We start from the raw sequence: 57,671 nt of genomic DNA on the forward strand, positions 1-57,671 counted from the left end.
GCTGCAAACATACGACCCTTTTTCCGTTCCGCACAAACTTTTTAAGCCTTTTTTTATCCTTTTTTTTACACCACTTTTTATGGGTTGATCCTGAATTGGTTACAGTTGTTGGAAAACTGATTTTAATAACCGTTGTTATTGTTTCTTTGATTTTTTGTAGCGCATTTACAGTTTGCATTAGCGATTGAACGTTTCGACTGCGCTCAACGCAGGCTAAATGTTTGAACTCTTTTTATGGACTACTTTTAGGTAGTGCATAAAAAAGTGAGTAGTGAAAGCGCGACCAAGCAAATTTATTTTGCTTGGGGATGCCCAAATATTACATAAAGAAATTCCAAACAAGGCCAAAGCGCACCGTAAAATCCCGGTAAGGGTAGTTTGGTGCTGAATAGTAATTATATCCTGTCCATGCGGAGTTGAAATGTTCGGCCTTTAAATAAATACGTGTTTGACGGATTTTTGTATTGATAAAGAAATCCAACCTTGGGAAGTTTCCATATTCTCTTTCGTTTTGAACATAGAATTCTGCCAACAACGGATCATAGGCGTTCATGTAATATGCTGTAAAATAGCTAAAGGTAACACCTGTTTGCAAGTACATGGCCTTATTAAACACGTTTGATGAAAAATATAGGGTATTGCGCGTTGTTAGTTCTGGTACATTTATGGTATTGTTTTGGTCCTGGACGTTTTGGTATAATACGGTATTGTTCAATGCAAATTTACCAAACCTGATTTCCCTTTCTAATTTAACGCGTAAGTAGGTAATGGTTGCACTGTTTTGAAATGCCTTGATTTGATTGTCGGTTTGGTCTCTTTTGAAGTAGGCATAATCGGTAATTGTAGAATAGTCTACTGAGAGGTTGGCAATCTTGTTTGATTTTAAATGAAATGCCAGTTGTTCTGTTTCTGTATTATTGAAATTATTTCGCCAGTTGTAATTTATATATTCACTTTGATACAACAAGAAATTGTAGTTGGGTGCTTTTGAACTATGGTTTATGCTTGCCATTGCCGACATATCGTCATTTAATTTAAAGGAAGCGGTTCCTTTTATAAAGTTTCCATCAAAATCTCCGGTTACATTGATACCCATTTCGCCCTTCAAATCGAATCCTCTATATTGCTTATGATAGCTTCCTCCTGCCGAATAGATATCACCTTTTAATCTGTTTACAATAGTGTTTCCGTTAAGTACTACCAGTTTATCATAACCGTAATTGTAATTATCGCTACTTACATTAAACTGCAAATCTCCCAGAAGGTCATTACTGTAGTCTAACTGTACTTGGTTATAAAAATTTTCCAACGAAACCCTATCCTTTAGTTTTGAGTTTTTAAAAGCGTCCCCAAAATAATCGCTAGCGGTTGTTTGGTCATATTGGTAATACTTGTCTTCAAACGACATAATATGCCTAAAGCTAAGCTTATTGCTTGAGGTTGTGTCTTTTTTTCTAATAATGTTATAGGTATGGTCTAAATAAAAGCGTTTTCCTTTAAGGATGCTTTCTGCATTTTCAAAATTCACAGCTAGAATGGATCGGTCTAAAAATTCGGGATCCCCGGTTTCAAAATACGGCACATTACTATCTTGCAAGCCCCCGTTTTCTTGGTTTAGTAAATCCTGCGTGACAATATGGGTTCTTAAAAAATACCGCTTGTTTTTTGAGTTATAATTGGTTGTAACCCTAAAATTCCCAGTACTCGTTAAGATATGTTGATATTTTCCTAACGACCTCAACCCTTTATAGGCAACGGAAAAATTAAATTGAGGCGACGTATTTACGGTAAAAAAAGCATCCAATAACTGTCCTTGCTCAAATGCTGTTTTATAAAACAATTCCGTTAAAGGTGTGGGAACGCGATAATAGTTGATATCCTCAATTTCCATATAATTGAAATGCCTGGCCCTAGCACCAAAGCTTGGCATGAGCTTGGTACTTTCAAAATTATAGCTTAACGAATTATAGGTCTGCCCCAAATTTGAAAACGGAACAAGCTCAAAATTATCTTTTCGTAAGTAGTTGAATTTATATTCCTTTTTTATGGTTAGGGTTGTATCAACAAACGTGGTATCATTCTCTTTGCTTATTATAAGGTAATCAGTGATTTTAGCAACAGCCTTATCATTTGGACTTTTAGGCCCTTTGCGGTTTGTGCTGTCTTGCGATTCAACCAAGCCTAGTTTTTCGCCTATCTTACGAATTGGCTTTTTGGACTTGTCTTGGGCAAAAACACCGCTGAACGCACACAATAAAATGACTGACAAAAGGATTTTCCTCATAATTGTTTTTTTCCGAAACAAAAGTAATTATTTGAACGTTAAGAGCCATCAAATATTTTAAATTAAGAAAGCCAGCGAAATTTCGCTGGCTTTCTTTAAACAATCAACCTAAAAAAGCTGATACGTTATAATTAATTTGAATTAGTCTGGCACAAACATCTAAATATTATCTTAAATAAACAAAGCAATTGTAAAAAAAATGCGATTCAAAACACAAAGATTCTTATTTCGAAATACATATTTCTTAAAATAACCCTTTAAAATTGCAGTAATTTCAGCATATCAGGTTAAAATTTACACATTTAATAATGGCTGATGAAAATTCAATATTTATTCGCACGCAAAAATGAGGCAACAACAAAAATTAGGTTATAAAATCATAAATTTGATAATTCTAAGGCTAATATGTTAACAATAAAACACTCAACATTCAAACTTGAATGCGGCACCGATGAAGCTGGTCGCGGTTGTTTGGCTGGTCCCGTAACGGCAGCGGCTGTTATATTGGATGTTGATTTTGCAAATAATGTTTTAAACGATTCCAAACAATTAACAGAAACCAAACGCGATGCCCTCAAGCCCATTATTGAAAGTGAGGCTGTATCATTTGGAGTAGCACATGTTTTTCATGATGAGATTGACAAAATCAATATTCTCAATGCATCCATATTGGCCATGCACAAATCCATTGACCAATTACAACCATTACCAGAGTTTATTATTGTTGATGGCAACAAATTTAAACCCTACAAGACCATTCCTTTTGAAACCATTATTAAAGGTGATGGCAAGTACATGAGCATTGCTGCCGCTTCGGTTCTTGCCAAGACCTATCGAGATGCTTACATGAACATGATCCATGAAGAATATCCCATGTACAACTGGAAGCAAAACAAAGGTTACCCAACCAAAGAACACCGAGAGGCCATAAAACAATACGGCATTACTAAATACCACAGAAAAACCTTTAGACTGCTCCCCGATCAATTGGAATTAGACCTATAGCCGTTATGCTTTTTGAAAATGTTGATTTGAAAGAGATTTATGAATTGAAATAAAAAAATAGTGTTGAGAATATTTTTTTCTGATTTGAAGATGTTCTCAATACGATTTTCTAATGAAAATCACTCGAACTGACACCAAATTGACCTTAAAAATTACTAGGTTTGTAAAAATTAATGCATCCATGAGATTTTTTTGTTTTTCCCTTTTAATACTTATCCTATTTAGCTGTTCAAACGAAGAAACCAATCATACAAAACTTATCCATTTTGTTCCCGAAAACACATCAATACTTTTAAAAACCTCCAATCTGGAAAGTTTGCAAAGCAGTATTCTCAATAATGATTTTTTAAAACACCTTTCAAAAACAGACGTTTATAAACATGTAGATGGGCAATTAAAAAATTTATCGCTTTTAAAGCCTTCTTCATCCGTTTTAATTTGCTTTTCAGGGAATGATGCAGACAGCCTTCAATATTCGGCTATCACAAAATATTCAAAGGGATTGTTTGTTAGGGATTCACTTAAAAACTATGTTGAAGAAACACTGAAATACAACAACAAAACCATTATTAAATCCACACTCAACAAGAACACCTTTTACAGTGCCATTATAGATAGTACGTTTTTCACCTCATCCTCTAAACAGCTGGTTGAAAGCGCTTTTAGTTATTCAAACAACAATCCGGAATTAGAAAAAATAAACAAGACAACCAATGATGACAACACGGTATCCGTCATACTTAAATGTGATGATAGCAATACCATAACGTCATTTTTTCCAAACAATCAACTTCCTTTAAAAACATTCACCAACTATTTGGCCGTTGATGTAGACATAAGCCAGGACGTCACTTTATTCAATGGCATAACACAAGCCAATGATTCTGTAAAGAGTTTTATCAACGTGTTTAAAAATATCATTCCGCAAGAAAACCAAATTCAACAAGTAACCCCTGCCGACTCCGATGGTTTTTTGAGTTTTACGTTTAATAATTTTAAAAACTTTCATTCCAACCTTATTAAATTCACTCAGGTGGACACGCTAAAAACCGAAATACCGTTATTTGATAATGTCATTGAAGTTGGCGAACTATACGATTCTGAAAACAGGGCCATCGTACTAAATTCCTTGGATGCCATGTCTACTGAGGACGCTTTGATTAGCGAACAAAACGTATTGGAAACCTATAGGCAGGTTGAAATTTATAGTTTTAGCAAACCTGGCTTATTCATATCCTTGTTTTCGCCTTTAATAACATGCAACACGGCTGATAAATATTGCATACTGGATAATTTCTTTGTGTTTGCAGATGATATGGAATTGCTTCAAAATATTATTTCAAACTACCAAAACAAGACCACCTTAAGTGAACAACCGTACTTTACAGACATAGCAGAACAGTTGAGTGATGCCTCTTCGTTGCTCATGGTTCTAAGTCCTTCAGTTTTAAAGGACATTTTAAGCAATAACCTTAATGAGGACGTATCTGCATCATTTGACAACTATAAAATTTCGGCTTTACAATTTGTGTACGATACCGATTTTGCCCATGTGAACGGCGTCATCAAAAAGACAAAGGTCAAAGCAGCCCTCAATTCAATTTCTGAAGAGCTCAATATCAAATTGGATTCTGACCTATTGAACAACCCGCAATTTGTTACCAACCACATTACCAAGCAAAAGGAAATTGTTGTACAAGACATCAAAAACAACCTGTATTTAATCTCCAATACCGGACGGATTCTTTGGAAAAAACAATTGGACGGACCTGTTTTGGGAACCATTGAACAAATTGACCTATACAAAAACGGTAAGCTACAACTGGCTTTTGCAACACCCCACAAGCTCTATGTTGTTGACAGAAACGGACATGATGTATCGCCTTTTCCTGGTAATTTCAATGATGTTATTACACAACCTCTATCTGTCTTTGATTATGACCGAAACAAAAACTACAGACTTTTGGTAACGCAAGGCAAGAACTTGTTGATGTATGATAAAAACCTAAAACCGGTCAATGGCTTTGTGTTTAAATCGGCCAACAATACCATTTTGAACCAGCCACAACATTTTAAAATTAGCGGTAAAGACTATATTGTTTTTAAAACCCAAAACAACATGTATATTCTGGATAGAACCGGCAGAACCCGAGTGACCCCAAAAACATCCAGCGCATTTTCAAATGAAACCATTTACCTGTACAACAACAAGTTTACAACCACAAGCCCAGAAGGCAACCTGATAACCATAGACACCAAGGGCAACACTGTGTCCCAAAATTTAAACCTGTCGTCGCAACATCATATTGAAACCTCCAGCAAGAGCCTGGTAACATTGAGTGATAATAAACTTACCATTAAAGGCAACACCTATGAGCTGGATTATGGTATTTACACAGCACCAAAACTATTCTATTTACAGGATAAAATTTATGTGACCGTAACCGATTTACAAACCCAAAAAGTATATCTGTTTGATAGTAATGCCAAACTGTTGCCTAATTTCCCAGTATATGGAAATTCGGCCATTACACTTGATAACATAGATACCGATAGGGATTTGGAATTTGTTACCAAAGGCGATGCCGACTCCATTATTCTGTACCAAATAAATTAGCAGAGTTCTTTGGTTTTTTCATAGTATTGCACACTCAAAGAAACAAGATCAAAACCTATGATTTCAAGAAAAAATGCCTCTATTTCAAAATGTATCATTCATAAAGTTGGCAATAAATTTAATGACACCAAAAATGCCTTTTCAGAAAAACCTGTTGATTTTGATGAAGCTAGTTATGATTTAATGCTGCCTTTTTTGTTGCGCCCGTTTGGTTCTGTGGTTCAAAGCTATCGGTTTAACCATCACGCCAATATCGCGTTAAACGAAATTAACACCTATTCACAACAAATATTCAATGATGATGAGGCTTTTATTGAGGTTTCAAAACACATCGTCACCCATTTATATGAACAATCCAATTCATCACAAATTAAAACCGGGGATGTGTTGGTTGTGATGTTTGAAGGCATTGAATTCAATGAGATAACCACCAATGCGCTTGGTATTTTTAAGATTGAAAACAAAGTCAATTTTTTCCAGACCTACTTGGAAAACAACAGCTATGATGTGTTGGTACAAAAAGGCATCAGCTCTAAAAAAGTAGATAAAGGCTGTTTAATTTTAAACCAATCGGATACCGAAGGCCCCATTGTTTTAAGCGTTGACAATAACAGTTATGATGCACAATATTGGACCAATCATTTTTTAAACATCAAGTATGCCGATGATGCCAACAGCCATACGCAACAATACATTGAGCTGTGCAAGGATTTTTCAACCGACATCTTAAAAACCAGTTACGGTTCCCAAGAACAAAATAGCTTTTTGGCCAAGACTATTGATTTTTTTAAGGAAAACGAAGTGGTTAACATTGAGCGATTTAAAGACGATATTTTTGAAGAAGACAAGCACAAAACCCTATTTGACGATTACAAAAGGACTTTTGAAGGTGAACAGAACCTAGTGATAAGAAACCAATTTGATGTCTCTGATTTGGTTGTCAATAAGGAAAAGAAAAAAATCAAAACCGATATCAAACTGGACACCAACATACAAATTAAACTGGATATTGATGCACCCGAAGCCGCCAGTGAATACCTGGAACGTGGCTACGATGACGAGAAAAAAATGCACTTCTATAAAGTGTATTTTAATGCAGAAGGGTAACCTTTATTTTGTAAGGTTTTTTTAGCTAACTTAGTTTTCTTGTCAATTTAAAAGATTCAAAAAAACTTGGGTCATGAAAAAGGGTGTCATGAAAATTAAAATAATTTTAAATCTAATACTGGTAACTACCTTGCTTACTTCCTGTTCCAACAAGAAAATCGTTTATAAAAGTTTTGACGACTATCCTGTCGCAAACACAAACCTTTGGTTGAACTATACCAAAGATGCTACAGAATTTAAAATATGGTCGCCAACTGCTGATGAAGTGCAGTTGCATCTATACAAAGAAGGTTTTGGTGGCGAACCCAAAGCGACACATAACATGAAAATTGATAAAGAAGGGGTTTGGAAACTAAAGTTAGCTGGAGATTATAAAGGAACATATTACACCTATCAGGTAAAAATTGATAACAAGTTATTGCCCGAAACACAAGGCATTTATGCCCAAGCCGTTGGCATTAATGGCACAAGAGCCATGGTTGTGGACTTGAAAACCACAAATCCCGAAGGATGGGAATCTGATAAAGGCCCAAAAGTAAACACACCAAATGAGGCTATTATTTATGAAGCCCATGTAAGGGACTTAAGTGTTCATCCTGAATCGGGCATTCAAATGAAAGGCAAGTATTTAGGTTTGGCAGAAAAAGGCACTAAATCACCCGATGGTTTTTCTACGGGGCTAGACCATATCAAAGAAATGGGAATCACTCATGTACACTTGTTACCTACATGTGATTTTATATCTGTTGATGAAGCAAATCTCGATACCCCACAATACAATTGGGGATATGACCCCTTTAATTATAATGTTCCCGAAGGTTCGTATGCCACAGATCCTAACAATGGAGAAGTTAGAATAAGGGAATTTAAGCAGATGGTTAAAGCGTTTCACGACAACAATATCGGTATCGTTCTAGATGTTGTTTTTAATCATACTGCTCTTTATGAAAATTCGGTATTTAATTTAGAAGTTCCAGGGTACTACTATCGCCATTGGGAAGATGGAACACCGTCCAATGCATCTGCATGTGGTAACGAAATTGCTTCCGACAGGGAAATGATGCGCAAGTATATTATAGAAACGGTCTCATATTGGGCAAAGGAATACCATGTGGATGGCTTTCGGTTTGATCTGATGGCCATATTGGACATTGAAACCATGAATGCCGTTTCAAAAGCATTAAAAAACATAAATCCAAATATTATTATTTATGGTGAAGGATGGTCGCCAGGCGATTCTCCCTATTCCTGGAAAAAAAGAGCTTTTAAATTCAACATTAATCAAACGCCTGATGTTTCTGCTTTTTCAGATGAAATACGAGATGGTTTAAAGGGGTCTTGGAACAACCCTGAAGGTCCTGGCTTTGTTAGTGGAGGCAAGGGAATGGAAGAATCTGTAAAAATGGGAATTGTTGGTTGTATTCAACATCCACAGGTAGACAATAGTAAAGTAAATGCATCTAATGCGCCTTGGACCACAAATCCATGGCAATCTATTGTCTATGCAAGTTGCCACGATAACCATACACTTTATGATAAACTTAAAATATCAAGACCAAACGCCACTGATGATGAACTAAAAGCTATGGACAAATTGGCCAATGCCGTTGTATTGACATCCCAGGGTATTTCATTCATTCACGCAGGGTCAGAAATGCTGCGAACAAAACAAGGTATAGAAAATAGTTATAAATCTCCTGATAGCATCAATCAAATCGATTGGAATTGGAAATCAACCCATCACGATGTTGTAGAATACTATAAACATTTAATACAGTTACGAAAAGCGCATCCCACTTTTAGAATGAAAACCGGTGACGACGTTAGGAACAACCTAGAGTTTAAAACGTATGAAAATGGTCTTATCAGTTATCAAATTAGCAACCATGCCAATGGGGATAATTGGAAAAACATATACGTAATTTACAATGCCAGACCAGAAGTTGTTAACTACAAACTTCCCGGCAAATGGACATTAGGAGTTGTTGGAGATGAATTTGAAGTTAATAAACCAATTGAAGGAACTGTAAACATTCCAGCCATATCTATGTTGATTGCCTACCAGGAATAACAAAAAAAAAAAATTCATATTAAAGACGAAATTACTACAGGAATATTTTTGCCATTAATTTATTAATCGTAATATTGCAATATAATAATATATGCTATGGGTTTAACCAAAACTGAAATCTTTACGGACCAACAAAACAATATTGCACAAATTGCCAAAGCCTTTGGGCATCCGGCACGGGTTGCCATTTTGCAACACCTCATAAAAATTAATGCCTGTATCTGTGGCGACTTGGTAGATGAAATTGGATTGGCACAACCTACCATTTCCCAACATCTAAAGGAACTTAAAAACATAGGCATTATTCAAGGAAATATTGAAGGCACCAGTGTTTGCTATTGCATCAACCAAGACAAATGGACTGAGATTAAAACCATGTTCATGTCCTTTTTAAGTCAAGAACCAACCAATTCAAGTTGTTGTTAAAATCACTAAAAAATTATAAAAATGAAGACCGAACAAGAATTAAAAGACATCGTAAAAACCAGATATGCTAAAATTGCCGAACAAGGCAAAGCAGAAAATGCATCGTCCTGCTGTGGTGCCACTACGCCATCAAATAAAGTTTACAATATTATGATGGACGACTATTCTGAAACAAATGGCTATGTAAGTGATGCTGATTTAGGTCTGGGCTGCGGACTTCCAACGCATTTTGCAAACATCAACAAAGGCGATACGGTTATTGATTTGGGTTCTGGAGCAGGTAACGATTGTTTTGTTGCCAGACACGAAACAGGTGCCGAAGGCAAGGTTATTGGTATTGACTTTACCCCTATCATGATTGAAAAAGCCCGCATTAACGCCGAAAAACTAGGTTATAACAATGTGGAATTTAGGGAAGGCGATATTGACAATATGCCTGTAAGCGATAATATAGCCGATGTGATAGTAAGTAATTGTGTGTTGAATTTAGTACCTAACAAGAAAAAAGTCATTTCAGAAATATTCAGGGTTTTAAAACCAGGCGGTCATTTTAGTATTTCTGATATTGTTTTGGTTGGGAATCTACCCGAAGCATTGAGACAGGATGCCGAAATGTATGCTGGATGTGTTGCCGGAGCCATTCAAAAGTCAGATTATTTACAATTATTAGAAGACAAAGGTTTTTACAACATAACCCTCCAAAAAGAAAAACCCATTACCATTCCTAATGATATTCTTGTTAAATATCTTTCTGAAGAACAGGTTAAAGGTTTTAACAATGGTGGAACGGGTATTTTTAGCATCACGGTTTACGGTGAAAAACCAGGTAAAAAACAAGACAAGCCCAAACTAAAATTATCAGAATTACAAGAAAAAACAAGCTCTTGCTGTTCACCAAAATCTGGTTGTTGCTAAACCAAAAACATTATAAACCAATATGATTTATAGAGATATTATCAAGGTAATTAATGATTTAAATATTGAAACCATCACTCCTGAGAGGAAGTCTATACTTCAGCCGTTAGTAGTTTTTATTCAGCAGAAAACAACCAAAAAACAAGACATCAACATTAATTTTATTTGCACCCACAACTCACGCCGAAGTCATTTATCTCAGGTTTGGGCACAGGTAATGGCGTGTCATTTTAATGTAAAAAATGTATTTTGTTATTCTGGAGGCACAGAAGCAACAGCTTTATTTCCAATGGTTGCAAAGACTTTAGAAAAATCCGGCTTTAAAATCAATATCACTTCAAAAGGAGACAATCCGGTTTATGCCATTTCATATTCCGATAGTGAACCGCCCGTTGTTGGTTTTTCAAAAACCTATGATGATGCTTTTAATCCACAATCAGGATTTGCAGCCATCATGACCTGCTCGCAAGCCGATGCTGATTGCCCTTTTATTGCAGGAGCTGAAAAACGAATTCCAATTACTTATGAAGACCCCAAAGCGTTTGACAATACTTCGCAACAAGAAGCAAAATATGAAGAACGAAGTATTCAAATAGCAACAGAATTGTACTATGTATTTTCACAAATAAAATAGTGTAACATGACAAAGAAAAAACTGAGTTTCTTGGATAAAAACCTAACCCTTTGGATTTTTATGGCGATGGCCATTGGGGTTGGTATTGGTTATTTTGTGCCTTCCTTTCCTAAAATTATTGATTCGTTCAGTAGTGGTACCACCAATATTCCCATAGCAATTGGCCTTATTTTGATGATGTATCCACCTTTGGCAAAAGTGAATTACGCTTTATTACCAAAAGTATTTAAAAATGTGAAAATCCTTTCTATATCGCTTATTTTAAACTGGATTGTTGGCCCTATTCTCATGTTCGTTTTAGCGGTTACATTTTTACAAGACTACCCAGAGTATATGGTAGGATTGATCTTGATTGGTTTGGCCCGATGCATAGCCATGGTGTTGGTTTGGAACGACCTTGCCGAAGGTAGCAGTGAATATGGCGCCGGCTTGGTGGCCTTAAACAGTATTTTTCAAGTATTTGCTTATAGTTTTTACGCTTGGATATTTATAACCATATTGCCTCCCTATTTTGGTTTTGAAGGTGCCATTGTTGATATTTCCATTGCTACCATTGCTGAAAGTGTAGCCATTTATTTGGGAATCCCATTTTTATTGGGCTTAATGAGTCGACTTATTTTAGTAAAACTTAAAGGCGATTCCTGGTACAAAGAACAATTTATTCCCACCATTTCTCCTATGACCTTAATTGCCTTGTTATTTACAATCATCGTCATGTTTTCATTAAAGGGTGAATTGATTGTTCAAATCCCTAAAGACGTTCTTATAATTGCTATTCCGTTGCTTATTTACTTTGCTATCATGTTTCTTATTGGCTTTTTTGTTAGTAAGGCCATGGGAGCTGACTATGATAAAAATGCGGCAATTTCATTTACAGCAGCAGGGAATAATTTTGAATTGGCCATAGCGGTTGCCATTGCAATATTTGGATTGAATTCTGGTCAGGCTTTTGCAGGAGTTATTGGTCCATTGGTGGAAGTTCCCGCCTTAATTATATTGGTTCGCGTTGCTTTTTGGTTACGAAAGCGCTATTATCCTAAGCTTTAATGCCGATAAACTCCGCTTCAAACAATTCAGAAAAATGCTTTAACAACTTTTCTTTTACTTCAGCCTCATCAACGGTTTTCTGAGCTAATTCAACATTAAGTGACGTCACTGATTTCCCTCTAATTCCACAAGGGATAATATTATCAAAATAGCCTAAGTTGGCGTTCACGTTCAGCGCAAAACCGTGCATGGTAACCCACCTGCTGGCACGAACGCCCATGGCACATATTTTTCTGGCAAACGGCGTTCCTACATCCAACCAAACCCCTGTTTCACCTTTACTTCGTTCAGCTTTCAAACCATACTCGGCTAAAGTGAGAATAATCATTTCCTCCAAAAAACGGAGGTATTTATGAATATCGGTAAAGAAGTTTTCCAAATCCAGAATAGGATACCCAACAATTTGACCAGGGCCGTGATAGGTAATATCTCCTCCCCTGTTTATTTTATAAAATGTGGCTCCTTTTTCTTGAAGTTGCTCTTCATTTAACAGCAAATTTGATAGGTCACCACTTTTTCCCAAGGTATATACATGTGGATGCTCAACAAACAAAAAGTAATTGTTCGTAGGAGTGTTCGATTCGTTTCGTCTATTTTTAATCTTGGTATCTACAATCCCTTTAAACAATTGTTCTTGGTAATCCCAAGTTTGCTTGTAGTCTTTAAAACCTAAATCTTGCAGTTCTATTTGCTTGTTCATAGACTGCAAAATTACGATATTTTTTAAGTTTTATCTATTAGGATTGTTCAATATAACCAAGGCTGCAATCACACCGGGCACCCAACCACAAAGCCATAATAAAAACACGATGAATATGGAACCACAGCCTTTGTCTATAACGGCCAGTGGCGGACAGATTATTGAAAGTAAAACTCTCCAGAAACTCATTTGATTGATTTTTAATTGATGATTTTCTATAAGACCAATTTAAAACAAATTTGTTACATTTTTTTCAATATAATAAATTGATATCCTTAGTAATAGTAATTATCTTTGTGCGTTTAAAAAAACGTTTCAGACATTAACAATATGGTGCAATTATCAGAGCAAGAACAAGTAAGACGAGAAAAATTAGCAAAATTACGCCAATTAGGTATTAATCCATATCCGGCCGATTTATATCCTGTAAAACATTCTTCAAAAGATATAAAAACCCATTTTGAAGAAGGTAAATATGTAACCATTGCTGGAAGGCTTATGGCTATTAGGCTACAGGGAAAAGCAGCTTTTGCACAAATTCAAGATGCAGAGGGAAAAATACAAGTGTATTTTAATAGAGATGAAATTTGCCCAGGAGAAGATAAAACCAAATACAATGATGTCTTTAAAAAACTATTGGATTTTGGTGATTTTATAGGTATTGAAGGCGAATTGTTTACTACCATGGTTGGTGAGAAAACCGTGAAAGTTAAAGACTTCACCTTACTGAGCAAGTCCTTAAAACCATTGCCATTACCTAAAGAAAAAGATGGTGTTGTGTATGATGCGTTTACTGATCCTGAACAGCGCTACAGACAACGGTATGCTGATTTGGTAGTTAATCCACAAGTAAAAAATGTATTTGTAAAACGCACCAAACTGTTCAACGCCATGCGTGAATTTTTTAATAACGCTGGTTATTTTGAGGTTGAAACACCTGTGTTACAACCAATTCCAGGTGGTGCTGCCGCAAGACCGTTTATAACACATCATAATGCTTTAGACATTCCACTTTACATGAGAATTGCCAATGAACTCTATTTAAAGCGCCTTATAGTTGGTGGTTTTGATGGGGTCTATGAATTTTCTAAAAACTTTAGAAATGAAGGCATGGACAGAACCCATAACCCTGAGTTTACCGCCATGGAAATTTATGTGGCTTATAAAGATTACAATTGGATGATGGATTTCTGTGAGCGTTTATTGGAACATTGCGCCATAGCAGTAAACGGTACTACCAAAGCCACTTTTGGAAAACATGATATCGATTTTAAAGCGCCTTATCCTCGTGTGACTATGGCAGATTCCATCAAGCATTTTACAGGATTTGACATTACAGGGAAAACAGAAGATGAAATCAGACAAGCTGCCAAAGACCTTGGTATTGAAGTAGATGACACCATGGGCAAAGGCAAGCTTATTGATGAGATTTTTGGCGAAAAATGTGAAGGCAACTACATACAACCAACATTTATTACAGACTACCCAAAAGAGATGAGCCCATTGTGTAAAGAGCACAGGGACAATCCAGAATTGACTGAACGGTTTGAACTCATGGTCTGCGGTAAGGAAATTGCCAATGCCTATTCTGAATTAAATGACCCAATTGACCAACGTGAACGTTTTGAACATCAATTAAAACTGGCTGAAAAAGGAGATGACGAAGCCACCAAGTTTATTGATGAAGACTTTTTGCGAGCTCTAGAATATGGCATGCCTCCAACATCGGGCATGGGTATTGGCATGGATCGATTAGTTATGTTCTTGACCAATAACCAATCCATACAAGAAGTGTTGTTCTTCCCACAAATGCGTCCAGAAAAGAAAGCTATTGAATTGAGTGAGAACGAAAAAGTGATTTTGGATATTTTGAAAGTTCAAAAAAGCATGCCTCTAAATGATTTGAAATCCCAGTCAGAACTCAGCAATAAGGCCTGGGACAAAGGCATCAAAGGACTGACTAAACACAAATTGGCCAAGGTTGAAAAGACTGATGATGATTTGATTGTTGAAATGCTTTGATTTATAGCACAAACACTTAAGTGATCAACACATAAAAAAAAGCCGGTAATTTTAAATCACCGGCTTTTTTACTAACTAACCAATTTAACTAACTAAACTAACTTACTCTATTAATTAATGAAGATTTTAACTGTGCTTAAATGTTAAGCGTATTATATCACAATTAATTTACAGTACAAATTGACAACAAATTCAATAAATAATTATACCAATTTAGAAATGTTTAACACCAAAACCGTAAAACTTTATATCTTCTTTAAGAAATACATCCCTGATTGTTAATTTTTTTATGATTCATAAGGTAGTTGTGTATTAAAAACTTTGCATAATTTTACGCAATGCCAAAACGTATTTTATTTTTCTTAGCTTTTATAGTAATAACCGTTAGCGTTGCACAACAAAAAGACAGTCTGTCAATTAAAAATGGCATAGATAAACCAAGTATTTTAGCAACCCATCACTTTGGTATATTTAGTTCAAGAATAAACCAGAATTTTAAAATACAACCTGACAGCAAGTCAATATTTACAATCAGTTATGTCAGCGGGAATACCTTTCATCCATTTGTTGAAACCTACATTCCAAAAGACCCAACCGTTCAGAAAGAACAAAGTCAACTTATTTGGTATCATAGGAATTTTAATTTTATTGACCAGGAAACCACACCGGCAGATTACATGAATATTGTGATTGATGCCGTAATTAAAGAGTTTAGGGCGACTATAAACATCCCAATAAACAAAAAACATGAACTGGATATTTCCTTACGTTCTTATTTAATCACCAAAGGAAACTATTTATTTTCGCCATTTACCAATGATGAAACTATTGAATGGTTTCACAGCAATATTGCTGGTGGTGAAGACCCTTACGGCAGAAAGTATTATGGATTGAATCAAGTGAATTTTAAATACACTGATAGAAACGGGCGCGTACTTGAACTACACAACAATGACTTTTTTATCAGCGGTATTGAATTTAATCATTTTTATTACCCCTCTTTTTTAATCAACAAAAAAAAGAATGTGTTTGCCAATATTGGAACACACTTGGGCTTTAATACATCTAAATATAACCCGTCATTAGATATTGGTCTATCTGTCAATGTTATTAAAAAGCTGATATTAAAAAGCAATAATGAATTTCATTTTGCTGCAGGAACAAGTGTCTTACGTAAAAATATCATCAATTTTGGTAATGTTATGGACTTAGGCAATAATCCGTTCTTGGCAACACTTGAAGGCGAAATTGAGTTCACAAAATACACCAAGAAAAAACACTATAATGCCTTTGGGATAAATTATCAGATCCAATCTCGTTATAATAAATTAAAAGAAGCTGATTATTACAAACTAATTGGCAAATGGAAAGAAATCCATGGTGGTTGGCAACATGGTATTACCACACTATATAAAGCACTTTCCAATTGGACATTTTTATACACCTATGGGCATCCAAAATATAAAATATCGCTTTACTTGAAAGAAGACTTTCGCGTTAACAATGCTCCGGATATTCAAACCGGTATTGGTTTAACCTTGCCTCTCTGCAAATAACTCTTTTAGTAAGCCATTCTTCATAATACTTTGTTAAAAAAGCAGTTGCGTTTAAACCTTTCTAAAATAGTTTAGTCTTAATAGCAAATAAACATTAATACCACATACAATGAAAAAAGCAATATTTATCGCAATAGCCTTGGTAGCTATTCAAGTGTCAGCCCAAGAGAGAAATGAACGACCAAACAGGGAAAGAGGCCCAAGAATGGAAAAAATGCAGGATCTAACACCTGAAGAAATGGCAACCTTACAAACCAAAAAAATGACATTGCATTTAGATTTAAATGAATCGCAACAACGTGCCGTTCAAAAATTAAATCTACAAAATGCCACAGAGAGAAAAGCAAGAATGGAAGCTCACAAAGCTAAAATGGAAAGTGGTACTATGGAAAAACCTTCAAAAGAAGAACGCTTAAAAATGATGAATGAGATGCTTGACCATAAAATTGTCATGAAAGCCAAAATGAAAGAAATTTTAAATGCTGATCAATATGCAAAATGGGAACAATCTCAAGAAAAAATGGAAGGTAGACACAAAAAAATGGCTATGCATGACGGCATGAACAGAAAGCAAAAAAAGCAATAAAGATAGTTAGTTTAGTTAGTTGATTGATTTAGTTTGTTTAAAAAGCATTTCCGGAATTTGGAAATGCTTTTTTATTTATAGTGTTGCAGCTACTTTATTAACAGCAGCAATGGTTTCATCTAAATCAGCGTACGATAACGCATCGGTAATAAACCACGTTTCAAAGGCACTTGGCGCAATATAGATACCTTCATTTAACATACCATGAAAGAATTTTTTAAAGGTCTCGTTATTACCCTTTGCCGATGTTTTAAAATCAATAACTGCATTGTCTTCAAAGTGAATGGAAATCATAGAGCCTACCCTGTTTATGGTATGTGTAATGTTATTATCGTTTAAAACCTTAGTAAACCCTTTATGAAGGTACTCTGTTTTCTCGGCCAATCTTGTAAAAATACTTGGGTCATTGTTTAAAGTTTCCAACATGGCCAATCCCGCAGCCATAGCCAACGGATTGCCGCTCAACGTCCCAGCTTGATATACAGGTCCCAATGGTGCCAAATGGTTCATGATTTCATTTCTTGCCGCAAAGGCACCAACAGGTAATCCACCACCAATCACTTTTCCAAAACAAACAATATCAGCATGGATGTTGTACAGTTCTTGGGCACCTCCTTTGGCTAATCTAAACCCAGTCATGACCTCATCAAAAATAAGCAGTACGTTGTGGGCATCACAAAGTGTTCTCAATGCTTGCAAAAACCCATTTTTTGGAGGAATACAACCCATATTTCCAGCAACAGGTTCAATAATAATACAGGCTATTTCATTAGGGTTAGCAGCAATCAACTCTTTAACCGATTCAATATCATTATAGGTTGCAAGCAAGGTGTCTTTGGCCGTTCCAGAAGTTACACCGGGACTATTGGGAGCCCCAAAAGTAACAGCTCCACTACCGGCTTGGATTAAAAACGAATCGCTATGACCATGATAACAGCCAGCAAATTTGATGATTTTATCCTTTCCTGTAAATCCTCTCGCTAACCGTATAGCACTCATACAAGCCTCTGTTCCAGAATTCACAAAACGAATTTTATCGATGTTAGGAACCATGGAAACGGCTAATTCTGCAATTTGGGTTTCAATTTCTGTTGGCATTCCAAAAGATGTTCCCTTTTTAGCCTTCTCAATAACCGCATTGACCACAGGCTCAAAAGCATGACCCAAAATCATAGGACCCCACGAATTGATATAGTCAATTAGCTTATTGCCGTCTTCATCGTATAAATAAGCACCTTTTGCTTCCTTTACAAAAATGGGCGTCCCTCCCACGGCCTTAAATGCTCTTACTGGGGAATTAACTCCTCCTGGAATAACGTTTTCTGCTTGTGCAAATAAGGCACTACTTCGTTTGTAAATCATATTGATTTTTAATTTTTATAATTATTTCACTACCAACTCTTGCCCAATGCTGATGGTTGAATCATTTAAACCATTAAGCAGTTGTAAAGCTTGAACCGATATATTGTATTTTTTTGATATGGAATATAAGGTGTCGCCTTGTTCGACGGTGTATGTTATACGTTCAGATTCAGATTGGGATTTAACTTTTAATTGTTGACCAAGTTTTATTGCTGTATCTGTTAAACCATTCATGTCTTGCAATTGTTCAACCGTGAGATTATATTTTTTAGCAATAGCGTAAAGTGTTTCACCTTGCTGAACAGTATATGTGCTGCTATCTGTTGCAATCTTGGATTGAGTCTTGTCGCTCGGCCTTGATATAATATCCGTTGAATCCTTTTTGTCTTCAATTACATTTTCTTCTGAAGTCGAATCATTTTCATTACTCTTCGTTGTAGCAATTTCAGTTAACGATGGATCAACGTATTTGTTTTTTCGTTTTCCGGTTTGATTAAGAACTTCATCATCCAGATTGTATAGTTTATAGCGTTCAATTAAAGCAATCAGTTTATCGGGGTATTTTCTGTCGGTGGCATACCCAGCGGCTTTTAATCCTTTTGCCCATCGCTTATAATCATCTTTATCCAAATCAAATAGCTCGGCATAACGTTTGCGTGTTGTTAAAAACAACGAATGGTCTCTGTACGAATATTTGGCGTCCTTGTATTTCCTAAAACATTCTTGGGCCTTATCATCATCATGATATACTCTGGCCCCCGTCCAATCATGGCATTTTATACCAAAATGGTTATTGGCCTCTACAGAAAGACGCCCTCTACCTGAATTAGATTCCAAAATACCTTGCGCTAACGTGATACTGGCAGGAATACCATATAACCGCATTTCTTCTTGCGCTATGGCACTGTACATGTTAAGATACTGCTCGGTTGATGTTATTTTAACAGGCTCTATTGAACTGGGTTCAACACTGGTTATCACGCCCGTGTCTTTTGGTGTTTCACTAATGACAACATGCTCTGTTTTAGCTTTTGAATGCCGTTTTCTAGCTGCTGCCCTTTTAGAGCCACAACTGTAAATCAAACTTCCTAAAAGCAACAGCAACACTATTTTTTTAAACATACTATTCAATTATTGGCAACTTTTTTTGTTTTAAAAACTTATTCATTCCTGTTATGCCCTGCAACCCTCCGGTATGGATAGCTAAAATTTTAGATCCTTTTGAAAAACGCCCTTTTTCTAATAAATCAAAAATCCCAAACATCATTTTACCTGTATAAACTGGATCCAACTGGATATTATTATCTTTTTTAAATTGATTAATAAAATGAATCAATTCTGCATTCACTTTTGCATATCCACCAAAATGGTAATCAGTAATAACAATCCAGTTTTGTTTGCTTACAAATTTACTAATATCTTCTTTTAAAAACGAACCTTTTAAAGCCGGAAAACCCAAAATTTGTTGACCAGGTTGTGAACAATTAATAAGGCCAGAAATGGTTCCGCCAGTCCCAACCGCACAGCACACATAATCAAAATCCTTATCACCTTCTGTTAAAATTTCTTCACATCCTTTAACGGCCAATGCATTGGTACCACCTTCTGGCAAGAGATAAAAATCATCAAACTCCTGTTTTAATTCTGTGACAAATAAATCGCTGTGTTTACGTCTAAATTCGTCTCTTGACACAAACTTAAACTGCATGCCACAGGCCTCTGCAAATGATAACGTAGGATTCTCTGGAATCTTGTCTTGCAGTTCATCACCTCTAATAATCCCAATGGTTTTAAACCCAAACTCCTTGCCTGCAAAAGCAACCGCTGCTATATGATTGGAAAAGGCTCCCCCAAAAGTGAGTAAAGTCTCAAATCCCAATCTTTTGGCTTCTTCAATATTGTATTTTAATTTTCTGTATTTATTCCCTGAAATAAACGGATGGATGTTATCTTCTCGCTTTAAAAACAATTCAACCCCATATTTGTTGGGCAACAAAACCGGTTGATTAATACTGTTATCTAGCTGAAAAATCATGGCTACGAAGATACTTTAAAAATCATCAAAATCCATTTTGGTTGACCACACTTTGAATTGGATATACTAACATAAACTTTAGATTAAGAAGTCCATACAAATTACATTATCTTTGTGAAACATGAAAAAGATTGTTCCCATTGAAGAAGGTGATTATTACCTAACACCTGAAGGTTATCGGTGTTTTACAGAGCAATACCATTTAAAACGAGGCTATTGCTGTGAAAGTAATTGTAGGCATTGTCCGTACGGATTTGACCCTAAAACACTTTCCATTAAAAAAAAGTGAGTTGGATTTGCAATTAATGACATACCGAATAAAAATTGCCATCACCCACCATCGGGTTGATATTCGTTATCCGTAGTTGAAATTAATTGAACTAAGATCAATTATCAGTAACTAAAACATTAAATCTAATGACATTTAAAGAACAACTTTTACAAGGTATTCCTGACAAATTACCACAGGCGAAGCCTCACGACTCCACTATAAACCACGCCCCAAAACGAAAGGACATTTTAACTTCGGAAGAAAAAAAATTGGCCCTAAAAAATGCCTTACGTTATTTCGACAAAAAACATCATGCCGACCTAATTATAGAGTTCAAAAACGAATTGGATACCTATGGACGTATTTACATGCACCGGTTTCGCCCGGATTATAAAATGTATGCTCGCCCCATAGAGGACTATCCTGCAAAGTGCAAACAAGCTGCAGCCATTATGCTCATGATACAGAACAATCTGGATTATGCCGTGGCACAACATCCTCATGAATTGATAACCTATGGTGGCAATGGTGCCGTTTTTCAAAATTGGGCTCAGTACTTATTGACCATGAAATACTTGGCTGAAATGTCCGATGAGCAGACTTTGGTTATGTATTCTGGTCATCCGCTAGGGTTATTTCCCTCACATAAAGAAGCCCCAAGAGTCGTGGTTACCAATGGTATGATGATACCCAATTATTCCAAACAAGATGATTGGGAAAAGTTTAATGCACTGGGCGTGACTCAATATGGACAAATGACTGCGGGAAGTTATATGTATATTGGCCCGCAAGGGATTGTTCACGGAACCACTATCACGGTTTTAAATGCGTTTAGAAAAATCAATAAAACCCCCAAAGGCCATGTGTTTGTTACATCTGGTTTAGGTGGTATGTCTGGAGCGCAACCTAAAGCCGGAAACATTGCAGGCTGTATTACTGTCTGCGCTGAAGTGAATCCTAAAATCACCAAAATTCGACATGAACAAGGATGGATAGATGAAATTATTACAGATTTAAACGATCTTGTGTTGCGGGTCACCAAGGCCAAGAAAGACAAAGAAACGGTCTCTATTGCGTATCTAGGAAATGTGGTAGAAGTATGGGAGTCGTTTGACAACGCCAACATCACCATTGACATTGGTAGCGACCAAACCTCATTGCACAATCCGTGGGCAGGTGGTTACTATCCTGTTGGAATGTCTTTTGAAGATGCTAACGAATTGATGGCTAAAAGCCCTGAAACTTTCAAGAAAAAAGTCCAGGAAAGTTTAAGACACCATGTTGATGCCATTAACAAACACACTGAAAAAGGGACGTATTTTTTTGATTATGGAAATGCCTTTTTGTTGGAAGCATCCCGAGCAGGTGCTGATATTATGGCAGACAATGGTATTGATTTTAAATACCCTAGTTATGTGCAAGACATCATGGGCCCTATGTGTTTTGACTACGGATTTGGACCATTTAGATGGGTTTGCACCTCAGGAAAACCAGAAGATTTAGAAAAAACCGACGCCATTGCATGTCAGGTTTTGGAAACAATGATGAAAGAATCTCCAAAGGAAATCCAACAGCAAATGGCGGATAACATTCAGTGGATACAAGGTGCGCAAGAAAACAAATTAGTGGTAGGCTCACAAGCTCGAATATTATACGCAGATGCCGAAGGCCGTATGAACATTGCCAAAGCATTTAATGATGCCATCAAAAAAGGAGACATTGGATATATTGTACTTGGGCGTGACCATCATGATGTATCTGGAACAGACTCGCCTTTTAGGGAAACCAGCAATATTTATGATGGCTCCAAATTCACAGCCGATATGGCCATTCAAAATGTGATTGGAGACAGTTTTAGAGGGGCTACTTGGGTGAGCATCCATAATGGTGGCGGTGTTGGTTGGGGAGAAGTTATTAATGGCGGATTTGGTATGGTTCTTGATGGTAGTATAGAGGCCGAAAGACGTTTAAAATCGATGCTATTTTGGGATGTCAACAACGGAATAGCAAGACGCAGTTGGGCCAGAAATGATGGTGCTGTTTTTGCTATAAAACGCACCATGGCTATGGAACCTAACTTAAACGTAACCTTACCAAATATAGTTGACGAGAATTTATTAAATTCGTTATAACCATTAAAAAAAAAGAAAATGAAAAGAATCTTAAAAACCTTACCACTCCTAGGGTTACTATTTGTGGTAACATCATGTACTTCAGTAAGGGTCGCAACCGATTATGACAGGAAAGCCAACTTTAATGATTACAAAACCTTTGCATTTTTTAAAACAGGTATTGACAAAGCAGAAATAAGTGATTTAGACAAACGTAGAATCCTGCGGGCAATAGAAACAGAATTATTGGCTAAAGGTTTTACAAAATCTGAAAACCCAGATTTATTGATAAGTTTATTCACAAAATCAAACCAACGCGTGGACGTTTACAACAACTACTGGGGTTATGGCGGCTGGGGCTGGGGTGGTTATGGACCTGGCTGGGGCTGGGGTTGGAATCAACCTAATGTGTCCACATCTACCGAAGGCACTTTATATATTGACCTGATTGACGCTAAGAAAAAAGAATTGGTTTGGCAAGGTATGGGAACCGGCTATTTATCGCGCAATATGGACAAAAAAGAAGAGCGCATCAAGGAATTTGTGTCTGAAATCATGAAACAGTATCCACCAGGAATGGCAAAATAATAACAATAAAAAAGCAACTTTTTAAGTTGCTTTTTTATTTCCTATTAACATAAATTCGATTTATTAAATATTGAATATCAAATGACTACATATTATATTAACGAATTTTGTCATTTCGAACGAAGAATGAGGAGAAATCCCATCCTGCTGAGAAGCCTCGTCACTCATGCTTCACTCTGTCGACATAACAAATGTTATATATCAGTATTTTACAAGAACTCGTTTTGATTGAAATTTATATCGAACACGTTATAGAGCAAGCCAAATTAATACTCTAAAAGTTGGATGATTTTTGCTTTCACTTTTTCAGTTGATGGTATCATGGTTTCTTCCAAGGTACTGTTCAATGGGATGGCAGGCATGTTTTCGCTGCCAATTGTCATAACGGGTGCATCCAAATATTGAAAACAGGCTTCCTGTATTTTTCCTGCCAAAGCCAAAGCAAAGCTATTATTAGACGGTTCCTCAGTCACCACCAAGCACTTGCCCGTTTTCTTCACTGATTTCATAATCGTGTCTTCATCCAAAGGAAATAAAGTCCGCAAATCAATGATTTCAACTTGATCACGCATAGTCATGGTGGCGTTGTAAGCCCAATGCACACCCATGCCATAAGTAACAACTGTAGCAGTTTCTATGGTTTCTTGCTTCCAAATTTCCTGCAACAACCAAGCTTTCCCCAAAGGTAATATGTAATCCTCAGCTGGCTCAACAGATGTAGCACCTTTGGTTCCTTTAACCTTACTCCAATACAAACCCTTGTGCTCAAATATCACCACGGGATTCGGATCATAATAGGCAGCTTTCATCAATCCTTTTAAATCGGCTCCATTACTCGGGTATGCTATTTTGATGCCTCTAATGTTGGTCACCACACTTTCTACTGAAGATGAATGATACGGCCCGCCACTTCCATAAGCCCCAATAGGAACCCGCAACACCATACTGACTGGCCATTTCCCGTTGGACAAGTAACAGCTTCTGCTTACTTCGGTAAACAACTGGTTTAATCCAGGCCAGATATAATCTGCAAACTGAACCTCAACAATGGGTTTTAATCCAACGGCACTCATACCAACCGTTGAACCTATAATAAACGCTTCTTGAATGGGTGTATTAAACACCCGCTCATCACCAAATTTTTGGGCTAAGGTTGCCGCTTCCCTAAACACGCCACCCAATCGCCCACCAACATCTTGTCCATATAACAAACATTCCTTATGCTTTGTCATTAATTCTTCAACAGCAAACAATGCACAATCAACCATCACGACTTTTTCAGTGCCTTTGGGAGTACGTTCACCAACTTCTTCGGTTATGGGTGTTGGAGCAAAATCATAGGTAAATAGGTCTTCTGGTTTTGGATCCTCAGCAAGTATGGCTTTTTCAAAATCTTGTTTAACTTGTGATTTAGCCTCGTCTTCAATATCATTAATAGCTTCAGCAGTAAATCCATGTTCCAATAATTGTTGTTTTAAAACCGGATACGGATCTTTTGATTTTGCTTCGTCTAAATCATCACGATACCATTCCATTCGAACACCAGACGTATGATGGTTCAACAATGGCACCTTGGCGTGAACCAAAAAAGGTCGGCGCTCTTCCCGGATGGTTTTAATAACCTTTTCCAAAGCTTGATAACTTTCCACGAAATTAGCACCATCAATAGTTATGGCTTCTATACCTTTAAATCCTTTAGCATAGTCATAAGCATTTTGAGCTCTGGTTTCTTTTTCATTAGCTGAAATATCCCAACCATTATCCTGAACCAAATACAAAATGGGCAACTGTTTTAAGGCCGCCATTTGAAACGCTTCAGACACCTCACCTTCTGTAACCGACGCATCTCCTAAACTGCAAACCGTAATGGGTTTTATTTTTGATTTTTCATGTTCCTTTAGAACAGCATTCTTCAAACCTTGCTTTTCAAGATACTGCATACCCATAGCAGTACCCGTTGCCGGAATGGCCTGCATACCTGTTGCCGAGGACTGATGTGGTATCTTGGGTTTATCATCATCTTTTAAATTAGGATGACAATAATAAGCTCTTCCCGCAGAAAACGGATCGTCTTTTTTTGCCATAAGCTGCAGCATCAAATCATAGGGCTTTAAGCCAAACGCCAATAGCATAGCGTCATCCCGATAATACGGAAAGGCATAATCTTGTGGCAATAATTGCATTCCCAAAGCAATTTGTACAGCCTCATGACCTCTTGATGTGGCGTGTACATACTTAGAAACCTGTTTAAAGTTAGTTTCATACGTCTCGGTCATACATTTTGCCGTGCTCAAATAAAAAAATGCTTTATGCAATATATCGTTGTTCATGCTATTAGTTTTTAAACGCTAACTATCCAGCCATATTTATCTTCAATGGTAGCAGCACGTAATCCAACAATGGTTTCCATGACCATTTTTCCAACAGGATTATCTTTTGAAACGTGAATGGTTTGGTTTCTATACCCAATTTCTTCAATCATGGCCACACCTACTGCTGTACCACAACCAAATGCTTCCTGCAATGTTCCGTTGTTTGAAGCTTCTATGATTTCATCCATGGAAACCAATCGTTCCGTTACTTTGTAACCTTTATCCCGTAATAATTCAATGGTACTCAAACGGCTTATCCCATTTAAAATAGCACCATCTAAACTCGGTGTAATAAATTCATCATTAATCCTAAAAAAAACATTCATGGTACCAGCCTCTTGAATGTATTTAAACTCATGGGCATCCAGCCACAGCACTTGGTCATAACCTTTTGATTTTGCTATTTCGGTTGGAAGAATGGCAGCAGCATAATTACCGGCCGCTTTGGCCTCTCCAGTCCCACCTTTAACAGCACGTACATATTCTGTTTCGGCATATAATTTTATTCTCTTGTTGTAAATTGGTCCAGATGGGGAAGCTATTATTATGAATTTGTAATGAGTAGCAGCCCGCATACCAATAAAGGGTTCATCGGCATACATAAACGGACGCAAATACAAGGCACTGCTTTTTTGTGTAGGTATCCAACTTCTATCTATATCAACCAATTTTTTTAATCCTTCAACAAACAACTCTTCAGGAAACCTTGGCATTCCCAGTCTATCTGCGCTAAAATTTAGGCGATGGGCATTTTTTTCTGGGCGAAACAGCATGGCATTCCCATTGATATCCAAGGTTGCTTTCATGCCTTCAAAAATGGCTTGTCCGTAATGCAATGCCATAGTTGCAGGATGCATGGAAATTTGTTTTAACGGTTCAATCCTTGGATTGTTCCATTGGCCATTAGCATACTCACAAACAAACATATGGTCTGTAAAAGCTCTTCCCAATGGGATATTATCAAAATCAAATTCACTTACTTTAGACTTTTCAACCTTTGTTATTTTAATATCGTAACTCATTTTTATTGGCTTTAAAAAATTGTAATTTAAAATTCTCTGTTTATATCAAATTGCTCTAAATAATCGGCAACCCGCCTTAAAAAACTACCCCCTAAAAAGCCATCAACCACACGATGATCAAAGGATAATGACAAGTACATCATGCTACGAATGGCTATTTCATCTCCTTTTTTGGTAGTAATTACTTCGGGGCGCTTTTTGATAATTCCCAAAGCTAAAATGGCCACTTCGGGTTGATTGATGATTGGGGTTCCCATGAGGCTTCCAAATGTCCCTACGTTTGAAATGGTAAACGTTCCCCCTTTTAAATCGTCTCCTTTTAACTTGTTATCTCTAGCTTTTTCGGATAATTCGTTGACTTCTCTAGCTAATTCATTTAACTCTTTGCGGTCGGCATCTTTAATAACAGGAACAATTAAATTTCCTGATGGCAATGCTGATGCCATGCCTATATTAATATGGTCCTTAATGATGATATTATCACCATCAACCGAGGCATTGATGTTTGGATACTCTTTGATGGCTTTTGCTACAGCCTCCACAAATAATGGCGTAAAGGTGAGTTTTTCGGAATATTGTTTTTGAAATTTTGTCTTATTGTCTTCTCGCCATTGCACCATATTTGTTACATCAGCTTCTACATAAGCGGTCACATGGGGCGACGTGTGTTTTGAATACACCATGTGGTCTGCAATCATTTTGCGCATTCGGTCCATTTCAACAATTCTACCTGTGCCTTTATCAAGCTGTAATTGTGGAATCCTAAATACTGTGGGGTCTTGATTTAAGGGCTGTGCAAACTTGTATGGCCTGCCATCATTTATGTATTGAAATACATCGCTTTTTCGTAACCTACCGTCTGTTCCCGTTGCAGGTATTCTGACCAATTCTTCAAAACTGATATGATGCGTTTTCGCTATGGAAATAATAAGAGGTGAAAAAAAGGTATTCTCTCTCTGTCTTTTAGACATCTCACCCAAAGGGGGAAAGCTTACCTGAACAGGTTTTTGTTCTTTTATTTCATTATCGTTCTGAGACCTCTCGACTATGCTAGAGGTGACATTACCTTTTTTTGCAGATGATGTTTCTTTTGTGACTTCCAAAATGGCAATAACGCTACCAATCGGTACCACATCATTAATCTGAGCCTTGGTTTCTATCAATTTACCCGAACAGGGTGCAGGCAATTCATTATCTACCTTGTCTGTACCAATCTCAAGAATAATGTCACCCTCTTCAAAACTATCCCCTTCTTTAACCAACCAATTGAGGATGGTCGCTTCGGTAATACTTTCACCCATTTTGGGCATTCTCAATTCAAATTTAGACATCACATGAACTAATGTTTGTTAGTTTTTTTATTACGTTTTATCTGTCAGGAACTTAATACTATTTAAAGTCTTTTAATTTTTTCTTTGTGAATTCTGACAATACCAATTTTCCACTAATCTCAGCGCGTTCCAATAACAATTGATTCCAATCTTCAGTACCTTCCCAAAAGACCTCTTTTAAAGCACGCATGGCATCTGGATTATATGCGGCTAAATTTTCTGAAAAACTTGCAACAGCATCATCCAATTCGTTTAATGTTTCAAAAACCTGAGTATACAACCCTTTTTGTTGCGCCCATTCGGAAGAGTAAAATGTATTGGCATCCATGGCTATTTGAGATAAACCACTCAGCCCTATTTTTCGTTCTATAGCAGGCCCCACCACGAATGGTCCTATGCCAATATTGAGCTCACTCAACTTAATGGCCGCATGCTTGGTCGCCATACAATAATCGGTTGCGGCTGCCAATCCAACGCCTCCACCAACTGCTTTGCCCTGGATACGTCCAATGATAAATTTTGGACAGGTACGCATAGCATTGATAACATTGGCAAACCCCAAAAAGAATTCTCGTCCCTTTTCGGCATTGTCAATACTAATCAATTCATTAAAACTGGCACCAGCACAAAAGGTTCTATCGCCTCCACTTTTAAGGACAACTATTTTTATGTCTGGGTTTAAACCTGCATCGGTAATTGCACTTGCCAATTGTTTAAGCAAATTACTTGGCAATGAATTGTGTGCAGGATGGAAGAATTCAATATATCCTATGCCGTTTTCTATGGTTTGTTTTACGTATTCTTTCATATTTATATCAATCCAAATTGTTCAAAATGATGATTTAAATGCTTGCGCTCCAATAAATACCATTCATATCTATTTAATTCTCCAAAAACAACATTTTTTAATATGGCTTCTGGATTCTCTTTAAAATATTGTAGATACCGCTCTCTTGCTTCTAGCATTTTGTCTTTTGCTGTTTCTAAATCAGGGTGTTTCAATGTCTTGATTTTTGATTTCTCAGCTAACGGAAAATCATATTCACGGGGCATCTTTTCATAGTTATATATGGTTGCATGCACTTTTTCCAAAACCTTTTCGGGTGTTGCAATGTCAAAATCCTGAATCTCCCCTGAGGCAATTCTGTATGTGTATTCTAAATGCTCGACCATCTCCTGCGAAGATAAGGTTCCCCATTTAGGTTTGGTATCTTTTGTTAGTTTACTTAAACATTTCTGAATGACTTCATCGGTCATTTCAACAAATGTTTCTTGTTTCTTTTGAACCATGGTTAAAATAGTTGCCACGGCTACCAACTCATCTTCAGCATCAAAAATTTCAACAAACCATTTCACAATACCGCTTGGATGTTCTGCTGTCGCCACATCCCTATCTACTTTTTGTTTACAGGTCAACCGTACATAAATCGTATCATTGTGATACAACGGTCTTAAAAAGCGGCAATCCTCTAAACCATAATTGGCCGCAACCGGTCCTTTATTGGGATGCACTAGCAATCCCGCCGCTGCCGAAATGATAAAATATCCATGGGCTGTTCGCTTTTCAAAAATACTGCCATCCAATGAGGTAATATCGGTGTGGGCATAAAAATGATCCCATGTGAGATTTGCAAAATTAATAATGTCGCTATCTGTAATGGTTCGCTTATGCGTCTTCAAAGACATTCCCGGTTGAATATCTTCCCAATGGTATTTAAACGGATGCTGATTGGCTTCTTTGTATTTGGATTTAGCTTGGTAAATCCCAGTAATCTCGGTTAAAGTGGTCGGTGATCCTTGAATAGCGGTTCGTTGCAAATAATGCTTGATACCACGCATACCACCCATTTCTTCACCACCACCGGCTCGTCCTGGGCCACCGTGAACCAAAGTTGGCAAGGGTGAACCATGACCGGTGCTTTCTTTAGCACTTTCTCTATTGATTACCAAAATACGTCCGTGATGGCTCGCTGCATTAATGACATATTCTTTGGCAATAGCGTCATCATTGGTCGCGATGGATGACACTAAAGACCCTTTACCCATTTGAGCCAATTCAATTGCTTCCTCTAAAGTTTTATAAGGCATGATAGTACTTACAGGGCCAAATGCTTCACGTTCATGAATCGCTTTACAATTAAATGGATGGTCTGCCCGTAACAAAATAGGACTTATAAAAGCGCCTTTTTTAGCATCTGCCCCAAGTGTTTCCAGTGTATCTAGGTTACCATAAACAATCTGTGCTTCTTTAGCGATATCTTTTACAGAATTCCTAACGGCCTCCACTTGTTTTTGACTGATTAACGAACCCATTCGTACCTCTTTTAATCTTGGGTCGCCAATGGTCACTTTATCCAATTGGTTACCAATAGCAATTTGAACATCTTCCAGTAATTTTTCTGGAACAATAATCCGTCTGATGGCCGTACATTTTTGACCCGCTTTCACAGTCATTTCTTTTCTGACTTCTTTGATAAACAAATCAAATTCGGGAGTTCCCGGTATGGCATCTTCACCAAGAACCGATGCATTTAAAGAATCTGCTTCCATTGTAAACGGAACGGATTCCTGAATCAATCTTGGATGTGCTTTCAACATTTTTCCAGTAGTTGCAGACCCCGTAAAGGTCACCACATCTTGGGACTCAACAGTATCCAATATATTTTTAATGGTTCCATTAATGATTTGCAAAGCACCTTCAGGAAGAATTCCTGAAGCGATAATCTCTCGGGCCACAGCTTCGGCTAAATAAGAGGATACAGGCGCTGGCAATACAACGGCCGGAACACCAGCCATCCAATTGACAGCACATTTTTCCAACATACCCCAAACCGGAAAATTAAACGCATTGATATGAACGGCCACGCCTTTTTTGGGTACCATAATATGGTGTGCCATAAAACGTCCACCTCTTGACAAATCTATGGGGTCTCCTTCCACATGGTAGGATTGGTTTGGGAACAGTTTACGCAATGAGGCATTGGCAAATAAATTACCGAAACCACCTTCAATATCAATCCAACTATCCATTCGGGTAGCACCTGTTCTATAACTTAACTCATAGAATGCTTCTTTTCGTTTGGTGAGATACAGTGCCAACTTTTTAATCATATTGCCCCGTTCCTGAAAGGTCATCTTACGAAGTACCTCACCACCTTTAGTGCGCCCATAGTGTAAAATTTCAGGAATATTTAACCCTTCAATGGCGACACTTGTAAAGGCCTCACCAGTTATGGAATCATACACTGGAGTTCCTTCTTCCTTACCTTCTACCCAGCTTCCTTGGACATAATGTTGTATCTTGTTCATAACTAAACGCGTTCAATTATTGTTGCATATCCTTGCCCTACACCAATACACATGGTAACCAGTGCATATCGTCTGCCTGATTCTTGTAGCTCTAAAGCTGCTGAATAGGCAATTCTAGCTCCTGTAACACCTAACGGATGCCCAATAGCAATAGCTCCTCCATTGGGGTTGAGCCGTGGATCGTCATCTACCAAGCCCCAAGCACGTATGCAAGCCAAAGCTTGGGCCGCAAAGGCTTCATTTAATTCAATGATATCCATATCATCCATGGTCAATCCCGCTTTTTCCAAAGCTTTGTTGGACGCTTCTACTGGACCGATTCCCATAATTCGAGGTTCTACCCCAACCACAGCTGAACTTACAATGCGAGCTATGGGTTTCAAATGATATTTTTTTGCAGCATCTTCTGAAGCAATGATAGTTGCAGCAGCACCATCATTCAATCCTGATGAATTTCCTGCCGTCACACTACCTCCTTCTTTTTTGAAGGCTGGCCGTAATTTACCTAAAACATCTATTGTGGTATTTGGTTTTATAAATTCGTCTTTCGAAAATTGAATCGGTTCTTTTTTCCGTTGTGGAATTTCAACAGAAACGATTTCTTTCGCCAATCGGCCATTCTGTTGTGATTTAGACGCCTTTATTTGGCTCCAATAAGCAAATGCATCTTGGTCTTCTCGGGAAATCTGATATTTTGAAACCAGATTTTCAGCCGTTTGACCCATACCATCTGTACCATATAAGGCTTCCATTTTAGGATTGATAAACCGCCAACCAAAACTAGAATCATACAGTTTAGCATCGGTTCCAAAAGCAGTGGAAGGTTTCGCAATCACATAAGGGCCACGTGTCATATTCTCCACGCCGCCAGCAATAAACACATCACCATCACCAGCCTTAATTGCTCTATTGGCATGAATTATGGCCGACAAGCCAGAGGCACACAAACGGTTTACGGTTTCACCAGGAACGGTAAAAGGCAATCCAGCCAATAATGAAGCCATTCGTGCCACATTCCGGTTATCTTCACCAGCTTGATTGGCGCAGCCTAAAATCACATCATCATAGGCTTCTTTAGGAATACTAGGATTCCGTTTTACGATTTCGGCAATAACTAAAGCCGCCAAATCATCGGTTCTGACCGTTGATAAAGTACCTTGGTAACTTCCTATAGGCGTTCTAATGCCATCTATAATATATGCTTCCATATTAATGCCCACAAAAGTGGGTATCTTTTATTTTACTTAAACTTTTGTTTTATGAGATGCTGAAACAAGTTCAGCATGATAAATTATATTATGATTCCTGCTTTCGCAGGAATGTTACCATTCTTTTTGTGTACGATATACAACACCTTTAAAAAGTGCCACTAATTCGTTTCCTCGTTTAACTTCAATCACATTAAAACCTAATTTATTATTTACTTTTTCAATCACCGATTCTGCCACCAAATAGTCACCTTCATGCAAGGCTTCAATATGATTGATGCTTGTTTCGATTGACACTGCATAGTTTCCATGGGTATTAGCCGCAAAACCAAAAGCTGTATCAGCCAGTGAATAACTAATCCCGCCATGTGCTTTATTCATACTATTCAACATCTCTTTTCTAACGGTCATAGCCACTTTACAACGACCAATTTCACATTCTAAAATCTCAATTCCCAGCCATTGACTATAAGCATCTTGGCTTAACATTTTATATGGAATTTGTTCACCTTTCATATATAAAAATGTCATTGCGAGGAGCATAACGACGTGGCAATCTTTTTATGAGATTCCTTAGCTTTGCTCGGAATGACGCTAATTAAAGAATGTTTTGTTTTCTCTATTCATTTTTCGTAATAACGGACTGCATCGATATCTGTCTTCATGATAGTCATCATACAACGCATCCATACTATTAACACACCAATCAATGCCTTTCTTATCGGCCCAAGCCAACAAGCCCTTTGGATAATTAACGCCTTTGGTCATAGCATTGTCAATATCTTTTGCCGAGGCTATATTTAAAAACAATGCATCAGCGGCTTCATTAATGAGCATGACCAATACTCTATCAAATATTTGCTGTTCAAGCTCTTTTTTATGAGATCCTGAAACAATTTCAGGATGACGATTGGTTTCAATATTGCCTTTTTCATCATACCCATAATAACCCTTTCCAGATTTTCGGCCCAAATATCCAGCTTCAACCAATCTTTTTTGGGTGAATGCCGGTTTGTATCTCGAATCGAAATAAAATGCTTTAAAGACGGTTTCTGTCACCGTATAATTAACATCATTCCCAATAAAATCCATTAACTCAAAAGGTCCCATTCTAAAACCTCCCAAGTTTTTTAAACTCCAATCTATGGTTTCAAAATCGGCAATACCTTCTTCATAAATGCGAAGCGATTCCCCATAGAAAGGACGCGCCACACGATTCACAATAAACCCTGGCGTGTCTTTAGCTACTGCCACTGTTTTATTCCAACCGGATATGATTTTTACAGTTTCATCCAATATATTTTTTGATGTTTGAAGTGCTGGAACCACCTCAACCAATTGCATTAAAGGAGCTGGATTGAAAAAATGAATGCCAACACAGCGCTCTGGATTATTTAACGCCGATGCAATAGATGTAATAGATAAACTTGAGGTATTACTTGCCATAATACAATTATTGGACACCATAGTTTCCAATTCTGAAAACACTGTTTTCTTGATGTCAAGATTCTCCACTATAGCTTCAATAACCAGATCCGCTTCCGATAACGCTTTTAAATCGCCAACATATTCAATATTCTTTTGAATTCTTTCTTTTTCAGCGTTATCCAGTTTTCCTTTTTCATTTAAGCGAGATAAAATACGTTCCAAATCTGCTTTACTTTTATTTAACGCGATTGGATTGGTATCATATATCTTGACCGAACAGTCAGCGGTAGATGCTACTTGAGCAATTCCGCTTCCCATGGTACCACAACCTATAATTGCAACGTTCATACTTAATTTTTAAAACGGTAAATTATTTACATCCACATTTCCGCCAGAAATGATAATGCCTACCTTTTTATTTTTAAAATCGTCTTTTTGTTTCAACAAAGCGGCAAAAGCCACTGCACTTGAAGGCTCAATAACTATCTTCATGCGTTCCCAGATAAGTTTCATTGCCTCAATAATCTCTTTTTCACTGACCGTAATAATTCGTTCTACATATTTTTTTATGATAGGGAAATTTCTATTACCTAAAAAGGTTCGTAGTCCATCCGCTATCGTATCAGCCGTTTCATTATGCTCAATATTACCGCTTAATAAAGACCGATACGCATCATCTGCATTTTCGGGTTCGCCACCAATAACTTTACAATGCTCTGAAAAATAGTTAGCAGCCAATGCCGTGCCAGCTATCAATCCACCACCACCAACGGGAGTAAATAGATAATCCAAATCTGGATAATCTTCCAACAATTCCATAGCGGCCGTTCCTTGCCCGTAAATCACCTGATCATCATTGGATGGATGAATAAAAGTTGCTCCTTTTTCTTTTCGAACAACTTCAGCCATATTTTCTCTGGCTATTGGGGTGGAATCACATTCAATTATTTGCCCTTGATAGGTTCTTACCGCATTCTTTTTGACTTCAGGCGCATTCTTGGGCATGACAATATAGGCCGGTATTCCTACTTTTTTTGCTGCTAACGAGAGGGCTTGTGCAAAATTACCAGACGAATGTGTTACAACGCCTTTATTTCTTTCTTCATCTGACAGACTTAAAATAGCATTGGATGCACCTCGCATTTTAAAAGCGCCCATCTTTTGGAAATTTTCACATTTAAAATAGATCTTCGCTCCACACATCTCATTAATTAGCTGAGATGTCAACACAGGTGTTTTATGGATATATGGTTTTATCCTGTTATGCACTTGTATGAGCGTTTCTTTATCCATTCCTATTAATGCTACTTTCCTTTAAATACGGGTTTTCGTTTCTCAATAAAAGCCGAAACACCTTCGGCATAATCGTCAGTTTGGGCTGCTTCAATTTGTAATTTAGACTCTAGGTCCAATTGTGATTCTAAATTGTTTGTTAATGATTGATTCAATAACTGCTTGATAAAACCGAGTGCCTTCGTTGGCATATTTGCCAATTTAATGGCTGTTTTTTGAACTTCTTCTTGAAATACTTCATCTGGAATGACTTTATAAACCATACCCAATTTTTCAGCTTCTTGAGCTGGTATTTTCTCGCCAAGCATGGCCAACGCCGATGCTTTCTGGAATCCAATCAATCTTGGCAAAAAGAAAGTGCCTCCACTATCTGGAATTAATCCAATCAAACTAAACGCCTGAATAAAACTGGCCTTTTCATGAGCCAAAACAATATCACAGGCTAGAGCTATATTCGCCCCCGCACCTGCTGCCACGCCATTGACTGCTGCAATGATTGGTTTTTCAATATGTCGTATTTTTAAAACAATGGGATTGTAATGTTCCTCTAAAATCTTTTTAAATCCTGGATTGTGCTCTGGCGATGTCACTTCTTTTAAATCTTGACCGGCACAAAATGCTTTTCCTTTTCCTGTTAAAACAATCGCCCTTACATCATCATTGGTTTTACAATCATCAAATATGTCTTGCAATTGCAACGCCATTTCACGATTAAAGCTATTAAACACTTCTGGTCTATTAAGCGTGATATATGCTATGTTATTTTCAATTTTTAATTGAATGCTGCTCATATATTTTTATTTCAAACATTTAAAATAATCAAACGGTTCTTGACAATCCTCACATTTAAATTGTGCTTTACATGCCGTTGATCCAAACTGGCTCACTAATCGTGTGTTTGTTGATCCACATTGTGGGCACTTAACAACCTTTTTATTACCTAGCAAAGCCTCTTTATCTGCATGCGCATCTAAAGGAGCTGCAATGCCATATCTCTCTAAGGCCTGTCTTCCTTTTGGCGTAATCCAATCCGTTGTCCAAGCAGGGGATAAAATCAATTCAACATCCGATTGATACCCAGCTTTTTTCAATGCCGTTTTTATGTCGTCGGCAATTACATCCATGGCCGGACACCCACTGTAAGTTGGTGTAATTTGAACTTTAACCACATCGCCTTCAATTACCGCTGAACGTACTACGCCCATATCCATGATGGACAATACAGGAATTTCAGGATCAAAAACCTGCTCCAGAATAGGGATTAATTCATGGTCAATATGTAGCTCCGTAATCGTCATTTTTTACCAAGACATTTTTGGGTAAGTTCGTTGCATGTATTGTAACTCGGTCAACAAATATCCCATATGTTCTGTGTGGATACCTTCTTTTCCTCCTTTTAGAAAATAGTTGGATTCCGGGATTATCAAAGTTACTTGTTCCAATATTTTGTTAACCCGATTGTAATACTGATCTTTAAATTTTAGAACATCAACACCAATACTTTTTTCAACCATTATTTTATCAATTTCAGTTAGATGAAAAAACTCATCGGTATATACCCATAAATCATTGATAGCTGTTTGCATTTTTTTATGACTTTCTTCTGTTCCGTCACCTAAGCGTTTCACCCAGTCCGATGAAAACCGTTGGTGATAACTTGCTTCCTTAATAGCTTTATTTGCTATCGCTGAAAGGGTTACATCATGGCTTTTTTGGAGTTCTTGTAGGAATAAAACATGATACACATCAAATAAAAACTGACGTGCCATAATATATGCAAAGTCTGTATTGGGTTGTTCTAACAATAACACATTGAGATACTCTCGCTCATTTCTAAGCATGGCTATATCATCTTCAGTTCTTCCATCTCCAGCAAGTTTTGCGGCATACTGATAATAACTCCTCACTTGGCCTAACAAATCCAATGCTATATTGGTGCAGGCTATATCGGTTTCCAAACTCGGTCCGTGGCCACAAAGTTCACCTAGGCGCTGTCCAAGAATTAACGAATTATCCGCGATTGACAATATGTATTTATAGAGAGTTTCGTTTTTCATTACATGTGTTTTACATCATCAGGTAAGTCATAAAATGTTGGATGTCGATATACTTTATCCTGTGCCGGTTCAAATAACTCGCCATTATCCTTTGGATTTGAGGCTGTGATGTACTTTGATTCTACTACCCAAATGCTCACCCCTTCATTTCGTCTGGTATAAACATCACGTGCATTTTCAAGTGCCATTTCGGCATCGGCCGCATGTAGACTTCCAAAATGCCTGTGTTCCAATCCGTTTTTACTTCTCACGAAGACTTCCCAAAGTGGCCAATTTTTTTTCATGTCAAACGGCTTTATTTGTTAGTTTTTCTTTTCTTTCTTGCTCTTTTTCAGCAAAAGCCATTGCTGCATCACGAACCCATTGCCCATTCTCCCAGGCATCCACTCTGGCTTTCATCCGTTCTTTATTACAAGGCCCATGACCTTTAACGACTTGCCAAAATTCATTCCAATCAATTTCTCCAAAATCATAATGACCTGTTTTTTCATTCCATTTCAAATCTGGATCCGGTATTGTCAAGCCAATTAAATCTGCTTGCGGAACGGTTTGATCTATAAATTGCTGACGCAATTCATCATTGGATTTTCGTTTTAATTTCCATTTCATGGATTGTTCTGTATGAATCGATTCTGCATCAGTTGGTCCAAACATCATTAATGATGGCCACCACCAACGGTTTAACGCATCTTGAGCCATCTCTTTTTGTTCTTTTGTGCCTTCGCAAAGTTTTATCATAATTTCATATCCTTGACGCTGATGAAAACTTTCTTCCTTGCACACCCTTACCATGGCTCTGGCATAAGGCCCGAATGACGTATTGCACAATGGCACTTGGTTGATAATGGCCGCCCCATCAACCAACCAACCAATGGTACCGATATCGGCCCAAGTGAGTGTTGGATAGTTAAATATACTGGAGTATTTTGCTTTTCCAGCATGCAGTTGTTCGTATAATTCCTCTCGTGATATTCCTAAGGTTTCACAGGCACTATACAAATACAAACCGTGCCCTGCTTCGTCTTGAACTTTAGCCAGTAAGGCTACTTTTCGGCGCAATGAGGGCGCACGGGTAATCCAATTACCTTCTGGAAGCATCCCAACAATTTCGGAATGGGCATGCTGAGAAATCTGCCTTATATGTGTTTGCCTATATTTCTCTGGCATCCAATCTTTAGGCTCAATTTTTTCGTCCCGCGCAATTCGGGCTTCAAACTGGGCTTCTAAATTTTTTATTTGGTCTTCACTCATAATTTTTAAGCTTTTTGCTATTGGCTATTACACATCAAAATCCACAACTATATGCTTACTTGTTGGTACGGACTGACAGCTTAACACAAAGTTTTGTTTCAGTTCTTTTTCCTCAAGGGCATAATTAACTTTCATTTTTACGGAACCTTCAATAATTTTACATTTACAGGTACTACAAACCCCGCCTTTACAAGCAAAAGGTAAATCGGCGCCAGCTGCTAAGGCGCCATCCAAAATGGTGTCAAAATCATCATCCATGATGAAATGAAACTCCTTGCCGCCATCAATTATGGTCACTTCTGTGCCATCCGTCTTGTTTTCAATGACTTCAGCAATATGCCTGTTTTCCTCTTCTGAACTTCCTGTGAAAAACAACTCATAATGTATTTTATCAGCACTTAAACCAGCAGCCATCAGTTCATCACGAATCAAGAAAATCATATCTTGAGGACCACAAATAAAAGCATGTGCTGTATCTTCAATATCAATAAATGTTTTAGTTAATACTCCAAGTTTTTCTTTATCAAACCGTCCGTTTAAAAATGGGATATCACGCTGTTCCTTGGTTAAAAAATAAAACACTTGAAATCGGTCAAAAAAATTATTTTTTAACCGCTCGATTTCTTCCTTAAAGATAATGGATTTTACGGTGCGATTCAAGTAAAACAACTTGAACGTGCTATCAGGTTCCTCCTTTAAATGGGCCTTTATAATGGAGAGTATGGGTGTTATGCCGCTACCAGCTGCAAAGGCTATGTAATTTTTTGACGCTTTTTCATCAACGTCTACATAAAACTGGCCATGAGGCGGCATTACCAAAAGCTCATCCCCTTTTTTTAATTTGTTGAAAGCATAATTTGAAAAAATACCGTCTCTAATGGTTTTAACTGCAACTTTCCATTCTCCATCCAACGGGCTTGAACACAACGAATAGTTGCGCCTAACATCATTACCATTTATGTTTTTTCGAACGGTGATATGCTGGCCTTGCTTAAATTTAAAAGTTTCTTTAAGCTCAACTGGAACTTCAAAAGATATGACAACACAGTCTTTTGTTTCCTTATAAATATCAGCAATTTTTAAGCTATAAAAATCTGCCATGCGTTATATTTTTCAAACTCTGAATGGATATTATTTTAACTAACAATTGTTAGTTTCATTACAAATTTACAAAAATAAATGTTACATTTTTGTTAATTCTTAATTCCATTGATGAGAACATTGCTTAAACTTTGAGATAATTCAATTTCATTCAAATTATCTTCTAATGGAATCCAAATATATAATGAGCGCAAGGTTGAGAGCAAAGAAAACAGTAGGACTTCAAGATTGTCATTTAAAATTTCATTGTTAAGGATGCCTTGCCGGATAATGTCTCGTAAATTGTCTTCATAATTTACCCGCAATTTCAAATAATATTCCAATTGGTCTTCCAGATGCATCCAATCGTTATTCAAAGTGGCCATGCCTGCCTTGTTTCTACTGGTAATGTTAATGTGCATGGAAATAATTTGCTTAAGTTTTTCAATACTATTAACCTGAGAGGCTTTTATGGTTTCCATGCCCAATGTAAATTCTTCAGCCAAGGAAATAATAATTGCCTTAAGAATATCCTGCTTGGAATTGATATGATTGTAAAGACTTGCGGCTTTAATACCCATGGCTTTGGCTATATCACGCATGGTTACTGCACTATATCCTTTATCTTTAAAAAGGGTAGCTGCCGTTTTAATGATTTCGTTTTTCCGTGTGTTTGGTTTCATATTATGCATGAAGATACTGAAAAAATTTACGCTGTAACTCTTGTTACATTCATTTCAAAATAAATTAAAGTAATTTGCATAAAATTTTTAAAACTATGGGACTATTAGATTTTCTTACGGGAAATAAAAATGATAAAATCAAAGACTTTCAATCAAGAGGCGCTATTATTATTGATGTGCGAACAAAGAACGAATTTAAACAAGGGGCCATACCTGGTTCTAAAAACATTCCGTTACAGGAAATACATTCAAAAATTGATTATTTAAAAAAACTCAATAAACCTATTATTGCTTGTTGTGCCAGCGGTATGCGATCTGGTAATGCCTCTAGTATTTTGAACAATCATGGTATTGAGACCATTAATGGTGGTGGCTGGTTAAGCTTGAGCAAGAAATTATAAGGACTCGTTTTAAACAAAAAAAACATTAGTTTTCTTCGACTTAAGAAGTCTAAACTAATGTTAAAACTAAACTAAACTAACTCATAATAAAAGTATCTTATTTTTGAGAACGCTTGATTACGTTAAGGTTAATAAATCTTTATATTAAGTTATTTCGTTTGGCTTTTTCAACTGCTTCAAGTTTATTGTGCACTTGAAGTTTTTTGTAAATATTTTCAATATGCTTTCTAATGGTACCTGTTGACAGAAACAAATTTTTCGCGATTAAACTATAGCTCAACCCTTTACTAAGATGTTCGAGTACTTCAATTTCCCTATCGGATAGTTTGATATCGTCTGATTGGCTTTTAAAATCAATAGGGTTCCTAAGAAGCTTTAATGTTTTCATGGCAATTGATGGTGTCATGGCCGCACCGCCATTTAGTGTTTCCAAGATACCTTCATGAAGGTCTTTGGCATTAACTTCTTTTAGCAAATATCCGTCTGCACCCGCTTTTATTGCATTGAAAATATGCTCATCATTATCAAATACGGTCAGCATGATAATTTTAATATGCGGATATTTTTGTTTAACAACCTCGGTGGTTTCTATGCCATTAAGCACGGGCATTTCAATATCCATAAGTATGATGTCTAAATTATGATTGTCATTTAACTGGGTTAACAGTTCTGACCCATTCATACAGGAAAACTTAACTTGTAAATCATCAAAAAAAGCGAGTTTTTCTTTGATGGCATTTATCAAAAACGTGTTGTCATCTACTATGGCTATTTTTATTTTCATTGTGAAATCAAACAATTAAAATAACTGAAGTTCCTAGATTGATTTTGCTTTCAACATGTATTTCAGCGTTCATATCAATGGCTCGTTTTTTCATGTTGTTCAAGCCATTCCCATGCTCAACTGTATTATAGTCAAATCCTTTACCATCATCGTATATTTCAATTTTCAATCTGTCAGAATCCTTTTGAAATTGCACCTTAATACTTTTGGCTTCTGCATATTTAAGTGCGTTGTTGATGGCTTCTTGAATGATTCTGTAAATATTCATTCCTTGAACTGAAGAAAAACTAAGTTCTTTAGATAGCTGTTCATCAACATTAAACTGAAATTCTATGCTTGATGATGCCAAACCGGCTCTTTCAATGAAATTTGAAATCCTGGCCCCTAAATCATCTAAAGAAATTTCGTTTTTGTTCATGGCCCAAATGGTGTCACGCAACTCAAAAATGGTTTCTTTGGTAAATGCGCTGATACTTTCAAGTTTATTGACAACGGCTTCATTTGCGTTTTTAAAACCGTACTGCAAATTTTCTACGGATGATATAATAAATGTTAGTTGAGCACCAATATTGTCATGCAAATCCCTTGATATTCTTAATCGTTGTTCTTGAAGTTTGTTTTGGGATTCTATTTTGATTAAGGCTTCTTTTAACTGGCTTTCTTTTTTAAGTTGGTTGTTTTTTAGTTTCTGTTGTTTATAAATCAAAAAGGTAAATATGGCTATGACCACAACCAAAACAACTAAACCGATTAATTGTGTATTTTTTCTATTGAGATTGAGTTCTTTTTCAGCAATATCGGCTCGTTGGGCCATTATTTGACTTTCTTTCTTTTCGGTTTGGTATTTTGTCTCCAATTCTGCAGTCACATTCTGCATTTTTTCTTGAAGGTTCAAAGCCTGTTCTTTAACATACAAATTGGTATAGTAGGACACACTATCCGGCTTAGATTCATAAGCATAAATAGGGATGAGCTGTAAATAAACACTTAGTAATTTGTCTGTTACATTTTCATTTTTAAAAACCTTCAAACTATTTAACAACAACGGTTTGGCTTTGCTAAAGTCTCCCAATTCACTATAAATGCCAGCAAGGGTTAACTTTGAACTTGCAAGCTCTGTCCCTAAGTTGGCTTTTTCCCTTATTTCAATGGACTTTAATATGTATTGTTTAGCAAGTTGATAGTTTTTTTTATCGCTATATATTGAACCCAAATTATTGTATGCCGAGCCCAATGTTGGATAAGCGTTCACTTGTTTTGAGGTTTCAATACTTTTTTTTAAACAAGAAATAGCTTGAACCGTATCTTTTTTATATAAATACACACTGGCCTTGTTAACAAGCGTGTTACTCAGTAATTCTTGTTGACCATTATCCTCAAAAAAAGTAGCATTCTTGTTGAAATATTCTAACGCCTTATCGTAGTTTTTCAAAGCCATATAAATGGCACCTATATTGCTTTGGAGTGAATTAGCAACGGTAACCACCTTATTCCTTTCATAAAAACCAAGTGCTTTGAGGTAATAAACCATGGAACTGTCCAGAAGTGTCCTTTTGTAAAAAATATTCCCGATTTTATAGTTTAAAGATGCTATTCCGGCAGAATCATGAATTTTGGCTCTTATTGCAAGTGATTGTTTGAAAAGTTTCTCAGCGGTATCAAATTCTCCCTTTAAATAATAAACAACGCCATTATCACTTATGGTTTGTGCCAAAAATGTTGAGTCATTGAGCTTTTTGGCAAACTGCATGGCCTTTTCACCATAAACCAATGCTGAATCTGTAGAAATTGAACTGTAATACCAAGTTAAATCCCCAAATATTTTAGCCTTACTTTTGTCGTCTTGAACGGTTTTTAATTCGCGTTTTAAACTATCAATCATTTTTTGGGAATTCTGGCAAAAACCATGAAAACCAATTACGAATAATATTGCCAAAAAATACCGTTTCATATTTGTTTGTTGGAAGTCATTATTATTTTTTGCATTGAAAGAATATCCCTAGTTATTTTAAAAAGTCTTTCAAACAAATTATTGTGGAGTTCATCTAACAAGATAAGACTTCGTGAATTAATTTCGTGCTTTTTTTCTTCACTCATAAAATCACTTACCAACTTTGAATAGCTCTGTTTGGAATTTTTTGTTGACTGAATGGTATCAGTGTATGTTTTGATGTTAAAAAAAATCAACACACCAATTAGGACAATAATAAAACAATTGAAAAACAGATTTAATTCCATAACTGTTAGCTAGTTATTCTCACAACAAAAAAATGAATTTTTTGAGATAAAAAAAACACCATTCGCTCATCATTAATATGATTTTGCAACTGATGTTTTTTATGTGAACTGATTAATAGCATTCTAAATTTAGTTGAATTAGCCGTATCAGGACTAATTTTTCGATAAAAGTATTATTAAAAAAGATTAAGCGCAATAAACAATTATTACGCCCAATCAAACAAATCTCAACAACAAGATTTATTTTTTAAGATCATAGGCATTTATGGTTGAACCATTTGCTTGGTAATATAGCATACCTCCAAAATCATCAACTTCATAGGTTGGTTTTTTATCTTTAAGTAAAATTTCTTTATCAATTTTGCCGGTATCTTTGTTGACCTTGACCAAACTCACACCCTCATCCAATTTGGTTAATATAAACTGGGCATCTTTGGTAGCCGAAGTGGCTTTAAACCGTTTGGCCATTTCATTAAATGATGCACTACCTATAGCTGCAAACATTTTAGACTCTCTATCCATTTGAGCCCCATAACTATTGTATTGACCAATACTGTTTTTATTAGCTCCAGCTCTTGCAGCCGCAGATGCTGACATGGCAGTTGAAGCCACAGCCAATGCTCCAAATGCTATTTTTGCAAATGTGCTTTTACTTGGTGATTCAAAATACTCATGGAACTTTTGGCTACCATCAAAATTAAGCATCATCACGTTTTGATCTGATGATAACAACAGCCCACTATTTCTTACCTCAAAATGCGTTGGGTCTTCTTTTTCCTTAAACTCATATGAAGCTATGCTTGAGATATCGCCGGAGTCCTCATCAATGGCCATCAATTCTTCCCCTGTACTGATTAAATAGCGTTTGTGGTTAGGGTCATAAACACTTGTAACCGCTTTAGCTCTCTTGTATTTTATGGGTTTGTTCCAAATGGATTCGCCTGTGTCTAAATTAATAATATTGGCATCTTCGTCAGTAATATAAATCATACCCTTTGGTGTTAATGCCATGGTGTGAATATTCTCTCCTGTCTTTAATGGTTTTTTAAACAATGGTTTTCCGTCAAATGATATTTTATTAATGCCTCCTTCAAAAAGACCAAACAAAATACCGTCATCCATGACATAAAAATGTTGCACATAACCATTGGTTTTGGGTGCCTTTTCCCATAAATCCTCACCTGTTGCCGCTGATAAAAAAGAAATGTTACTTTGTGCCTTGGCAGACATTAATTTTCCCAATCCGCCTTTACCAGAATCGGCCACATCACTAACAATGGCAAGGCCTTTTGGGGTGATTTCAAAATTAGACACAATACCTTTTACTTTGTTACCATCCGGCCACACCAAGTTACCAGATGCACCAACTTTGTATATCTCTTGATTTTTCCCATTATTTGATGTTACAAAAGCATACATGGATTTTCCGTCCTCAGCAGGTTCAACATAGGCAACGCCTTTAAGTTTTGCTGTCCAAGTTTCATTGCCAGTAGCTAAATCAATTCGTGTCAATCCCTTGCCCGTTGGAAGTATTAAGCCACCATCAATAATACTAGGGTTTCCTACCATTACATCAAAACCTTTAAGCGTAAACAGTTTCTCTTCCTTGCCTGTAGCCATATCATAAATACCGACCGCTTGGGCATATTTTTCCTTAGCAGTACGCTGACCAGATACAATCAATTTGTTTTCTGGCAATAATAGTGTAGGTTGTTGTGCAGCTTTCCATCCATTGGCCTTAGTGTCAAAAACCCGCTGTCCGGTAATCACATCAATCACACTTTGTTTGGCCGAAATACCTGCAAAACCGGCTTGACCTACCATAACATACGGTGTGTTGGGAATAATATTGATTTCTTCCTCTTTAACTTTTCCGTAGTCATCAAAATTAAACACTAAGCCTTCCTGTCCGGGTTTAATACCTGCCAGTCCATTACCGTGCGTGACCAAAAGCACGCCTGAACTGGTAACTGTCATTTTTTCTATTTTTCCACCAACATCATAGGTGAAATCTGGTGTCTCAGCTTTTTGGGCCAATCCTAAGTTAGAAATGATTGCACCTATAAAAAATGCAATAGTTTGTTTTAAATACCTCATTGTTGAATTGTTTTAAAATTAATAGCAATTCAAAAATGCAAATCGTTTGTACTGAAATCAATACGATGAATTACGTATTTTATATATACAGAGTTGGAATAAATTAAAAAGGTTGTCTTATTTAAGACAACCTTTTACAATTAGGTGATAAAATTTAATCCCCCATTAAGTAAATTGATAATAGCATATGTACAAATATCTATTTTTGAGAATCTATAGAATATTTTTTATAAATACACAAGTAAACTTATTGATAAATACGCAGTTAGTAAAACCCTAAAATAAATCTGGAGGGATTTTTAATCAAATCAGTAAGTATTTTAATCAATCAATAAGAAAAAAAAATACCCTTGTAGTGGTGTCATACGGTCAGCAACACCAAATGGTGTTTTTTACTAACTCGATTTTTAAAAAAAACTGCACATTAATTTATACTTTTACAAAGTAAAATTCCTAAAAAATTGTTGTATCCGTTTCTATTCCTCGTAACTGGTATTATTGGTGTGGTTACTATTATAGTAATGGCAACCTCATATAAATCCAACCCGTTTTGCAATGCCTATTTATTGATCGCCATTTTAATTGTTTCTTTTCGCTTTTTAGTGCATGGTAGTTTTGAAATGGGGTTACAGGAAGTTATAAAACCATTTGAAGGGAAGAAAGCCATATTTTACCTAATCATTATTCCTTGTTTTTATTTGTATCACAAATGTTTAGCTCTGCAATTAAACACCTATGACCTGAAAGAATTAAAACACCTTGTTTTTATTGTAGTTCTTTATATTATCAACATGAATGGTTACTTAGTAACCAGTTTTATATTTAGTTATCTCCCAATAATTAATTTCACCTTAATCAACTTATTTATAATTTTTTACTCAGTATTAATTTACAAAGTGCTAAGTAAAAATTTATGGTTTAAAAAAGACCTCCTTATAAGCAATAAACATTTTAAACTGATTAAAAATTGGACAGCTTACTTATTCACAATCAACATATTGACACTTATAACATTGATAATTTCATTTTATAATGAACTACACAACCAGTCTAATCTATCGGGAAAATCATTTGCTGTATTTTCTTTGTTTTTTTGGTTATTTATCTATTTCAAGATATTGTTTACTCCAGAAATATTGTTCGGACTCCCTATTCTCAATAAGAAATTAATAAAATTCAGTTCCCCTTTAGCAAAAAGCACAGATGATCAAAAACCAATCAGTGATAATTGGATTTTAGAATCAAGCAATCAAAAAAACGAACAAGATTTAAAGTTGCAGAAAAAAATCATTTCAAGTATTACAAGCTACATAAATGAAATTGACAAATTGAGTATTGATGACCATGTTTTTAGAAACCCGAATGTATCCACTTCAGATTTAGCTGCCAAATTAGGTGTTCCAACAAGTCATATTGTTTATTTATTTAAATACCACTCCAAAATCTCGTTTTCTGAATATCGTACACTTAGTAGAATAAATGACAGTATTAATTTAATTAACAAGGGATTTTTAAAAAACAACACCTTAGAAGCATTGGCTTATAAAACCGGGTTTGCATCTTACAATCCGTTTTTTAGTGCTTTTAAAAAAGTAACAGCGCTTTCGCCTCAAGACTATTTAAAATTAAACAAGACAACCATTGAGGACTAAAACTCAATATGTGCATATTCTTTTTTAAGTTGGTTTTGCTTTTGTTTAATCGTTAACAGAAATTTTTGATGCGCTTCTGAATCAGGGTTGAAAGGTTTGTGCAGTAATCCTTTTTGAATGGCATCAACCTCATCCATGGTTTTATAGGCGTCATCGGAAACCCAAACAAACTTGAACTTTTCCCAAATGTAATTGATGGCCGTTTGGTTGGGGTGAATCATGTCCTCTGCATAAAATCGATAATCACGAAGTTCATCCATCATGATTTCGTAGGACGGAAAATAAAATAAATTATGATTAACGATTGACGATTTTTGATTTAAGAATTGATGAATTGCCGAAATTAAATGCGCCTTACTTTGTGAGTTTTCTACAACCCCATCTTTTATGTGGCGTACAGGAGAAACGGTAAAAATAACTTCTACATTAGAATTCACACTCATTACTAATCTTGTAATATTTTCAAGTGATTTGACAATTTCTTCTGTGGATAATAATTCTTTTACAAATTCCTTTTGAGCTACTTTATGGCAATTGGCAACAACAGAATTTGTATTAACAAAACGATACATCCAAGCGGTTCCCAAGGTGATGATGATATGGGATGATTTGTTTATTTGCTTATGTGTTAATGAGATTTTATCATTTAAATCGTTTAACAAATCTTGCTTAGAAACATTACTCAATTTAGAATGTGCCTCAAAACAATGCCATTGTTCATTATGGAAGAAAACATCTTTTTCAGAATACACTTTCTGTTTAATAGCATGCTCTACAAGTGTTTCAATAGCCTTGGGATGAAATAAAATCCCAAAGGGATTTTGAAGATTCAGAAACTTAAAATACGCCAGCTTGTTTCCAATATTTTCAACAAAACAAGAGCCTAATAATAGTATATTAGATTTATAGTCTATTAGATTGTTAGACTGTTTCTTTAAAGACATTTGCGTTTGTAATTTCATAATCAGCTAACTAAGATGCAAAGTCACCAAGTAAATAAAGATTATTCTTTCATTTTCCTTTTTTCTTCTTTTTCCAATTTTTTTAATTCTTTTTCTTTCTTTTTCTCTTCTAAATCTATTTTAGATTTCTCAATATTATTTTTCAGATTATCAATTTTTTTATTTAAGACTTCTAACTTTTCAATATTTTTTTCAATCTCTTTATTCGTTTTATCTATCTTTTTATTCAAATTATTTTCCTGTTTGAGAATCTCTTTATTAGATAGTTCATTTGTGTTGTTTGCTTTTGGCAATTCATTTTTCAACTTTAATAAATCTTCATTCAAGCTGTTGATCTTCTTTTGAATCTTTATCTTTTTATTTTGTTCTTTACTCAATTTTTGTTCATCCGTTTGAATATTATTTTGCAACATCCGCATCATCATTTGTTGTTGTTGAAACATTTGTTGCTGTTGCATTACCTGATTATTTATTGCACTCCTAGGTGGAGCACTTGGAAATTGTTGAGCCCAAAAAACAGTTGGAAAAAATAACATCAAAAAATATATAATCTTTGCTTTCATAACTTCATATATTAAATAAATTGCTTTGCTTTTTCTAAGGCCTCCTTAATTCCTGCCGGATTTTTTCCTCCTGCAGTAGCAAAAAATGGCTGACCGCCTCCGCCGCCTTGAATGTATTTCCCAAGTTCTCTTACAACTTGTCCGGCATTCAATCCTTTTTCAGCTACTAATTCTTTTGAAATATAACAGGTCAATAAGGCCTTTCCATCATGTTCAGCAGCAAAAAGCAAGAACAGATTATTGAGTTCACTGCCCATTTCAAAACACAAATCCTTCATCCCAGCAGCATCCAAATCCAGCTTTTTAGCTAAAAACTGAACGCCATTGATTTCTGCCAATTCATTCTTAAGGTCTCCTTTAATGTTTTTTGCCTTATCCTTAAGCAAATTGTCTATTTGTTTCTTTAGGTTGTCATTTTCATCTTGAAGCTGTTGCAGGGCTTTAATAGGCTCCTTGGTGTTGTTAAGCAACGCTTTCATTTCAAAAAACTGCTTATTATTTTCAGTAAAATAGTCTTTTACGGCATCGCCAGTAATGGCTTCAATTCGTCTGATTCCAGCCGCAACGGCTCCTTCAGATACAATTTTAAAATGCCAAATATCCGCCGTGTTCTTTACATGCGTTCCTCCACAAAGCTCTATGGATTGTCCAAATCTGATAGCCCTAACCGTATCACCATATTTCTCACCAAATAAGCTCATGGCACCTTCGGCAATGGCTTCTTCCTTTGGAATATTGCGTTTTTCTATTAAAGGCAACTTACCTGCAATTCTTGCATTTACAAAATTTTCAACATCCACCAGTTCCTCATCGGTCAGTTTTGCAAAATGCGAAAAATCAAAACGTAAATGCTTAGCGTGAACAGCACTTCCTTTTTGTTCAACATGGGTTCCTAAAATCTCTCGCAATGCTTGATGCAGCAAGTGGGTTGCTGTATGGTTACACGCTGTTCTATAACGTTGCGTTGCATCTACAACTGCCTTAAACGTTTCGTTTAGATGGTTTGGTAAGCTTTTAGCAAAATGAATGATGACATTATTTTCTTTTTTGGTATCAACAATATAAATCACGTTGCCATGAGCATCTTCCAAATAACCCTTATCGCCAACTTGACCACCACCTTCTGGATAAAACGGGGTACTGTTGAACACCAATTGGTACAGTTCACCATCTTTTTTAGACGTGACTTTTCTGTAGCGTGTTAAACTCACTTGGGCTTCTAAGGTATCATACCCCACAAATTCCTCATTGGCATCATCAATCAAAATAGTCCAATCATCGGTTGCCATTTCACTGGCTGCCCGTGAACGGTCTTTTTGTTTTTGCATTTCTGCCTGAAAACCAGCCTCATCCAGTTGCAAGCCTTTTTCTCTTAAAATCAATGCCGTTAAATCAATAGGGAAACCATAGGTGTCATACAATTCAAACGCTTTCTCTCCTGAAATTGTTTTGTCTTTTGAATCTTCAACAATTTTATTTAACAGAACCAATCCCTGATCAAGTGTTCTTAAAAAAGACTGCTCTTCTTCCCTTATCACATTTTCTATTAATTGTTTTTGGGCTTTTAATTCAGGGAATGCATCTCCCATCTTTTTACTCAAAACATCCACCAACCTAAAAATGAATGGTTCCTTTTGTTCTAAAAACGTGAAACTATAACGAATGGCTCTGCGTAAAATCCTACGAATTACATAGCCCGCACCCGTATTGCTTGGCAACTGGCCATCTGCAATTGAAAAAGCCACTGCACGAACATGATCTGAAATGACACGTATGGCCACATCTACTTTTTCATCATCTCCATAGGTTTTATCAGCTATTGTTTCTATTTCTCTGATAATAGGTGTAAACACATCGGTATCATAATTAGATTGAACGCCTTGCAAGACCATACAAAGTCTTTCAAAGCCCATACCTGTATCAATATGTTTATTAGGTAAAATTTCAAGTGATCCATTGGCTTTTCGGTTGTATTGCATGAATACCAAATTCCATATTTCAACTACTTGCGGGTGGTCTTTATTGACCAAATCCTTTCCGGAAATTTTTACCTTTTCTTCTGCTGAACGAATGTCGACATGAATTTCACTACAAGGTCCACAGGGCCCTTGATCGCCCATTTCCCAAAAATTGTCCTTTTTGCTTCCCTTTAAAATACGATCTTCAGAGATGTATTGTTTCCAGATATCGTAGGCCTCTGTATCCATAGGCAAATTGTCTTCTTCACTGCCTTCAAAAACCGTTACATAAAGGATATCTTTATCAATACCAAAAACCTCGGTCAACAACTCCCATGACCACGCAATGGCTTCCTTTTTAAAGTAGTCACCAAAACTCCAGTTACCCAACATTTCAAATAGTGTATGGTGATAGGTGTCATACCCAACCTCTTCTAAATCATTATGCTTCCCAGAAACCCGTAGGCATTTTTGAGAATCCACAATTCTATTGTTTTTTGGCTTGGCATTTCCTAAAAAATATTCCTTAAACGGCGCCATACCAGAGTTTACAAACATCAAGGTTGGGTCATCTTTTAAGACCATCGGAGCCGATGGCACAATACTGTGACTTTTTTCTTTAAAAAAATTTAAAAATTTAGAACGAATATCTTGTGACTTCATCAATATACTTGGGTTACTGTGTTGTTAAATTATATTAATTGCAAAACAATTTTTATCTTTACTCTCCTTTTTCCTTTTTAAACCATAAAAAAGGGGATTTTCAACTAAACCGCATCATAATATTTTTGTGGGTTTAGGCGTTTGCATATAAAAATTAATGATACATTGCATTCCATATAAAGTGCAAAAATAGTATAATTTAAGTAATGAGTAAGGTAAAATATTATTACGATCCAGAATCACTTTCTTACCGAAAAATTGAGCGCAAAAAAAGAACGACCATCAAATATGCCTTCATGTTTATTTTGGCTTCTGCACTTTTTGGGTTCATGTTTGTCTTTATTGCCAGCCAGTATGTAGAGTCTCCTAAAGAAAAAGCCTTAAAACGAGAGCTTCAAAATGCCCAACTTCAATTTCAGTTATTGAATAAAAAAATGGATCAGGCAGAAGCCGTTTTGGCCAACGTGGCAGATAGGGACAACAATATTTACCGTGTTTATTTTGAAGCCAATCCCATTCCAGAAGAGCAGCGTAAAGCTGGGTTTGGTGGAATTAACCGATATAAAGATCTGGAAGGCTTTGATAATTCCAAACTAATTATAGAAACCAGCAAACGATTGGACATTCTTCAAAAAGAGATTGTAGTGCAATCAAAATCCCTTGATGAAATTGCCAAACTTGCCGAAGAAAAAGAAAAACTGTTATCTGCCATTCCTGCTATTCAACCTGTGCGCAACGAAGATTTAAAACGCATGGCATCAGGATATGGTATGCGGTCTGACCCATTTACAAAAGTTAGAAAAATGCATTGGGGCATGGATTTTTCAGCACCAAGAGGCACACCTGTTTACGCCACTGGTGATGGTGTGGTTATTCGCGCAGATAACCGTGCCACTGGCTATGGAAATCATATAGAGATAGATCATGGTTATGGGTACAAGACTTTATATGCCCATTTGTATAAATATAATGTTAGAAAAAACCAAAAAGTAAGACGTGGCGACCTTATTGGCTTTGTGGGCAGTACAGGCCGCTCTGATGGTCCACATTGTCATTATGAGGTTTCTAAGGATGGTCAACGAATCAACCCTATAAACTTTTACTACGGAAGCTTAACTCCTGAGGAATTTAACGAACTATTAGAACACGCATCACTAGAAAACCAATCATTAGATTAATGCATATAGAATTACCTGAAAAACGATATTACGGCATTGGTGAAGTAGCCAAGGCATTTGGTGTTAACACATCTCTCATTCGGTTTTGGGAAAAAGAATTTGATGCGCTTAAACCCAAAAAAAACGCTAAAGGCAATCGTAAATTCACACCAGAAGACATCAAGAACCTCAAGCTTATTTATCATTTGGTTAAAGAACGCGGTTTTACGTTAGAAGGAGCAAAAACCCATCTTAAGGAAGAAAAGCAAAAAACACTGAATAACTTTGAAATTATCAGTAAATTAGAGGACATCAAATCAACCTTGATGAAAATTAAGGACCAAATGTAACATTTCCTTTAATTTATCAACTAATACTTCAAAACACAACACATAAAAAACCTTAACACTAAAACTATTCAACATGAAAAAATGGCTAATTCCAGTAATTATAATTGTTCTTGTAATTTTTGGTATTTATAGATGGGCGGTAGGATTTAACAACACTGCCGTTAGACTAAACGAAAATGTAAGTGAAGCTTGGGGAAATGTTCAAACATCCTATCAGCGGAGAAATGACCTGATTGGAAATTTGGTAAATACTGTAAAAGGCGCGGCCGATTTTGAACGTAAAACATTAACCGATGTCATTGAAGCACGATCAAAAGCAACACAAACTACCATTGACCCTACTAATATCACACCCGAACAATTGAAACAATTCAATGAAGCCCAAGGTGGATTAAGTAGTGCTTTATCTAGATTATTGGTGACCGTAGAACGTTATCCAGAACTGAAAGCCAATCAAAATTTCTTGAAACTTCAAGACGAACTGACCAGTACTGAAAACACCATTCAAACGGCCAGAACACGGTATAACGAAGCTATTAAACCATATAACAATCACGTCAAGACATTCCCAAACTCCATATTGGCAGGTCTCTTCCATTTTGAAGGTAAACCATATTTTGATGCTGAAGCGGGTGCTGAGAAGCCAGTGGATGTTCAATTTGATTTCAACAATTAACCATGTCTAAAGTAGAAGATTTTTTATCTAAAGACGACGAAGAGGAAATCATAGAAGCCATACGAACCGCCGAGCGCAACACCTCTGGTGAAATACGCGTGCACATTGAGAAATCCTCGAAAACTGACCATTTTAATCGGGCTCTGGAAGTATTCCACTACTTGAAAATGGACAATACCAAAGAGCAAAATGGCGTGCTTATTTACGTGGCCGTAAAAGATAAAGCCTTTGTTATTTATGGTGATAAAGGCATCAACGATGTGGTTCCAGATAATTTTTGGGATAGCACTAAAGACATCATACAATCACATTTTAAATCGGGTCGTTTTAAAGAGGGCCTAGTTGAAGGCATCTTAAAAGCAGGAACAGTATTGGAAAAACATTTCCCATGGGAGAAAGGCGATGTCAATGAACTATCTGATGAAATCTCCAAAGGATAATCATATTATGAACTATTTAACTTTAAGTAGAATACCTTTTAAAAACATAAAGAAAAGCATACAACCAATCATTGTTTTTGCACTGATGTTGTGCTCTGCCATTTCTTTTGCACAATTTGATATTCCACCAATACCAAAAGAACAAACCAGTGTTTATGATTATATAAACCTATTGTCAAGTTCAGAAAAAAGCGCACTTGAAAATAAGCTTATCAAATATTCTGATACTACATCAACGCAGATTGTTGTTGCTATTATTGCCACTACCAAAGGTGAGAATATAGGGTTGTTGGCACCTCGCTGGGCCCAAAAATGGGGCATTGGACAAGCTAAAGAAGATAACGGCGTTTTTATTCTGCTTGCAAAAGACAACAGAAAAATTTGGATTTCACCCGGTTATGGAGTTGAAGACAGATTGACTGCGGGTATTGTTGGCGAACTGACCAGAAATGTCATAATTCCTGAATTTAAAAAAGGTGATTATTATCAAGGAATCAACAAAGGGGTTGATGCTATCTTTGATATTTTAACGGGTGCTTATCATGGTACTAGAAAGGAGAATTCACAACCATTCCCTCCTAAGTTACTTTTTATACTGGTCATCATTTTTGTATTTATCATTATTTCCATTACAAAAAACAGGCGTGGCGGCGGTGGTAATCGCGGTAACCGACGAGGAGGTTTTGATATTTGGGACGCCATTATTTTAAGCAATATGGGCCGAGGAAGTTCTGGAAGCTGGGGAGGTAGCTCTGGCGGAGGCAGTTTCGGTGGTGGTGGCTTTGGTGGTGGCTTTGGCGGCGGTGGCTTTTCCGGCGGTGGTGCTGGTGGTAGCTGGTAATATTGTTTCAGTTAAACCAATGGCTAAAAACGCCTAAAGTGCCCTTGTCTTGTTTCGCCTTTTGGTCCAAGTGTGTTAAATTTCCAACTAAAACTCAACATAAAATACTGCGTTAACACGGTACTTTGCGAATCTTCAATATAGTTTTCTGTTGCAGTTCGTCTGGCATTGGTGTTTTGGTTTAACAAATCATAAGCTTTAAGAGTGAGTGTGGCATTATCCTTTAAGAATGAATAAGCCAATGTTGCATTCCAAAACCAAGCGCTCTTTTGAAACCCTTGGGCTATGTTGGGATTGTAGTTATAAATTATATCATTGCGCCACTCAAAGTGTTTTGGTAAAAAAGTAGCCGTATTCAATTCAAAAGCATGGTATAAAAAGTCTATATCCTTAAAGGCATTAATATCATAGGTGTTTCTGGTAAAACTCAAGCGATATCTAGGACTAATCTCAAAAACGTCTTTCCAGCTAAACCTTAAGTCAACTGATGGATCTAACGATTTGACGTTGCTTGCATATTGAATGCCGTTATTGTAGTTAATAGATTTGTTAATGTTTCCTGACATGTTAGCGCCAAAGCGTAAGGTTCTCAAACTATCTATCTTTACAGATTTTCTAAACGATACATTACCATTAATGGTATAGTTCCCGTTAACATTGGCAAATGTGGTTTCTCTTACATAGTTTGCATCGGTGGTTGTTTTGGAAACCACTCGGTTATCCTCAAAATTGGCTCTGAAAAAACTAAAAACACCTGTTCCCTTTTGCCAATCAAAACTTCTAAAACTTAAAGTTATTTGGTGAATATCTGTTGGTTTTAAATCTGGATTTCCTGTTCTTATGTTTAATGGATTTGACACATCTCTATAAGCTTGAAGTTGATTAACCCTTGGTGGGTTGTTCCGTAATCTGTAATCCAATTCAATTCTTGATTTGGCACTAAACTTATATTCAATATTTGAGCGCCATTGTAGGTTTTTAAATCGTCTTTTTACGTTCAGCTCTGGGCGCAATCCATCTTGGTTTTCCAACGTTCTGAACACGTAACTGCTACCTAGCCTAATGTCCCAAATATCAGTTCTATATCTTAAAGTAAGTTCTGGCCTAATTTGTTCATTTATATACTTAAAATCCGTACTTAAATCTGTGTTGAAATTAGAAAATTCATTATTGCTAACATCCTTGTCATAAGTACTTCTTGTGTTGTCACTTTTATTTCTTTGGTAATTATATTCTGCATCAAAAAACAGTTTTTTGCCTACCAAAGGAATTCTATACCGTATTTCAGAATTGAAATTGTTATCCTTATTGGAAACGTCGGCAAATTGATCTCTTACAGTACTTTCAGGATTATCACCATAAACATTTGATACCGAATTCAAGAAATCCTTACGCGTATCTGTTTTTATTTCGTTTTCTATACTGAACCTTAAAAATGAGCCATTACTTCCAAATCGTTTGGTTATATCTATATCATTATTGAAATTTCTACTAATTGAATTCACAACAGAATTTGACGAGTAGTCATTGGTACGAACATTTGATTCATCAAAAGAAGATTCATCTTGGCTAAAGACTGTTTCACTAGTACCATAAGAAAATGTTGGTCTCACATTGATCAATAAGGTTGAATCTGGCTTGATATCAAATTCCATATTGGCCCTATGATTATCATTGTCATTATAATTTGAGGTGTTGGACTTTGTGAAAAATCTGGAATCTGGTAAAATATTTTCACGTTCCCTGATTGTGTTGTTGTTGGAACTACTTTTTGAATAGAAATAATCGGCACTCATATCTTTCCCGTCGCCCAATTTATCTGCATAGTTCAAACCGTAGTTTCTTGAGGTTGTGATGCCTTGGCCTCCCCCAAATGAACGCCCGTCAACACTAAAACTACCATTGCTATTGAATCTTATAGAATTTCCTCCAAACATTTTCATGATTTCACCAAAACTAAATCCTGGTGAATTGGTATTATTGCCTCCCGCCAACACACTAATACGTTGGTCATTATCAAAATGATTGAACATACCTGCAAACTCATAGCGTTTATTGGTTCCAGCTCCAGCAGACAACTTGCCAAAATTTCCTTTATTGTTTTCTTTCTTAATGGTTAAATTAATGGTTTTATTTTCATTATCACCTTTTTCTCCGGAAAAAGCCTGAGCTTTGGTTTTGGTATCCACAACTTGTATTTTTTCAATAATATCTTTGGACAGATTTCGGGTTGTAATGGTAGGATCACTTCCAAAAAAAGGTTTCCCATTAACCAATATTTTATTGACTGGTTTCCCGTTGACCGTGATAGAACCATCTTCGGCAACTTCAACACCTGGTAATACTTTTAATACATCTTCAACATTGGCATCCTTTTTTGTTTCAAATGATTTTACACTAAACTCAAGCGTATCTTTTTTAATGGTTATGGGTGGTTGCGCATTAACTACAATTTCATCTAGTGCATTGGTGCTTACTTGAAGTTGAATGGTACCCAAATTAATTTTTGATTTTTTTA

At 36.4% G+C, this 57,671-nt stretch carries 49 protein-coding genes and 1 pseudogene (1 of these 50 running past the window's edge); 21 read left to right on the forward strand and 29 right to left on the reverse strand.

All coding sequences use genetic code 11. The annotated features are described in order from the left end of the window. Nucleotides 1-319 precede the first annotated feature (319 nt). Nucleotides 320-2,284 (reverse strand): putative porin, encoded by a 1,965-nt coding sequence (locus tag IEW94_RS00005; protein ID WP_188649215.1) that lies wholly within the window; start codon nt 2,282-2,284, stop codon nt 320-322. A gap of 405 nt (nt 2,285-2,689) precedes the next feature. On the opposite strand from IEW94_RS00005, the gene rnhB reads away from it, so the two are divergent. The 8 genes from rnhB to arsB all read left to right on the forward strand — a co-directional run bounded on the left by rnhB (nt 2,690) and on the right by arsB (nt 12,106). After that, entirely contained in the window at nt 2,690-3,289 is a 600-nt protein-coding gene (rnhB, locus tag IEW94_RS00010; RefSeq protein WP_188649216.1) for a ribonuclease HII, read from the forward strand. Nucleotides 3,290-3,401: 112 nt separating this feature from the next. Beyond that, nucleotides 3,402-5,906 carry a ribonuclease HII gene (locus tag IEW94_RS00015; RefSeq protein ID WP_229669401.1) on the forward strand — a complete coding sequence of 835 codons (2,505 nt, stop codon included), beginning with the start codon at nt 3,402-3,404 and terminating at the stop codon, nt 5,904-5,906. 57 nt (nt 5,907-5,963) lie between these two features. Beyond that, nucleotides 5,964-7,013, forward strand: coding sequence for a nucleoid-associated protein (locus IEW94_RS00020; protein ID WP_188649217.1), 1,050 nt, complete (start codon nt 5,964-5,966; stop codon nt 7,011-7,013). Between the two features lie 88 nt (nt 7,014-7,101). Then, nucleotides 7,102-9,084 (forward strand): type I pullulanase, encoded by a 1,983-nt coding sequence (pulA, locus tag IEW94_RS00025; protein ID WP_188649218.1) that lies wholly within the window; start codon nt 7,102-7,104, stop codon nt 9,082-9,084. Nucleotides 9,085-9,180: 96 nt separating this feature from the next. Then, nucleotides 9,181-9,510 carry an ArsR/SmtB family transcription factor gene (locus IEW94_RS00030; protein ID WP_188649219.1) on the forward strand — a complete coding sequence of 110 codons (330 nt, stop codon included), beginning with the start codon at nt 9,181-9,183 and terminating at the stop codon, nt 9,508-9,510. A 21-nt stretch (nt 9,511-9,531) separates the two neighbouring features. Then, nucleotides 9,532-10,425, forward strand: a complete 894-nt coding sequence (locus tag IEW94_RS00035) for an arsenite methyltransferase (RefSeq protein ID WP_188649220.1) — start codon at nt 9,532-9,534, stop codon at nt 10,423-10,425. 22 nt (nt 10,426-10,447) lie between these two features. After that, nucleotides 10,448-11,059, forward strand: coding sequence for an arsenate-mycothiol transferase ArsC (locus IEW94_RS00040; protein WP_188649221.1), 612 nt, complete (start codon nt 10,448-10,450; stop codon nt 11,057-11,059). Between the two features lie 6 nt (nt 11,060-11,065). Beyond that, a complete protein-coding gene (gene arsB / locus IEW94_RS00045) occupies nt 11,066-12,106 on the forward strand; it encodes an ACR3 family arsenite efflux transporter (RefSeq protein ID WP_188649222.1) in 1,041 nt (346 codons plus the stop codon). Here the strand turns inward: arsB and lipB are convergent. Continuing rightward, the gene (lipB, locus tag IEW94_RS00050; RefSeq protein ID WP_188649223.1) at nt 12,096-12,806 is read right to left on the reverse strand and encodes a lipoyl(octanoyl) transferase LipB; all 711 of its coding nucleotides are present in this window, start codon (nt 12,804-12,806) and stop codon (nt 12,096-12,098) included. The genes arsB and lipB overlap by 11 nt on opposite strands. Before the next feature lie 30 nt (nt 12,807-12,836). Continuing rightward, nucleotides 12,837-12,995, reverse strand: coding sequence for a YqaE/Pmp3 family membrane protein (locus IEW94_RS00055; RefSeq protein WP_119029747.1), 159 nt, complete (start codon nt 12,993-12,995; stop codon nt 12,837-12,839). Nucleotides 12,996-13,136: 141 nt separating this feature from the next. Here IEW94_RS00055 and lysS point away from each other — a divergent pair, with 141 nt between their 5' ends. The 3 genes from lysS to IEW94_RS00070 all read left to right on the forward strand — a co-directional run bounded on the left by lysS (nt 13,137) and on the right by IEW94_RS00070 (nt 16,970). Next, nucleotides 13,137-14,828: a lysine--tRNA ligase gene (gene lysS, locus IEW94_RS00060; RefSeq protein ID WP_188649224.1), complete on the forward strand. Its 1,692-nt coding sequence runs from the start codon at nt 13,137-13,139 to the stop codon at nt 14,826-14,828. 338 nt (nt 14,829-15,166) lie between these two features. After that, a complete protein-coding gene (locus tag IEW94_RS00065) occupies nt 15,167-16,384 on the forward strand; it encodes a hypothetical protein (RefSeq protein WP_188649225.1) in 1,218 nt (405 codons plus the stop codon). Between the two features lie 109 nt (nt 16,385-16,493). Continuing rightward, nucleotides 16,494-16,970, forward strand: a complete 477-nt coding sequence (locus tag IEW94_RS00070; protein ID WP_188649226.1) for a DUF4890 domain-containing protein — start codon at nt 16,494-16,496, stop codon at nt 16,968-16,970. Nucleotides 16,971-17,045: 75 nt separating this feature from the next. On the opposite strand, the gene hemL is transcribed toward IEW94_RS00070, so the two are convergent. The 3 genes and pseudogenes from hemL to IEW94_RS00090 all read right to left on the reverse strand — a co-directional run bounded on the left by hemL (nt 17,046) and on the right by IEW94_RS00090 (nt 20,367). Then, the gene (gene hemL, locus IEW94_RS00075; RefSeq protein ID WP_188649227.1) at nt 17,046-18,332 is read right to left on the reverse strand and encodes a glutamate-1-semialdehyde 2,1-aminomutase; all 1,287 of its coding nucleotides are present in this window, start codon (nt 18,330-18,332) and stop codon (nt 17,046-17,048) included. Nucleotides 18,333-18,512: 180 nt separating this feature from the next. Beyond that, a pseudogene (locus IEW94_RS00085) lies at nt 18,513-19,454 on the reverse strand (glucosaminidase domain-containing protein); the annotation flags it as partial. Between the two features lies 1 nt (nt 19,455). Beyond that, nucleotides 19,456-20,367: a 1-aminocyclopropane-1-carboxylate deaminase/D-cysteine desulfhydrase gene (locus IEW94_RS00090; RefSeq protein WP_188649228.1), complete on the reverse strand. Its 912-nt coding sequence runs from the start codon at nt 20,365-20,367 to the stop codon at nt 19,456-19,458. Between the two features lie 121 nt (nt 20,368-20,488). Here IEW94_RS00090 and IEW94_RS00095 point away from each other — a divergent pair, with 121 nt between their 5' ends. The 3 genes from IEW94_RS00095 (at nt 20,489) to IEW94_RS00105 (ending at nt 23,337) form a co-directional block, all read left to right on the forward strand. Further along, the gene (locus IEW94_RS00095) at nt 20,489-20,656 is read left to right on the forward strand and encodes a C1orf53 family protein (RefSeq protein WP_188649229.1); all 168 of its coding nucleotides are present in this window, start codon (nt 20,489-20,491) and stop codon (nt 20,654-20,656) included. A 128-nt stretch (nt 20,657-20,784) separates the two neighbouring features. Continuing rightward, nucleotides 20,785-22,770 carry a urocanate hydratase gene (gene hutU, locus IEW94_RS00100; RefSeq protein WP_188649230.1) on the forward strand — a complete coding sequence of 662 codons (1,986 nt, stop codon included), beginning with the start codon at nt 20,785-20,787 and terminating at the stop codon, nt 22,768-22,770. An 18-nt stretch (nt 22,771-22,788) separates the two neighbouring features. Beyond that, nucleotides 22,789-23,337: a DUF4136 domain-containing protein gene (locus IEW94_RS00105; RefSeq protein WP_188649231.1), complete on the forward strand. Its 549-nt coding sequence runs from the start codon at nt 22,789-22,791 to the stop codon at nt 23,335-23,337. Nucleotides 23,338-23,603: 266 nt separating this feature from the next. Here IEW94_RS00105 and IEW94_RS00110 read toward each other — a convergent pair whose 3' ends face one another. From IEW94_RS00110 to IEW94_RS00185, 16 genes are all read right to left on the reverse strand, one after another. Beyond that, the gene (locus IEW94_RS00110) at nt 23,604-25,667 is read right to left on the reverse strand and encodes an alpha-ketoacid dehydrogenase subunit alpha/beta (protein WP_188649232.1); all 2,064 of its coding nucleotides are present in this window, start codon (nt 25,665-25,667) and stop codon (nt 23,604-23,606) included. A gap of 11 nt (nt 25,668-25,678) precedes the next feature. Further along, entirely contained in the window at nt 25,679-26,731 is a 1,053-nt protein-coding gene (locus tag IEW94_RS00115; protein ID WP_188649233.1) for a branched-chain amino acid aminotransferase, read from the reverse strand. 26 nt (nt 26,732-26,757) lie between these two features. After that, nucleotides 26,758-28,062 carry a dihydrolipoamide acetyltransferase family protein gene (locus IEW94_RS00120; protein ID WP_188649234.1) on the reverse strand — a complete coding sequence of 435 codons (1,305 nt, stop codon included), beginning with the start codon at nt 28,060-28,062 and terminating at the stop codon, nt 26,758-26,760. 58 nt (nt 28,063-28,120) lie between these two features. After that, entirely contained in the window at nt 28,121-28,870 is a 750-nt protein-coding gene (locus tag IEW94_RS00125) for an enoyl-CoA hydratase/isomerase family protein (protein WP_188649235.1), read from the reverse strand. Nucleotides 28,871-28,872: 2 nt separating this feature from the next. Continuing rightward, nucleotides 28,873-31,371, reverse strand: coding sequence for a phenylacetic acid degradation bifunctional protein PaaZ (paaZ, locus tag IEW94_RS00130; protein WP_188649236.1), 2,499 nt, complete (start codon nt 31,369-31,371; stop codon nt 28,873-28,875). 2 nt (nt 31,372-31,373) lie between these two features. Beyond that, the gene (gene pcaF, locus IEW94_RS00135) at nt 31,374-32,579 is read right to left on the reverse strand and encodes a 3-oxoadipyl-CoA thiolase (RefSeq protein ID WP_188649237.1); all 1,206 of its coding nucleotides are present in this window, start codon (nt 32,577-32,579) and stop codon (nt 31,374-31,376) included. A gap of 114 nt (nt 32,580-32,693) precedes the next feature. Further along, nucleotides 32,694-33,095 (reverse strand): PaaI family thioesterase, encoded by a 402-nt coding sequence (locus IEW94_RS00140; protein WP_188649934.1) that lies wholly within the window; start codon nt 33,093-33,095, stop codon nt 32,694-32,696. A gap of 78 nt (nt 33,096-33,173) precedes the next feature. Next, complete coding sequence (locus IEW94_RS00145; protein ID WP_188649238.1) at nt 33,174-34,355, reverse strand: 3-hydroxyacyl-CoA dehydrogenase NAD-binding domain-containing protein; 1,182 nt, start codon at nt 34,353-34,355, stop codon at nt 33,174-33,176. 9 nt (nt 34,356-34,364) lie between these two features. Next, nucleotides 34,365-35,300 (reverse strand): threonine/serine dehydratase family protein, encoded by a 936-nt coding sequence (locus IEW94_RS00150; protein WP_188649239.1) that lies wholly within the window; start codon nt 35,298-35,300, stop codon nt 34,365-34,367. Between the two features lie 11 nt (nt 35,301-35,311). Further along, a complete protein-coding gene (locus IEW94_RS00155) occupies nt 35,312-36,091 on the reverse strand; it encodes an enoyl-CoA hydratase-related protein (protein WP_188649240.1) in 780 nt (259 codons plus the stop codon). Between the two features lie 6 nt (nt 36,092-36,097). Continuing rightward, a complete protein-coding gene (gene paaD, locus IEW94_RS00160) occupies nt 36,098-36,598 on the reverse strand; it encodes a 1,2-phenylacetyl-CoA epoxidase subunit PaaD (protein WP_188649241.1) in 501 nt (166 codons plus the stop codon). Nucleotides 36,599-36,601: 3 nt separating this feature from the next. Continuing rightward, nucleotides 36,602-37,357 (reverse strand): 1,2-phenylacetyl-CoA epoxidase subunit PaaC, encoded by a 756-nt coding sequence (gene paaC / locus IEW94_RS00165; protein WP_188649242.1) that lies wholly within the window; start codon nt 37,355-37,357, stop codon nt 36,602-36,604. After that, on the reverse strand, nt 37,357-37,641 hold the full coding sequence (paaB, locus tag IEW94_RS00170) for a 1,2-phenylacetyl-CoA epoxidase subunit PaaB (RefSeq protein ID WP_188649243.1): 285 nt from the start codon (nt 37,639-37,641) through the stop codon (nt 37,357-37,359). The genes paaC and paaB overlap by 1 nt, the downstream gene beginning before the upstream one ends. A gap of 1 nt (nt 37,642) precedes the next feature. After that, the gene (gene paaA / locus IEW94_RS00175) at nt 37,643-38,608 is read right to left on the reverse strand and encodes a 1,2-phenylacetyl-CoA epoxidase subunit PaaA (RefSeq protein ID WP_188649244.1); all 966 of its coding nucleotides are present in this window, start codon (nt 38,606-38,608) and stop codon (nt 37,643-37,645) included. 27 nt (nt 38,609-38,635) lie between these two features. Then, the gene (locus IEW94_RS00180; protein WP_188649245.1) at nt 38,636-39,709 is read right to left on the reverse strand and encodes a 2Fe-2S iron-sulfur cluster-binding protein; all 1,074 of its coding nucleotides are present in this window, start codon (nt 39,707-39,709) and stop codon (nt 38,636-38,638) included. Nucleotides 39,710-39,801: 92 nt separating this feature from the next. Next, nucleotides 39,802-40,371 (reverse strand): TetR/AcrR family transcriptional regulator, encoded by a 570-nt coding sequence (locus IEW94_RS00185; protein WP_188649246.1) that lies wholly within the window; start codon nt 40,369-40,371, stop codon nt 39,802-39,804. 95 nt (nt 40,372-40,466) lie between these two features. Between IEW94_RS00185 and IEW94_RS00190 the strand changes: the two genes are divergently transcribed. Beyond that, a complete protein-coding gene (locus IEW94_RS00190; RefSeq protein ID WP_188649247.1) occupies nt 40,467-40,772 on the forward strand; it encodes a rhodanese-like domain-containing protein in 306 nt (101 codons plus the stop codon). A gap of 139 nt (nt 40,773-40,911) precedes the next feature. On the opposite strand, the gene IEW94_RS00195 is transcribed toward IEW94_RS00190, so the two are convergent. From IEW94_RS00195 to IEW94_RS00205, 3 genes are all read right to left on the reverse strand, one after another. Further along, nucleotides 40,912-41,556 (reverse strand): response regulator, encoded by a 645-nt coding sequence (locus tag IEW94_RS00195; RefSeq protein ID WP_188649248.1) that lies wholly within the window; start codon nt 41,554-41,556, stop codon nt 40,912-40,914. 7 nt (nt 41,557-41,563) lie between these two features. Next, nucleotides 41,564-43,507 carry an ATP-binding protein gene (locus IEW94_RS00200; RefSeq protein ID WP_188649249.1) on the reverse strand — a complete coding sequence of 648 codons (1,944 nt, stop codon included), beginning with the start codon at nt 43,505-43,507 and terminating at the stop codon, nt 41,564-41,566. 527 nt (nt 43,508-44,034) lie between these two features. Beyond that, complete coding sequence (locus IEW94_RS00205; protein WP_188649250.1) at nt 44,035-45,891, reverse strand: outer membrane protein assembly factor BamB family protein; 1,857 nt, start codon at nt 45,889-45,891, stop codon at nt 44,035-44,037. Nucleotides 45,892-46,904: 1,013 nt separating this feature from the next. On the opposite strand from IEW94_RS00205, the gene IEW94_RS16860 reads away from it, so the two are divergent. Further along, the gene (locus tag IEW94_RS16860) at nt 46,905-47,543 is read left to right on the forward strand and encodes a helix-turn-helix domain-containing protein (protein ID WP_229669403.1); all 639 of its coding nucleotides are present in this window, start codon (nt 46,905-46,907) and stop codon (nt 47,541-47,543) included. On the opposite strand, the gene IEW94_RS00215 is transcribed toward IEW94_RS16860, so the two are convergent. The 3 genes from IEW94_RS00215 to alaS are packed head-to-tail and all read right to left on the reverse strand — an operon-like array spanning nt 47,540 to nt 51,689. Then, nucleotides 47,540-48,505 (reverse strand): GSCFA domain-containing protein, encoded by a 966-nt coding sequence (locus tag IEW94_RS00215; protein WP_188649252.1) that lies wholly within the window; start codon nt 48,503-48,505, stop codon nt 47,540-47,542. The genes IEW94_RS16860 and IEW94_RS00215 overlap by 4 nt on opposite strands. A 41-nt stretch (nt 48,506-48,546) precedes the next feature. After that, nucleotides 48,547-49,068, reverse strand: a complete 522-nt coding sequence (locus IEW94_RS00220; RefSeq protein ID WP_188649253.1) for a hypothetical protein — start codon at nt 49,066-49,068, stop codon at nt 48,547-48,549. Between the two features lie 11 nt (nt 49,069-49,079). Beyond that, nucleotides 49,080-51,689, reverse strand: coding sequence for an alanine--tRNA ligase (gene alaS / locus IEW94_RS00225; protein WP_188649254.1), 2,610 nt, complete (start codon nt 51,687-51,689; stop codon nt 49,080-49,082). 206 nt (nt 51,690-51,895) lie between these two features. Between alaS and IEW94_RS00230 the strand changes: the two genes are divergently transcribed. From IEW94_RS00230 to IEW94_RS00250, 5 genes are all read left to right on the forward strand, one after another. Next, on the forward strand, nt 51,896-52,867 hold the full coding sequence (locus IEW94_RS00230; RefSeq protein WP_188649255.1) for a M23 family metallopeptidase: 972 nt from the start codon (nt 51,896-51,898) through the stop codon (nt 52,865-52,867). Continuing rightward, nucleotides 52,867-53,196, forward strand: a complete 330-nt coding sequence (locus IEW94_RS00235) for a MerR family transcriptional regulator (RefSeq protein WP_188649256.1) — start codon at nt 52,867-52,869, stop codon at nt 53,194-53,196. Before IEW94_RS00230 ends, IEW94_RS00235 begins: the two co-directional genes overlap by 1 nt. Before the next feature lie 73 nt (nt 53,197-53,269). Then, entirely contained in the window at nt 53,270-53,872 is a 603-nt protein-coding gene (locus IEW94_RS00240; protein WP_188649257.1) for a LemA family protein, read from the forward strand. A 2-nt stretch (nt 53,873-53,874) separates the two neighbouring features. Next, the gene (locus IEW94_RS00245) at nt 53,875-54,312 is read left to right on the forward strand and encodes a TPM domain-containing protein (protein WP_188649258.1); all 438 of its coding nucleotides are present in this window, start codon (nt 53,875-53,877) and stop codon (nt 54,310-54,312) included. Nucleotides 54,313-54,319: 7 nt separating this feature from the next. Beyond that, nucleotides 54,320-55,153, forward strand: coding sequence for a TPM domain-containing protein (locus IEW94_RS00250; RefSeq protein ID WP_373286583.1), 834 nt, complete (start codon nt 54,320-54,322; stop codon nt 55,151-55,153). 23 nt (nt 55,154-55,176) lie between these two features. Here the strand turns inward: IEW94_RS00250 and IEW94_RS00255 are convergent, their stop codons facing one another. Beyond that, nucleotides 55,177-57,671, reverse strand: the 3' portion of a protein-coding gene (locus IEW94_RS00255) for an outer membrane beta-barrel protein (protein WP_188649259.1). It continues 283 nt past the right edge of the window; the window shows 2,495 of its 2,778 coding nt (coding positions 284-2,778); its start codon lies off the right edge, out of view; the stop codon is at nt 55,177-55,179.

The organism is Yeosuana aromativorans (assembly GCF_014646655.1).
In the GTDB taxonomy this organism is placed as follows: Bacteria; Bacteroidota; Bacteroidia; order Flavobacteriales; family Flavobacteriaceae; genus Yeosuana; species Yeosuana aromativorans.

Bases quoted from the DNA above. Each gene is read 5' to 3' on its own strand.
- IEW94_RS00005 (WP_188649215.1), bottom strand. From the start codon at position 2,284: ATGAGGAAAATCCTTTTGTCAGTCATTTTATTGTGTGCGTTCAGCGGT.
- rnhB (WP_188649216.1), top strand. From the start codon at position 2,690: ATGTTAACAATAAAACACTCAACATTCAAACTTGAATGCGGCACCGAT.
- IEW94_RS00015 (WP_229669401.1), top strand. From the start codon at position 3,402: ATGAAAATCACTCGAACTGACACCAAATTGACCTTAAAAATTACTAGG.
- IEW94_RS00020 (WP_188649217.1), top strand. From the start codon at position 5,964: ATGATTTCAAGAAAAAATGCCTCTATTTCAAAATGTATCATTCATAAA.
- pulA (WP_188649218.1), top strand. From the start codon at position 7,102: ATGAAAATTAAAATAATTTTAAATCTAATACTGGTAACTACCTTGCTT.
- IEW94_RS00030 (WP_188649219.1), top strand. From the start codon at position 9,181: ATGGGTTTAACCAAAACTGAAATCTTTACGGACCAACAAAACAATATT.
- IEW94_RS00035 (WP_188649220.1), top strand. From the start codon at position 9,532: ATGAAGACCGAACAAGAATTAAAAGACATCGTAAAAACCAGATATGCT.
- IEW94_RS00040 (WP_188649221.1), top strand. From the start codon at position 10,448: ATGATTTATAGAGATATTATCAAGGTAATTAATGATTTAAATATTGAA.
- arsB (WP_188649222.1), top strand. From the start codon at position 11,066: ATGACAAAGAAAAAACTGAGTTTCTTGGATAAAAACCTAACCCTTTGG.
- lipB (WP_188649223.1), bottom strand. From the start codon at position 12,806: ATGAACAAGCAAATAGAACTGCAAGATTTAGGTTTTAAAGACTACAAG.
- IEW94_RS00055 (WP_119029747.1), bottom strand. From the start codon at position 12,995: ATGAGTTTCTGGAGAGTTTTACTTTCAATAATCTGTCCGCCACTGGCC.
- lysS (WP_188649224.1), top strand. From the start codon at position 13,137: ATGGTGCAATTATCAGAGCAAGAACAAGTAAGACGAGAAAAATTAGCA.
- IEW94_RS00065 (WP_188649225.1), top strand. From the start codon at position 15,167: ATGCCAAAACGTATTTTATTTTTCTTAGCTTTTATAGTAATAACCGTT.
- IEW94_RS00070 (WP_188649226.1), top strand. From the start codon at position 16,494: ATGAAAAAAGCAATATTTATCGCAATAGCCTTGGTAGCTATTCAAGTG.
- hemL (WP_188649227.1), bottom strand. From the start codon at position 18,332: ATGATTTACAAACGAAGTAGTGCCTTATTTGCACAAGCAGAAAACGTT.
- IEW94_RS00090 (WP_188649228.1), bottom strand. From the start codon at position 20,367: ATGATTTTTCAGCTAGATAACAGTATTAATCAACCGGTTTTGTTGCCC.
- IEW94_RS00095 (WP_188649229.1), top strand. From the start codon at position 20,489: ATGAAAAAGATTGTTCCCATTGAAGAAGGTGATTATTACCTAACACCT.
- hutU (WP_188649230.1), top strand. From the start codon at position 20,785: ATGACATTTAAAGAACAACTTTTACAAGGTATTCCTGACAAATTACCA.
- IEW94_RS00105 (WP_188649231.1), top strand. From the start codon at position 22,789: ATGAAAAGAATCTTAAAAACCTTACCACTCCTAGGGTTACTATTTGTG.
- IEW94_RS00110 (WP_188649232.1), bottom strand. From the start codon at position 25,667: ATGAACAACGATATATTGCATAAAGCATTTTTTTATTTGAGCACGGCA.
- IEW94_RS00115 (WP_188649233.1), bottom strand. From the start codon at position 26,731: ATGAGTTACGATATTAAAATAACAAAGGTTGAAAAGTCTAAAGTAAGT.
- IEW94_RS00120 (WP_188649234.1), bottom strand. From the start codon at position 28,062: ATGTCTAAATTTGAATTGAGAATGCCCAAAATGGGTGAAAGTATTACC.
- IEW94_RS00125 (WP_188649235.1), bottom strand. From the start codon at position 28,870: ATGAAAGAATACGTAAAACAAACCATAGAAAACGGCATAGGATATATT.
- paaZ (WP_188649236.1), bottom strand. From the start codon at position 31,371: ATGAACAAGATACAACATTATGTCCAAGGAAGCTGGGTAGAAGGTAAG.
- pcaF (WP_188649237.1), bottom strand. From the start codon at position 32,579: ATGGAAGCATATATTATAGATGGCATTAGAACGCCTATAGGAAGTTAC.
- IEW94_RS00140 (WP_188649934.1), bottom strand. From the start codon at position 33,095: ATGAAAGGTGAACAAATTCCATATAAAATGTTAAGCCAAGATGCTTAT.
- IEW94_RS00145 (WP_188649238.1), bottom strand. From the start codon at position 34,355: ATGAACGTTGCAATTATAGGTTGTGGTACCATGGGAAGCGGAATTGCT.
- IEW94_RS00150 (WP_188649239.1), bottom strand. From the start codon at position 35,300: ATGGATAAAGAAACGCTCATACAAGTGCATAACAGGATAAAACCATAT.
- IEW94_RS00155 (WP_188649240.1), bottom strand. From the start codon at position 36,091: ATGAGCAGCATTCAATTAAAAATTGAAAATAACATAGCATATATCACG.
- paaD (WP_188649241.1), bottom strand. From the start codon at position 36,598: ATGACGATTACGGAGCTACATATTGACCATGAATTAATCCCTATTCTG.
- paaC (WP_188649242.1), bottom strand. From the start codon at position 37,357: ATGAAAAACGAAACTCTCTATAAATACATATTGTCAATCGCGGATAAT.
- paaB (WP_188649243.1), bottom strand. From the start codon at position 37,641: ATGAAAAAAAATTGGCCACTTTGGGAAGTCTTCGTGAGAAGTAAAAAC.
- paaA (WP_188649244.1), bottom strand. From the start codon at position 38,608: ATGAGTGAAGACCAAATAAAAAATTTAGAAGCCCAGTTTGAAGCCCGA.
- IEW94_RS00180 (WP_188649245.1), bottom strand. From the start codon at position 39,709: ATGGCAGATTTTTATAGCTTAAAAATTGCTGATATTTATAAGGAAACA.
- IEW94_RS00185 (WP_188649246.1), bottom strand. From the start codon at position 40,371: ATGAAACCAAACACACGGAAAAACGAAATCATTAAAACGGCAGCTACC.
- IEW94_RS00190 (WP_188649247.1), top strand. From the start codon at position 40,467: ATGGGACTATTAGATTTTCTTACGGGAAATAAAAATGATAAAATCAAA.
- IEW94_RS00195 (WP_188649248.1), bottom strand. From the start codon at position 41,556: ATGAAAATAAAAATAGCCATAGTAGATGACAACACGTTTTTGATAAAT.
- IEW94_RS00200 (WP_188649249.1), bottom strand. From the start codon at position 43,507: ATGAAACGGTATTTTTTGGCAATATTATTCGTAATTGGTTTTCATGGT.
- IEW94_RS00205 (WP_188649250.1), bottom strand. From the start codon at position 45,891: ATGAGGTATTTAAAACAAACTATTGCATTTTTTATAGGTGCAATCATT.
- IEW94_RS00215 (WP_188649252.1), bottom strand. From the start codon at position 48,505: ATGAAATTACAAACGCAAATGTCTTTAAAGAAACAGTCTAACAATCTA.
- IEW94_RS00220 (WP_188649253.1), bottom strand. From the start codon at position 49,068: ATGAAAGCAAAGATTATATATTTTTTGATGTTATTTTTTCCAACTGTT.
- alaS (WP_188649254.1), bottom strand. From the start codon at position 51,689: ATGAAGTCACAAGATATTCGTTCTAAATTTTTAAATTTTTTTAAAGAA.
- IEW94_RS00230 (WP_188649255.1), top strand. From the start codon at position 51,896: ATGAGTAAGGTAAAATATTATTACGATCCAGAATCACTTTCTTACCGA.
- IEW94_RS00235 (WP_188649256.1), top strand. From the start codon at position 52,867: ATGCATATAGAATTACCTGAAAAACGATATTACGGCATTGGTGAAGTA.
- IEW94_RS00240 (WP_188649257.1), top strand. From the start codon at position 53,270: ATGAAAAAATGGCTAATTCCAGTAATTATAATTGTTCTTGTAATTTTT.
- IEW94_RS00245 (WP_188649258.1), top strand. From the start codon at position 53,875: ATGTCTAAAGTAGAAGATTTTTTATCTAAAGACGACGAAGAGGAAATC.
- IEW94_RS00250 (WP_373286583.1), top strand. From the start codon at position 54,320: ATGAACTATTTAACTTTAAGTAGAATACCTTTTAAAAACATAAAGAAA.